Raw genomic sequence first — 57,671 nt, 5'->3', positions numbered from 1 at the left:
AAAGCGGCCCCAACTTCCCCCAAACTCTCCAACACAACACTGTGACAGTGCACGCAATTCCGGCGCATTTCCCCCGCCGCAACTTGCTTTTGCAGAACTAATTGCCAATCGGGCATAAAACTGCTAACCGCATTCCAATAATTAACAGCCTGTTGTATTTGTTGAGCAAGTTCTTCCTCTTTTTTCTGTTTTGTAGTGCCAGAATGAGAGGGTTTTGTTTGTTTGCTGCTGTGAATGTTGGACAGCAAAGCCATGATAGCACGATCGATCGCACTTAGCGCAAACAATTTGGGCGATCGCCCATTCAAACTCCCCTTCTCCATCTCCGTCAAACACCGGAACACCTCAACCTGCTTAAAAACCGATTTTACAACCAAAGCGCGATCGCCTCGGTGGTTGTAAAGTACCCTTAGCGACGACTCCAAAGGAACTTGAAAACCGTTCAAATCAGCAAACTTTTGCTGCGAATTTTCCAACCCAATATCCAGAAACAAAATCAGCGCCACCGTCTCGTATCCCAACTGCGGATTTTCCTGCAAAGCCATCTCAAAAGCCGCCCTGCGATGCTGTCCGTCATTAATAGTAAATTTAGCATCCATCGGCACTCGCAAGCGACCGATTTTGCGTTCCTCCGCCTCATTTCCCACAGCTTCAAAAGTAATATCCGCATCAATCGAAGCGGCGATCGCCCCACAAGTATAATTCCCAGAATTATTGACCAAATAATCAGCAATTTCGGGAATTCTAGCTTTGTTAAGCGCGCGTTTCGCCCGCATAGACGGCGGCAAATCTTCAGATTCAAAGGGGAACAATTTCGGCAAAAAACGCACCGGACACATCGACACGTAATATTCGCGGCCCGCTTGAATTCCTCGGATGACCGGCAAAATGTATTCAAAGGAAGGAGTGGACATATTTTAGAATTGGGAATTGGGAATTGGGAATTGGGCATCGGGCATCGGGCATCGGGAATTGGGCATCGGCCAAACAGGGCATCGGGAATTAATATTTATTGACTTTTGGTCTGATTTGTGGTATTTGTCCGGGTTGTGGCAAGATAAATCAAGTATTTCACAAAACTTTTTAAAAAACAAGAGTTGACATCAATTTTAACCCATGATATTTTTGAAAAAATAGCGTAATTATATAAAAACTGCGAATGAATACCAACCCAGCGGCTGACCTCGCTAACCAATTTTTGGAAAAAGAACATCGCGAAAGGCAGGAAATCGCACTGTTATTAGATAATTATTTAGGAAAAGACGATCGCATTTTTGTACAAAAAACCCACATGGGAAACACCGAAGCCTACATCGGTTCAGTCACCCTAGAATGGTTAGATTCCCGCGTCCGTTTCGCCTCACAAATGCCGCTTTTCCGACAAAAATTTGACCTCAAAACTAACAACATTGTCCGCGACGACGAAACCATTGACGAAATTATCCAGCGCCCCTTGGATTGGTCGCGCCAAGCCCCACTAACTCAATATTTAGCAGCCAGAAAATCCCACAAATTCCCCGCAGTTTTAGTAGTCGTCAGTCCCCCCTGGGTAGACAATCCTCACGCGGAAGAATGGGATGAAAACGGCGTAGCAACTAAATCCGCTGCTGAATTTATATCCTTTGATAAAAACGGGAATTTAGGGCTGTTGGATGTTTCTCAAAAAGTCTCAATTTTTGCCTTAGACGGCCAGCACCGGCTGATGGGAGTTCAAGGTTTAATGAGTTTAATTAAAACCGGAATCCTGCAAAGATACAACAAAAATAAAAAACCTGTGGGCGCTGCAATTACTCTCGAAGATTTAGCCCAAGAGTATCAAATTGACCCCGACGAAGTACACACATTAGCTCACGAAAAAATCGGGATTGAGTTTATCCCGGCCGCTGTGGCTGGGGAAACCCGACAGCAAGCACAACGGCGCGTGCGATCGATCTTTGTACACGTTAACCTGATGGCGGTAACGCTGAGTCAGGGACAGCTAGCATTATTAAACGAAGACAACGGATTTGCGATTTGCGCCCGCAAAATTGCCGTCACCCATCCTTTATTAAAAGAGCAAGATAACAGAAATCCCCGCGTCAATTGGGACAGCGCCACAGTCGCCGCCAAATCCACTGTACTCACAACATTGCAAGCGCTGCAAGATATGTCGGAACGGTATTTAGAATACAAATTCCCCCATTGGAAGCCGGAAAAAAAAGGTTTAATTCCCATGCGTCCCGAAGATGATGAACTAAAAGAGGGAATTGAAGAGTTTAAGAAGTTGTTCGATAATTTAGCAACTTTACCTAGCTATCAAAGAATTGAAAGCAGCGAAGAAACCTTAGAATTGCGCCGATTTAGTTTTGAAAAGCCGGGGGGCGAGGGAAATATTTTGTTCCGTCCAGTCGGTCAAATTGCCTTAGCTAATGCTTTGGGAATTCTAGCATTTAGAAAGAAAATTTCGCTGAAATCTATTTTCGACAAACTCCGCAGATTCGATGTGGATGAAGGATTTAGCCATATGGACAATCCTGAGTCTGCGTGGTACGGGATTTTGTACGATCCGAATAAAAAGCGAGTGTTAGTTTCTGGAAGGGATTTAGCGACGAAGTTAATTGTATATTTGGTGGCGGGAATTGACGACGATATGGATCGGGCTCATTTGCGGCAAGCTGTGGCTCAAGCGAGGACTTTTGAGGATAAAGCTGTTAGTTTTAATGGCAGGTTTGTGAATCCGAAAGAGGTAGGATTGCCGCAGGTGCTGAGTTAAGTTTCTATTGGGCAAAGTCCACAGCGACTAACACTGAGCAGGAAGCAAATTAGTTTTGTATAATTGAATCTGCACCTTACCTATAACCAGATTATGACCATCGCTGAACAGATTTATGCGATCGCCAAAACCCTTCCCAAAGACCAAGCTAGCGAAATTCTCACTTTCGCTGAATTCGTCTGTGCTAAGCATTTGAGCGCGAACCAGCAAACAGACACTGTAGACTCTCCGATTCCTTGGGCTGAACTTGTTTTTTCCCTTGCTGGAACTTGGGTAAAAGATTTTCCATCTCTAGAAGATATTCGTGCTGAATCTGGACAAGATGTTGTGCGGGAGAGTCTATAAATGTACGTTTTGGATACAAACACCTTGATCTACTATTTCAAAGGTCAAGGACAAGTTGCTCAAAACATTGCTAATGTTTTACCCAGGAAATAGTCGTTTCTGCGATCGTTATTTTTGAGTTGCAAGTCGGCATTGCTAAATCCAATTCGCCGGCCAAACGCACTCAACAACTTCAGCAACTTTTGAGCCGAGTTAACGTTATTGCTTTCGATCGCGATGCTGCTGTTGCGGCTGCTACAATTCGCGCACAGTTGGAGCAACAAGGTACTCCCATCGGCCCGATCGATGTTTTGATTGCAGGGACAGCCGTAGCTCTCCAAGCGAATCTCGTTACCCACAATGTCAAGGAATTTTCTAGAGTTTCGGAACTCGCGTTCCCAGACTGGTATTGACTACCTTCCCAACTAAAATGTTGTTAAATTCGTACTTTTAAGAGTATATCGTAATCCCCCAATTCATCCGCAAACAGAACCTGGATGCTTGGTGGTTCAGACATCAATACCATCCCAAAGTTCTGCGATCGGGTGAACTTTGCCGTCTTCTACTTCCATAAGCGCAATCAGGAGACTGTTAAAAATATCTTCTTTAGATGGAGCGTCTTTGTCTTCTTCAAACAGTTGACCTAGGGATTGTAAAATCAGGGTTTCGATCGGCAGGTTGAGTTTACCAGTTGTCTCAAGAAGCTGCTGTTCTAAATATTCAGGAATGGTGAGAGTAATGTGCATGGGGTGTATCTCTTCTTATCACAAACTTTCAAGCGCAGACTGTATTTAACTTGTTAAATGGCTAACTATTACTATTTCTTGCGGCTTGTAACTTTTGCTGAATTGCGGCTTGAACTTTCTGATCGAAATCAGGATCGCCGGGACTTGCAATAATCCTCAGCGGATGCTGATTGATTCTGTCTAAGTACGCCTGAAAAGCGGCTCTATCTCCTCGATGTCTGAGAAAATACTTTTTCAATTCAGCATTCGACATTTCGTTATAGTTAACTTGGCTCATCAGCAAACTCCCCATTGGGTAAAATTTGGAACTCAAGCTCTTCATCATACCCAGCCAATATGTATACGTTACGAGTTCTATCGTCAACACAAACAAGATGTATGGGTTGAAGCATTGTGTAAGTTAGTTGATAAGAAATGCGATATAAACTCTCAAGCTGGGCAGCAGTAGGCATTAGACTTAATCACTCCACCTAAAAGTTATTTTAACAGATAACTCCAGGCAATAATTGACTAATACATTAAGTTTAACTTAAGTATTTTGTGGTTTCAACAAAACCAATTCCGCCCCCACGGGCAAATGATCGGACTCGGTAGCCTCCAAAGACGAACTCGATTTTGCACCCCAATGCTGGGAATACCAAATATAATCAATCCGACAAAGGGGATAGTTTAATTTCCAATTCGAGCGTTTTACCAGCAACTTAAGTTCCCAACCGTGAGGCCAGGTAAAACCAAACCCAAATCCTGATTTTCGGAAAGAATCTTGCAGGACTTTCTGCAGGTTATAGTAGTCTTGAGTTTCGTCTGTCATATTAAAATCGCCTGCGACAATTACGGGCAGAGTTTCTTGCTTGACTCGCTCAACTAAATCTAGAATTTCAGGCGATCGTTTGCCATATTTGTAAACTGGAATTTTGATAAAAGGTAAAATTTTATATTTTTTAAACCAAGGCCCGGTAGTTTGCATATTATAAACGACTATTTCTCGATCTTTAAATTTAATAACGGCCCGCTGCTGCGTTTCTGCATGATCGGCCAAGTGTAGTATTTCGCTGGATACAATGGGATATTTACTGAGAATTCCTACCGGGGGAATGCCAATTTGATAGGGGTAGTCTGCTTTTAGCCAAGTGAATGCTTTTTCGGTATGTTTATGAACGATTTCTTGTAAAAATATAATATCTGGTTTTTCCCGTTCAATTAGTTTAACTAAAGTTGGTGACTGTGTTGTATACCATCCGACGTTATGGGATAAAATCTTGATTCCCGGTTGCGAGTTTGTGCTGTCAATTAATGTGGGAGAAAAGTATTTTATTTGCAGCCAACTTATTAGAAGAATGCAGGCGATCGCCGAAATAATCGAAAACCATCTTTTTTTGATGATTAACAATCCGATGATGGGAAGCAGGAAAGTTGGGAAGAAAATTAACGGGATAAAAGTGCTAACTAAGGCTACAATGGACTGGCTATCCCAAAAAATTAGTTTTAGAATCAAATAGCAAATAATTAATACTGAGTAGCTGTAAGCAAAAAATTTTGCAGATTGCTTGAAGCCTCTGTTGATGAGATTTTCGGGTAGGTGTGGCATGGGGAATTTGTTAGAATAAGAACTTGCTTAAATCGAATTCTTCATTTGACCGATTTTGATTGTCTCTTTGGGAGATTAAGAACAACAAAAGGCGATCGGTATAATCCGCCGCACCCCGAAATTCTTCTCGCAATATTTCCAGTCCGCCATTAGCATATTCTTCAAAAATTTGCAAGCGTTCTGCTTCCAATTGTTCGTCGAGATGGGAGAGAATTTGAGGATTTTTGGTTTCGGCGATCGCAATTAGCTTGATCGCCATATCGTAACCCCTGGATATAAAAATATCAATATCAATGGCACCGGGTTCTCGTTTAGAAATTTCCCCCAAGGGCGATCGCTTTTTCCGCTGATTTCCCAAGGATGCCGCAAAGACAATGACATCGGCGTAAGTCTGAAAAGGGCCGGAGTTGTTATCCAATAAAGTTAAGGATTTCACTAAATCGGCTTTGTCTTTAGCAATTCTAATTCTGTTAGCAGCCATTGGGATTAATATGTAATTTTTAAATTGGTAGAGTAACCGCAGATGTCAAGCAGATCAACAGAGATTAACGCAGATAGTTTTTAGAATGTTCGTAATAACATAATTTTTTTGGCAAAACTTCCTCTGGCTTCCCGGCGCTTGATTTTTTCGGCTAAAAGCCGATCGCCCGAAATGCCAAAATTCAGCATCACCGCATCCATCACCTCAGACAAATCAGCCAATTCCGCCACCAAATCATCCTCATCAGCCACCGCTGCTTCCCCCGCTTCCTCAATCAATTTCTGGCGCAAAGCTTGACGGTATTCGCGATCGGACAAAATGACAAAATCGCATTCACTCCCGCTTTGGCGAATAATTTCAGGAATGCGATCGCGCACCAACTTATGATACTCTTTTTCCATGTCAAACTCCCTTTAACCTTGACTAAAAGTTTGAATCAACCAGCGATTAATTTCCCCATCATCTTGAGTTTGACTGCGATTCAAAGCTTCCTCAACTAACGCGATTTCCAGCCCCGGTAAAACCAGTGAATCTTGAATTGTCCCACTCCCTCCTGCAGTAATAGCAAATGCAAATACAGCATTCGTATTTGCATTTGCTGCCCAATATTCTTGGACTGCAGAATGTTCGTAAATTAAACGCTTTACTCCCAAATCATCTGCACTAGAAGATGCTCCTATTTCCACCACTAAAGCTGGAGGTGCAAACCCATTCAAATTAATTGGCGTATTCGTGCGAGGAGGTAATTCAAAATCTTCACCTATATAATAAGACAAATCAGGTTGAAATTCCCGAATACCTGTTTTGCGAAAACTGGCATTAATTAACTCAACTATTCGGATATTTCTCAAAGCTGTATAAAAATTGACAACTCTCGAAACTACTGAATTATGACGACTGTGCAATGGCCCTACTGGTGACATTTCTACCCTCATGTGTTCTTGATAGTAATAAAACTTGCCTTTTTCCCAAGCTGAATCCTCACCAAAATTTAGAAACTCTTCCCATGTCGCCTTCACCCAAATATCCGTTTCCAAAACCTGTGTAATTGCCGAATTAGAAGCCATAATCCACCTCTACAATTTTCGTATATTCAAATTCCACGTCAAACTCCTTTTAACCTTGACTAAAAGTTTGAATCAACCAGCGATTAATTTCCCCATCATCTTGAGTTTGACTTCGGTTCAAAGCTTCCTCAACTAACGCGATTTCCAGCCCCGGTAAAACCCGCGACTGTTGAATCCTGCCGCTACCTCCGCCATTAATCGCAAAGGCAAAAACCTCCCCAGTGTTTGCACGATCCACCCAATATTCGCTAATTCCTGCATCTTCATAAAGCAACCGCTTGCTACCCAAATCATCGTTAAAAGAAGATGCACCAATTTCTATTACCAAATTCGGCGGATGGTATTGATTCAAATCAATGGGTGAATTGTTGTCAGCCGGAGGAACTCTTAAATCTGAACCAATGTAGTAAGCTAGATCGGGTTGAAACTCGCGAATACCTGCTTTGCGAAAACTAGCATTAGTAAATTGAATTATTCTGATATTTCTCAATGTAGCGTACAAAATAACTACATTGGAAACAATCGAATTTTGACGCGCGTGCAATGGCCCTACTGGTGACATTTCTACCCTCATGTGCTCTTGATAGTAATAAAACTTGCCTTTTTCCCAAGCTGAATCCTCAGCGAAGGCCAGAAATTCTTCCCATGTCGCCTTCACCCAAATATCCGTTTCCAAAACCTGTGTAATTGTCGAATTAGAAGCCATAATCCACCTCTACAATTTTCGTATATTCAAATTCATCTGAACTGCGCTTAACTAAAGCATAGCGCGTTCCGCCCAATTCGATCGCATCTTCTTCGCAATCAGCTTTCGGAGAATTGTACTCCAACACGTATTCCCTACCGATGGAACTTTCCATTTCTCTAGCAACTTCTCCGCGCCACTGAGTTTTTGTTACTAAGACTACCAATTGATTCGCTAATTTAGGCAGTTTATTCGCAATTTGTTTGCGATAAATTTCATCCAAACTGCCAAAGGGAGAATCCATCACAATCGGAAATGTACTGCTATCGGGGCCCATCAAAGTATTTTTTTGACTCCACTCGCGCACGCCCTCAATAATTCCGCCGATAAACGACAAACTGAGGATTTGATTTTCTCCTGTAGAAGCGGGGACTAAAGATTCGTTTCCCGATGTATTTTCTACTAGCGTCAGTTCGTATTTGTCGCTTAATTTGGGGAGGTAAGGAGTAAAAGAAATTTGACTAAAAATATCTTGCACTCGCTTTTCTAGCTGAGAACAAAACTGTTTTTCTAAGCGCGATCGCACTTCAGTTAGGCGATCGATCGCATTCTGAGTCGCAGCAATCCGGCGCTGGGCCAATACTTGCTTTTGCTCGTTCAGTTGCTGCTTGTCGATTTGCTTGTCCAAAGCAGCAACCTGCGCGTTCAAACTCTCAATCTGCTGCTGGTTAGAGCCAGTTTCCCGGTGCAAATCGCCAATGTTTGCCTCAATTTCATCCAAGCGCTTTTGCAAGCGGCTGACATCGCCGTCAGGGAAATTTTTCAGCTTGCTGTGAATATCGTCTAACTGGTTTTCCACCCGCGAAATTTCTGTTCTACCGCGATGAATATTAGCTTGTTGGCTGTCAAGTTCCTCCCAAAAATCAGCCACTTGTCTATCAATTTCATTAACGCGATCGCTAATCCGAATAGTAGTTTCTTCCACATCGCCAACAACCGCTTTATCCATCCAACCGCTCACATTTTCGGAAGCAACAGAATCGGGAGTTAATTCCGTACCGCAGATGCAGCGCTGCTGCACTAATAACTCTTGCAAAAACGGCCGCCCAATCCCCGAAAGCAACTCACCTTTTTCGCGCAAATTTCCAAAAATCGAGTTAAATTCAGCCGCAGCATCCGACAAAAATACCGCGTAACCGCGCCCGGAAATTGCTCGTTGAAGCGCTGATGAAGCCCGATCAATTTCTTCGTGAAATAAACGCCGTTGCTTTTCCAATTCGTCTCGCAACTGTTGCAAATCAGCAGCACCGCTGCGTTCCAGCAAATCACCGTTAACTGCTTTTTTTAATTCGCCTTGATTAGTCAATTCTTTCTCAATTTCTACTTGTCTTTGTGAAAGTTGGTCTACCTCTTTCTGCAAAGTTTGCTTTTGTTTTAAAAGTTTTTTAATTTCGTAACCACCAATCATACTCAAATCTGTTTCTAGAGATTTTTTTGCGTCTCCCAAATGTCGGATAGAGCGATTCAGTACCTCTACTCCCAGCAATTCCTTAGTAGCTTCGGCAATTTCTGCTTTCTTATCGTGGCGAACAATTTGCTCGATTCGTTCCCCATCAAAAAAGAAATATTGATGTAAATTTACTGGCAAAATTCGTCCGATAATATCATCGGGATGCTGGGCTGTTGGCATCCAACGGCCGTCATCTTTTGCTACTTGCAGGAACAATTCGCCTTTGATGTGTTCTACACCATTTTCACTTTTGTAAGCACGGCAAACACGCCTTGCTTGGTAGCGTTTGTTGTCGTGTTCAAACACAACTTCTGCCCAACAACCTACGGCTTTTCCCATTTCGGCTTCAGCAAGAGCGCGCTTGTTTACTAATTGTTCTTCCGCCGCAAAAGCCGTGCTAAATTTTCCGTACAACACCCAGGTAAAAGCATTCATCAGTGCAGTTTTTCCAGCACCGTTATTACCGTGAATTACTGTAATATTTTGCTCGCCCCAAGCCAGCTTAATTTCGGGACTTTTGCCGAAAAACTGCCTAAAATTGCACAGAGTAAGTGAAATTAACTTCATACAATTGCTTCCCTAATAATTGTCAAAATGTCATCGCTAATATAGCGGGGAGATTTCATATATAGTTTATCTTTTTCTAGTTCCAATACCTGCTCGATAATTTGTCGGACTTCCGGCGGCGCGCTAGTAATCGGTTGCTGTACGTCGCTCAAATCTTTGTCTGTGTAATAACCAGAACGTTTTTCTGCTAAAATGCCGATCGGTACGGGTGCGATCGCACTATCTTTATATGTAAAAGCGATTACCAAATTTTCATTCAAATTTTCAGCCATAATTAGAAGGAAGAAGGAAGTTCGGCAACGAGCAATGTACGGGATGTAACGGATGTAACGGATGTAACGGATGTAAGTCCGTCGGAAGAAGGAAGAAGGAAGAATGCTTATATATAGCGGTTCTCAAGCTTGGTGAGGTATGCCCTATGCCCTATCCCCACTCCTAGCACCTCATGTTACGATCGAAAGGCTATAGTTAGCTTTTTTGTCATCTCTATTTGACGCTTAATTAAGTGGATTTACTTATTTTATTGCAAAAATCAAAAACTACAGGGTTACGTATGGGGTGAGAAACCCGGTTTCTACGAGTGTTGTTCTCGCGTCACGAGAAATCTACAAGAAACCAGGTTTCTAGAATTTTTGTGACGAAAAACGAGGAATTTACGAAGAAACCGGGTTTCTGAGTTCGTAAGTGCGATCGCTCACGAAACTAGCAACTCAAACTGCAATAAAATAATTCTATCTTTTTAAGATAAACCGAACCGGAATAAATGTCAAATATCTAACAAGCCATAACGCTTTTGAAGTTGCAGCAATTTTACCCTAGCTTCCCCAGCATTGTCGGCTAAATCAGCAAATTCTAAGAACCGCTTCAACTCTTTTCTGAGCAGATTGCGCTCGACTTCTAAGGTTTCTCTGCCCAAATCGGGAGGCAAAACAATCATGTCAAATAAAGTGGCTCTTTCCTTTCCCGGATGCGGCCGCAAAATGCGTCCCCGGCGCTGAATAAACTGGCGCGGATTGCTGCTGCTTGCTAAAATAACAGCATGGCGAATTGCGGGAATATCAACGCCTTCATCCAAACAGCGAATCGCGACTAAACCTTGCAATTCTCCACTCTCAAATTGCTGGCGCAATCTTTCTCTTTCTGCTAAGGGAGTCGCCGCCGTATAGGTGTTAACTCGATAGCCTAATTCTGAACCTAATAACTTTGCGGTTTCTGTTAGTTGGCGGTTGTTATTGCGGCGCGCACTTCCTTCGATCGCGCCATCGCCGCAGTAAAATAAAGTATGGGCCGTGTCGAGACGGTTACTCATTAATTTTCGCAAAGCTGTTAATTTATTAGCTGCCGCCCCAATTAACCGAGAACGCTGCATTAGTAAAGTTGTTAAAATATCGTTTTCTGCTACTTTTTCATCACCCCAAAGCGCCCAACCAATTTTTTTAGTTAAATAGGAATATTTGCGGGTTTCAGCTTCTGTCAATTCTACTAAAATCGGATAGTATAAATAATGTACTAAGGCTTTTTGTCGGATGGCATCGGCTAAGGTAAGCTCTGGTTGCAAAACCGGGCCGAAATAATCTAAAATAGATTCGGTTCCCTGTTCGTCAAAGTGTCTTTGTGGGGTGGCGGAAAGGGCGAGGCGCAGTCCAATATTGCGTGGCAAACTTTGTCCCAAACGGGGTGCGCCTAAGTTGTGAACTTCGTCTCCAATAATTAGGGTTTTTTCTGGGAAATAGCGGATTTGCGACTGCAAGCTATCGGACATTAAGGTGGCATTTGTGGTGATAATTGTCAGAAATAGTCCCTCGATAGCTCGCACTTCATACAAACTCGCAGCCAGCTTATTTTGCCAACTGCGGGCGTTTTCAAAGGCTAAAATAGGTTTTAAACCAAATTTTTCCGATTCGCGCGCCCACTGATTCACTAAGTGGCAGTAGGGGCAAATTACGAGCAATAGTTTAAGGTTAATTTTATTATATAATTCAGTGGCGATCGCCAGTGCAGTAATCGTCTTACCGCTACCAGTCGCCATCTTCAGCGTACCGCGTCCCCGATTCGCAAACCAATTATCAACCGCCGCCCGTTGATATTGTCGCAATTCCAGCGATGGCGGCATTCTCGGAAACCCAGATTGCAAATGATTTACCGCCATCGCGATTCACCTTTAAATGCCGTTAAGAAGAAGGAAGAAGTCATTAGTCATTAGTCATTAGTCATTAGTCATTAGTCATTAGTCATTAGTCCAACGTCATGTTTTGCTGTCCCCCCGGAGCTTTCCGTCCAACGTCATCAGTCCGATGGAAGTCGGAAGAAGGAAGAAATACACAGGAACGTTTTTTTCGCGAGTCGTATTTTACATTTAACTAGATGGATTTAGTTAGATGCAAAAGTCCCTATACTCCAATGTAGCTTACACGCGATCGAAACTTAACAACCCAAACAAATTATCCGCCGACATTTGTAAATCCGACAGCACATCGAGCACCGGCAAAATATCCCGATTCTCCTTCCCCTCTGGTTGCTGCTGCGGCTTAAAAACCAAAATTAATTTTTCTTCCGGGTCAATCAACCAACCTAATTTAGCACCGTGATTTAAGCAAAACAAGATATTATTGATTACCCGAGTTGGATTTTGAGCCGGCGATAAAATCTCAATTGTCCAATCAGGGACAATTTTAAACTTGTTTTGTATCTCTCCACTAGCATTAAGAGGAATGCGCGACCACTCGAACACTGCTATATCTGGAACAATAGAACGTCCCCCAAAAGTGCAGCGCAATTCAGGAAAAGCATAAGCTAACTTCTGCGGTTTACCAACTTGATTAATAATCGATGGAAACTCGAATTGCAGTGTACTGTGTTTTCCTGGCGGCATAGCTTTTTGATGAATTTTACCGTCAACATACTCGCTAGCCGGCTTAGTTTCTGGCAGTAGCAAAAACTCTTCCAGAGAAATCTTTGACGGAGACTGGATTGACGTTAACATAAGCGATTAAACCCTCAAAAACTCCGATCAATTAACGTCGCTGTCACCTTCCCAATCCTGACAACTCTCCGATTCCACACCAGTAGGGTGCATCGCACAAACCAACAAATTTCCGCCGTAAACTTGGCCGTGATAGTTAGTGCAACCGCGACAAGCCGGCTGCTGAGTCGTCGAAGGGTCTACATAAGTCACCACCGACCAATCTATCTCATCAAACTCCGGGTCGAACTCCCGAACAATTTCAATTATCGGTTCTAGAAATTCATTGAGATAACCGTCGAATTCATTAAAATAACCGTCAAATTCAGCAATCAGGTTATTTTGTACTTGTTCTGTAAACTCTTCCGAAATCTTTGCCAAAACGTCCAGCATTTCGACAAATTCATCGCTAACGTCGCTGAAAAAATGCTCTACGTCAGAAGCAGTATTTTCCATTACTTCAAAAAAACCTTTTGACCAATCTTCCATGAATTTGACAGCTTACTATTGCAAAGTATTTAACATAGTCCGGGACACATCAAGCCCAAAAAACCGGGTTTTTTACTCTCATCAGGTTGCAACGGGCGTATTGTAGTAAAAAAACTCGGTTTCTGACTACTCCCACGTCCGGGACTATCACAGATAAGTGCAGCCAGCCTCATGCGAAGCGATCGCACCTACTCTCAATTCTATTACCTATTGCTCTATATCCGTCCACATCGGATACCATTTTCCTGAAACAATCCAACTGTAGGTCAACTCCAAACCCGCATCCAGTCAATCATCCCCAATCTAAAATCGAAAAATCTAAAATCGTAAAGGGAACTCAAGAGTATTATCTTGAGTTCCCTTTATGCTTTGCTTTGCGAGCTTTTTTTGAGCTTAATCGCGCTTCAGCTTTCGCAATTCATCTTGTAAATTCTGTACTTGTTCGCGGAGTTTATCTACGCCGCCGGTTTCTTTAGCATCTGGTGCCGAAACCTCTTCTTCCTCAGAAACAATTTCAATCCGGCGAGGTTCAGCCGTTTTTTTGTCCCCAGTGACTTCTACTGGCGGTTGCTGCTGCTGAGCTTGTTGCACCATGTCTTCGACAAAGCGGCGTGCTTCTTCCGTTGACATTTCGCCCCGCTTGACTAATTCATCGGCCAGCTTTTGGGATTCAGCGCGCAATTCAGTCAACTTGCTGCCTGCTTTTTCACCAGCATAGGAAGCTAGCCCGACACCAAGATAAACTGCCTTTTGTAAAATATCTCCGAAACCAGGCATAGGAGCTACACCTCATAAAACAAGGTGAACCGGAGACCACGCCTATTACAAGCATCCCGTGTTGCTGCTACCTTCCGGTCCTGACAAGATTTGGGCGTTGGAATCGCGTGGGTCCAGTTCATTTGTGAGTATAACACATTTATTTATTCTTCAACCACACACCAGTGATAAATTTCATAAATAACGCAACCGTTTTTCACCAGGGGGTCTTCAGCAACGATCGCCCTTGCCTCATCCATCGAACCCGCCTCAAACATCAACATACCGCCGCCCCGCCTCGCCCAGTAGCCAGTTTTAGCTCGGTGTCCTTTAGAAATCAACTCTCGGACATAAGCTCTGTGAGCGGGCACATACTGGTCAAATACAGGCTTTTCGACAATTCCTTGCTCAATTTTGACAAACCAAGGCATTTTTTATTTTGGATTTTAGATTTTAGATTGGGGATTGTAGATTGGAAATGAGGTTTTTGGTACGAGCAATTGAGTAAATACTCGATCGCCCGTACTCAGCCACTCCTTCCTTACTGCGATGCTACCCTATGAACCAGTCAAAACAGCGATTTTTTATTGCTCTAGTGCCGCCCCCGGAAATTCAACAGCAGATTACTGAGATTAAACAGTATTTTGCCGAACACTACAACAGCCGCAGTGCCTTGAAGTCACCGCCCCACATCACCCTGCAACCTCCTTTTGAATGGCCAGCGGCGGAAGTTCCGAAATTAGAGGAAAGCTTAAAAAAATTTTCCGCACACCGGCTGTCAATTCCCGTTAGCCTATGCGGTTTTGCCGCTTTCGCGCCCCGCGTCATTTACGTAGATGTTGTCAAATCCCCCGAATTGCTAGAAACTCAAACAGATTTGATCGGTTATATTGAGGCGAATTTGGGAATTGTCCCTCCAGTTAATCAGAATCGCCCATTTGTACCGCACATGACAGTAGGGTTTCGCGATTTAACCAAAGAGAATTTTCAAGCTGCTTGGTTGGAATTCTCAGGGCGCCAACTCCACTTTGAGTTTACCGCAGCGGCATTAACATTGCTGCAGCACGACAGCAGCCGCTGGAACATCAGCAAACAGTTCCCGCTTAATATCGAACCCGCAACAAATTTAAATCAATCGTGAAAACTCTTCCTTCTCTACTCTTCCTTCTCTACTCTTTCTTCGCGCCGCTTCGCGTCTTCGCGGTTAGTTATTCCAAAAAAACGTGATAAACTATCGACATCTGAATGCAATTTAGAGGCAGAAAACCTGTTGAAAATTCAAGGTAAAACAGGTGGCAGACTGCCCTTAGTGGGAGTTGCCAGAGCCACAGTTCCGTAAACCAAAATTCCCGACTCTCGCAATATTTTAATAGCCGATTTAACCGTAGTGCCGCTAGTATAAATATCATCAACTAACAGCACTCGATCGCGCGGGCGGCGGCGGCGAAAATCTTTCCCCAAAATTAAAGCATCTTTCATTTCAGCTTTTCGCTGCTGTGGTGTCAGAGCAAATAAAGGTTGAGTATTTTTCACCCGATCCAAACCGTGGCGCTGCAAAGGTAAACCAGTCAGCTCGCAAAAACTTTCCGCCAAAAGTTCCGCCTGGTTAAAACCCCGCTGCTTGACCTTTTCTTTGTGCATGGGAATTGGTACAACTGTTAGATTGTCAATAGCTAATTCGGGAAAACTCAGCCAAGCTTCGGCCAGCCAGCCGCCGAGAGGTTTCGCTAATTGGGGATTTCCCTCATATTTCAAAGCTGCGATCGCCCGTTTCAGAGTCCCGCCGTACTCGCCCCACACAAAAACCCGCTCCCGATCGTCCCAAAATCGAGCGGGATCTGCTAACTGACATCGCTGAAGTTGTTTGTGACAGTACGGACAAAACTCCTCGGTCGCAGGTCGCTGACAAAGAGGACAGTTAGACTTAAGAAATAGATTAAGTAAAGATTTGACTAATCCCGTCCATTTTCGGTTGTTCATCCTAAAATTGTGGTAATTGATTAATCGGAAAAACTATCAAAATTCAATCTGTTTCTAAGGACAGGCTCGCTCGCGTGACAAACCTCTACCGGCTAGACAAAATTCAACCTTCAGACCGAGATGCAGTGGGAGAAAAAGCATTTTACTTGAGCGGTTTGCTCGCTCAAAATCATCCCGTTGTACCGGGTTTTGTCGTGCCGGCTCAAACATTTTGGCAGTTTGTAGAGTCGATCGACTGGCTAGAACCGCTATTTGCTGACTTGCCCCACTCTTCCCTGCACCTGAATGTTGACGATCCCAGACAACTGCAATCGATCGCCCGCAGCATCCGCCACCAAATCCTCGCCAGCCAACTGCCAGATTCACTGCCCTCCATCCTAGAGTCTGCTGTTTCTCAACTCAACTCAAACTCCAAAACCTTAATTTTTCGCCCTTCCCTGACTTCCTGGCACCCGAAAACAGTCGGAATCTTGGACTCTCACGCAGTACCAGCACAAGCAGAAGCAATTGGCACCGGACTCAAGCGAGCTTGGGCAGAACTGTTTAGAGCCCGAAGTCTATTTTACTGGCAGCGGTGCGGCCTGGGGATACAGCAAATCAATCCCGCAGTTTTGGTGCAGCCCATCGAGGGAGCGATCGCAGCAGGCGAGATCAAAACCGCGGCCGGTGCAGCATGGGAAATCCAAGCCACCTGCGGTTTGGGAATGTCCCTCGCTACAGGAGCAAGCATTCCCGATTACTATCAAGTGCACCCGGCAACAGGCGCGGTTAAATTCCAGCGGCTGGGTTACAAAACATTAGCATACAATCTCAAAGCGGGCGATTCAGAACAGAAAGAACAACTGCAAATCGGCAATTTTGCTGCTTGGGAAATTCCCAATTCTGCATTTCAAGATTTTGATTTTGCTGACAGTTGCCTGGAAGTTTTGGCGCTGGCAGAGGCAGCACAAAGTGAATATGTTTTAGAGGAATCGCAACTGCAAAAACTCATTGAATTGACCCAAAAAATTGTTGCAGAATTTGACTCTGATTTAATCTTGGATTGGACAATGAACCGGGCAGAAAACAGCGGCGAACCGCAGTTTTATTTCAATCGAGTTCGTGTGGTGAAAGGGGAAAAAGCGGCGCAGACATCGGTCAAGACGATCGCCCCGGCGAGAACTCCGGCGATACTCAGAGGTTTGGCCGCCGCCTCGGGAAAAGCCGAAGCAATTGCCCAAGTTATCGCTAATTCCCACCCAGAAAACGCTCAATTCTTGCCTGGAGGCATTTTGGTAGCCCGGACAATCGAGCCGCACTGGCTACCTTGGCTGAAAGTTGCTGCGGGGGTAGTTGCCGAAGAAGGAGGCATGACAGGCCACGGCGCGATTTTAGCGAGAGAGTTGGGGATTCCCGCCGTTGTGGGAGTTGCAGGGGCGACTCGGACGATCGCCTCCGGGGATTCGGTGCTGGTAGATGGCGATAGCGGAGAAGTTTTTGCCACCGCCCCAGATTCGGCGACTGACACAGCAGAAAGCAGCCGACTTGAGGAAACAGCAAACAATCCAGATATATACAGTACGGCAGCAAAAATGTCAATAGCCAACCACCAATTTTCTGCATCGGAGCGATCGTCCAATCCCGGCCTTAAATCTCGACTGGTACAATCTCCCGAATCAGTTTGGGGCGCGCCAACAGCGACTCAACTGCTAGTTAATGTCAGCCAAACAAGTTCGATCGAGCGCCTCAAAAATCTACCAATAGACGGCATCGGATTGCTGCGATCGGAATTGATGGCATTGGAAGCTTTGGACTGTCAAAACCCCAAAGTTTTGCTGCAAAACGGCCGCCAATCGGAATTTGTCGATCGCATGGCCGATTGCCTCAGTTTATTTGCAGCAGCCGTTTCGCCGCGGCCGATATTTTATCGCTCTCTCGATTTACGCGAATCGGGAGCCATCGGCAGTTTTAGTTATACCTTTGAACCCGAGTTATTTGATTGGGAACTGTGCGTACTTCAAAAAGTCTGGGAGTTAGGCCATACAAATATCAATTTAATTTTGCCTTTCGTGCGCTCTGTTGACGAATTTGTTTACTGCCGCGAGCGATTAGAAAAAAAATGGAAAAACCGACCGAACGAATTTGAAATATGGATTATGGCGGAAGTTCCTTCGGTATTATTTTTATTACCAGATTATGTAAAAGCCGGAGTTCAAGGAATTTCCATCGGCACCAACGATTTAACTCAATTTCTATTAGGCATTCACCGCAACTCCGAACAGTTAGCAGGTGGTTTCAGCGGGCGCGATCGAGCAGTAATGAAGGCGATCGAACAATTAATCCAACAGGCCAGGGCTGCGGGCATTCCTTGCTCGATCTGCGGCGACGCGACCGCACTGTATCCTGAGATAGTTGAATCCTTGGTGCGGTGGGGAATTTCGTCTATTTCCGTCAATGTCGATGCTGCAGAACAAACTTGCAGGGCGATCGCCCGGGCCGAACAGCGCTTGCTGCTAGAAGCCGCTCGATCGATCGTTAATAATTGATCTCAATTCCGGTTGCACTCCTGGGGAATTGTTGACTGTTGACTGTTGATTGTTGATTGTTGATTGTTGACTGTTGACTGTTGACTGTTGACTGTTGATTGTTGACTGTTGATTGTTGACTGTTGATTATGAATCGAACAACTGGAAATTGCACCGAGATAGGTGGCGACTTGTAAAAATTATTCATGAATTGCCCTCTAATTTATCATTTCGATGCAGCCGAAAACGATAGGATATAAGCTGTTGCGGTAAATCAACATTGCGTGTCAAAAATGACTGAGATTGCTTGTGAGACTTTGCTCCAGCGCTGTTTAAATTATTTGGGAAATTTCAGCCTAATGTAAGTATTCGGATGTTAGCGTATTGGGTATTAACGATTTTATCAACCAGATTTTTTGACAGACATATTGCCCTCAACCGCAAAAATTGCCCGGGCTGGCGGGTTTGGGAACCTAAGTCCTCAATAAAAAGATCGGATTTTCAAGCTAGGATAGAAATATCATCAACACCTTACCCAGAGCAACAAACAATGAAATCAAAAATCATTGCAACCGCAGCAATGCTTGCCGCCCTCGGCTGTCTGCATCCCCATCCTGCATTATCTCAACCGGCAACTAGCGGCGGCCCGCAACCCGGATTTTGGCAGCCTCAAGCGCAGGTTGACACTACTCGCAACATTACCCTCAGACTCTTAAATGAAACCGGATTAAACCTAGAATACGGTGAATCAGGTGTTGGTTTATCATCCTTACCCGTCGGAGCCAGCAAAAACATCATTGTTCGCGTCAGCAACCGCACGGCCGACATTGCCAATATTCCGATTAATGTCAAAGGAGGAACCACAACTTTGAAATACGACTACAGCGTAGATTCTAAGACAAATATTGTGACGGTTCGGATCGCTATATCGGATGGTCGGACTAGGCAAGATCGGTCAGTTTATATTGATGAAAAAGGCCGAATTTACTCTTTCTAAAACCGACGGCGATCGACCTGGTTTCTCCCGATCGTACCAATTTAATCAATACTTGCTATTAGATGAATTCCTAGCCCCCCCGAAATCGCGGGGGGGTTGGGGGGTTCTATTGGTATAAATCTTGGTTTGAGCAGGAAAGTATCCGGGAAGAAATCGGGTTTCTGGACTCGATCGCGTAAATTGTGTCTCGCAAAGTCTGAATCAAGTACAGCCGGTCGAAAGTCGATTTTTTTTGTGCAGCGGATTTGACATTGCATTCCCAAAATCAACAGCAGCTAGCAATTCGGCACTGGTGGGGCATAGCATCAGGTTAATTCCGAGAAGATGTCAACCGCCGCATCGCGAATTAATATCCGCTGTTCCTGTTAAAACCGCTGCCTCGATTTCCCTCTTCTTTCGGTTTGGCTTTGTTGACTCGCAAGGCGCGTCCCATCCACTCTGCACCGTCTAATTCGCCGATGGCAGCGTCTTCTTGGGCATCTTCCATCATCTCAACAAATGCAAAACCGCGCATCCGACCGGTTTCCCTGTCGGTAGGCAAGACAACTCGCTTGACAGTGCCGTATTCTGCAAATACTGCTTTCAGGTCTTCTTCGGTGGCGCGGTAAGAGAGATTTCCAATATAGATAGTCATGTCGATCGAACTAAACTTGTTGTGCTATATATAATAACCTCTTAATTTTACTGTCGGCGTGCGATCTAGCCGACAACGGGGGCGATCGCATCTGAATCAAAGGGTTTGCCGCGCCGACAAACCCTTTGTAATAGATCGGATAGTTACTGCTGTTTCTTAGTCGATCGAGATCGACTGAGGCCCAGTGCTTTTGTTAGTCGCTTCGGTTGCCGGAGGAGTGTAGGAAGTCGAACCTGCTTGTTCGTCAATCCAGCTTCTGACGGGATCTTCGTGAAGGTTGAGTCGCAGCAGGCCCGAAAAAAATCCGCCCGCAAAGGCGATGGGCTGTTGCATCAATTCTTTGGCCACTGGGATGAGTTCGTCGAGGAACATTCAAGAGTCTCCTTGTGCTGCTGGGGTTCTACCTTTACTGTACCGTTTGTACTGCGATGCTGGCAGCGGGCTACAAAAAACCGGCGCTTTAGGTGCTGGTACAAGACGGGCGATCGGGCAATTTTTGGCCGAATGATTTAGAATGCTAATCAATTTCCTGTAAAAATTATATGTGCCGTTTGCTTGGCTACCTCGGCGGGCCGATTTTACTCGATTCTATTCTGTACAAGCCGGAACATTCCCTAATTGTGCAGAGTTACGAGCCCCGCGAAATGACTTCAGGCGTGGTTAATGCTGACGGTTTTGGCATCGGTTGGTATCACCCGCACCTAGAGACTGACCCGTTTACCTATAAAAACATACAGCCAATTTGGAGCGACCTCAATCTACCGAGTATCAGTCGATACGTTGAATCCGGCTGCGCGATCGCATACGTTCGCAGCGCAACTTCGGGACAATCTGTAGATTTGAGCAACTGTCAGCCGTTTGGGCACGATCGCCTGCTGTTCGTACACAACGGCTTCGTGAAAAATTTTCGCCAAACTCTGTACAGGCCAATTCGCGATCGCCTGTGCGATACCGTTTATCAATCAATTAACGGTACTACCGATTCAGAACACATCTTCGGCTTATTTGTCAATGAATTGACAGACAAAAATCTGACCCTACAAGCAGCTTTGCAAAACTCCTTAAAAATCTTGGCAGACTTAGCAAAAGTTCAGCAAACAGAATTTTCAGCTAACATCATTATCAGCGACGGAAACCAGCTCGTTGCCTCTCGCTTTGCTTCCCAAAAAGCCGCTCCTTCCCTTTATTGGGTGCGGGACGATCTAAACTTTCCAAATTCGGTCATCATTGCTTCAGAGCCTTTATTTACTGGCAATTGGCACGAGTGTCCAGAAGACAGCATTATCAGTACGGGAGTAGACGGTGATATCCAAATCTATCCAATCTTGTAGAGAGGCAATTTATCGCGATTTACAGCAGTGTCGCCGCGGCACTTTTAAATTATTTGCAGACATAGATTGCGATACTTTCTGCCGCCTTGCTCATCCAGATTTCAGTCCGGTTGGCTGGCATTTAGGTCACATTGCTTATACTGAAGATTTGTGGCTGTTGCAGCGATGTGCTGCGTCGAAGCCAGTTTTTCCTGAGTATCACCAACTGTTTGCTGCGGATATTTTGCCGAAAAAACAGCGGGTTTTTCTGCCGCAGTTACCAGAAGTTAAATTGTATCTGGATGCGGTAAGAAAAAAGGTGTTAGATTATTTGGAAGTAGCGCCGATCGAGGAGCAAGAACGTCTCTGGCGGTTTATGATTCAGCACGAAAGCCAGCACTGCGAAACCGTGGCTTTTGTGTTGCAAATGCAGGAGAAGCAAGGAAGGCGCGACAGGGATTTGGACGCGGATACACGGATTAATTATCCGCAAGGGGGAAGAAGGCAGAGGGAAGAAAGAATATTAAGGCCCGATTGCCCTGTTTGGCCGATGCCCGATGCCCCATGCCCAATTCCCAATTCAGAAATTGAAATTCCGGGGGGAGAATTTTATATGGGAAGCGATGCTGCTGAGGCTTTGGATAACGAGCGATCGCGCCACTTGTGTTATTTAGAAGCATACGCGATCGATCGCTATCCCGTCACTTGCGGTCAATACCGAGATTTTATGGCATCCGGCGGCTATCAAAACCCTGATTGGTGGTCAGTAGAGGGGTGGAAATGGCTCAAAGTTCATTTAGTCGATCGCCCGCTTTACTGGTCAGAAAATCCAGCGTTCAACAACCATCCAGTTTGTGGCGTAAGTTGGTACGAAGCCGAAGCCTACTGTAACTTTACCGGCAAGCGTTTACCATCAGAAGCCGAATGGGAGAAAGCAGCGAGTTGGGATGCAGCAAATCAAACAAATCGCACCTATCCTTGGGGAGAAGCACCGCCAAATGCCAGCCTGTGCAATCACGGGAATAATCTGGCAAACACATCGCCAGTTGATGCTTTTCCAAAAGGAGCGAGTGCGACAGGCTGCTGCGATATGTTGGGGAATGTTTGGGAGTGGACTGCTTCCACATTTGACGCTTATCCAGGATTTGAAAGTTATCCTTACAAGGGATATTCTCAAGTTTATTTTGATGGAGAACACCGAGTTTTGAAAGGCGGGAGTTGGGCGACTTTTCCTCAAGCAATGCGATCGAGTTTTCGGAATTGGTACTATCCGGGCGTGCGGCAAATTATCGCTGGTTTTCGCTGCGCCAAGTAGTTAGCCATGCAATTATAGCCTTTTTCAGAAAGATGAGGTACTATGCGGCATAGGGCATTGGGCGGGGAGCATCTCACTTTTGCAGCCAAGCTAGAAATTGGAGGTAGGAGGCAGGAGACAGGAGACAGGAGGAAAGAGGAAGAAAGAAGGAGTCAAAAGAAGTCTTTTTACAAATATGAGATGCTCCCATTGGGCGGAGCGAAGCGGAGGGATTGGGCGGAGCGAAGCGGAGGGATTGGGCGAGCGCGAAGCGGAGGGATTGGGCATAGGGCATAGGGCATCGGGCCCAGCGAAGCGGAGGGATTGGGCGAGCGCGAAGCGGAGGGATTGGCCCGCGCAGGGCATCGGCCCGCGCAGGGCATTGCAACCAACAAATAACAAATAACAAATAACAAATAACAAACAACAACAGTCAACAGTCAACAGTCAACAGTTAACTTACTATTCCGATACTAACGGATTTGAGATGAGGACTTGATTCTCGATGGAAGTCAAAGGAATTTAGTTTTGACTGCGAACTTATCGGGCTTATTTTACAGATATATATAAATTGAGTGAGAGTGAATTCGGAACGAGATTTTTTGGGAAAACTTCCCAATTTTTTTCAAATCTAAAAAGATCGAGTAACAAACTTTTATAAATTATTTTATAATTATAGTAGAAATTTTTTAAGTTTTAATTTGGGGAGCGATCGCCATTTAGTGAGAAAATACAAAAGGGAAATCGGGATAAAAAATCTCCCTTGAGCCTGATATTTGGCAGCGCGACTGCGTGCTATACCCATTAGTGCATCCTAATTTGATTCTATGAAATCCCCAAAACTGTCAGAGACGACAAACCGAGCCTCAACGAAGGAAAATCGCCTGCACTTAGAGCGACTTGTCAGCGTTGCAGCACCCACACCCGCAGAAATCAACGCAGGTAGCGAAGTCGTTAGCGGGTTGACTCAAAACCCCAAAACCCTGCCTCCCAAGTATTTCTACGACGATCGCGGATCGAAGCTGTTCGAGTTGATTTGTCAGTTGCCAGAATACTACGTGACACGCACGGAGACGGCAATTTTGCAAGAATGTGCAGGGGCGATCGCCCGTTTGACGGGCCCGTGCGAAATAGTCGAACTCGGCAGCGGCAGTTCCACCAAAACTCGGATTCTCCTCGATGCTTACAACCAACTGCAATATCCCCTGCACTATTTGCCGATCGACATCAGTCCGACTATCCTAGAAAGCAGCGCTTGTCAACTGCTAACAGATTATCCGTCCCTCCAGATTCACGGAATTGTCAGCACTTACGAACTAGCCCTAGCTAAAATTGCACCGTCACCGTTGCCAACCCGAATGATTTGCTTTCTAGGCAGCACCCTCGGCAATTTAAACCATCAAGAATGCGATATATTTTTCTCGCAAATTGTCGGTGCATTGCAGCCAGGAGAATATTTTTTATTGGGAATTGACCTAGACAAATCTAAAGATATTTTAGAGCCAGCCTACGATGACAATCAAGGAGTGACAGCAGCCTTTAACTTGAATATGCTGCGACATTTAAATCGCAAGTATGAAGGAAATTTTGATTTAGCGCAGTTCGAGCATTGGGCTTTTTACAATCAAGAAGAATGTCAAATTGAAATGCACTTGAGAAGTATGAAAGCGCAAACCGCGAACTTGCGCGCTCTCAATTTAACCGTAGAATTTGCCGCCGGAGAAACTATCCGCAGCGAAATTTCTCGTAAGTTTAATCTGAATACAGTAAAGAAAGAACTTTCTGAGCGCGGTTTAAAGTCGGTGCAAGTTTGGACAGATCCAAAACAGTGGTTTGGCTTGGTGCTTTGTCAAGCTTAGTCATTAGTCATTAGTCATTAGTCATTAGTCATATCATGTCCGGTCGATTACCATAACAAAAACGGTTCGTAGTGCGGACTTGCATTCCGCACTACGAACCAATTTTATCGTTTTTAATTGACAGGATACGATATCGTGAGTTATTAAACTTGTATGGCACTCATTCCCAAACTATCCTGAAATTATCTGCGTTTATCTGTGTTTATCTGCCCAATATCTGCGGTTGCAGGATCGATCGAAGACTTATGCAATGCAAGTCTATGATTAATGAAAATTAAGTTTCGTTCCACTAACCCAACATACAGATTCTTGTCACTTCCTTCCTAATTAACAAATCGGCCGCTGCCCCGGTTTGACTGCGTGAATGTACTCGCTGCCCGAAGTCGGCCATCCCCGTTTATAATAGGCTTCCTCCGGCTTTCCCCAGCCCAACTGCAACAAAATTTCGAGAAAATCCAACTTTTCCCACTTTGAAAGACTGGCCCATTCTGTGCGCTGAGCTAGAGCCTCTACATCCACCGGCTCGATCGCTCGAAAATCCTTCCCGCTGTTAATACTCAAATACAAATCCATCCCCGCAGTTACCTGCTGCCAAAATTCCAACATCGCAATCTTAGCTGCTGTCAGAGTAATCAAATCAACCGGTAGAGCTATCAACTCATCATCCACCGCCGGATAGCGCAGAGTATTGCCTTTAACCGCCATTTCCCGCCAGACAATCCCAGAAACTTGATGTTCCCGCTGGTATTCGTGCACTGCGGCCTTAAAATTTTGATAAGCAGTGAACTTTTGAACGCCCTCAGATTTGAGAAAACGATCGATCACCGGATTCCCTGTAGCAGGAGTTTCAGTCAAGTTGAGACGTCGCCCGTGCAAGCAGGCTTGGCGCTCTTCTTCGAGGATTTTAATGAGTTGGGCCGTGCTGTAGACGTTAGACATCTTTATTCAAGCAAAATCAATACATTTGCTGGTTTGGCTGATTCGATCGGCTAATTTTTACTAAAGATTCTTTTTTTTTGTGAACAATATCACTTTTGCCGCTATTGTAACCCACATTCTGCAGATGTGGCTGAGCTTACTGGTATTTTTAAGCAATCAAAACTATGAAAATTTTCCTAACCTAATTTTTTTAGGTTTGATTTTTGCTGTTCGTGACAATAACTATAATGTAGAAAAACTTAAGTTATTTTGTTTGAATTAGTTTGCTCTCGCGTGCGATCGATTAATATCGTTTCGGAGCGGAATGATTGAACCTGACTAGGGCGCAGAGAACGCAGAGGAAGACAAGAGAGAGATGAATACAGGACGATGAAACACTGATTTGATCTGACTCGATTTTACAATTGGGATGCTACCGGATTTGAATTTATCTCAAATCCGGTAGCATCGGAATGATTCAGATATATATTCTCGGACTCTGTGTACTCTGTGTTCTAATAAGGTTAAATCATTCCGAATCCAACCGGAAACGATATAAATTCAATAAAATTAGATCGCGCGTGCGGGCCGGACTCCAGCCCACAGGATCGAACTATTTTTGTTATGGTAATCGACCGGAGATGATATTATGCAGTAATGCAAGTGTAATTAATTCTGCACGCCTTAATATGCACAGTCAATTTCAAACTTTTAGGGCGAAGTCTAAGGCTCTAAAATTGACTGACTTTTTCCAATCTCTGTGAATGTTTGAAGTATTTTAAATCTTCGACAAAGATACTTTGGCGGTTAAAAATTCCTGAGTTTGTTTTCACAGATAATTGCACGTCTCCCTTGCTTTTTCCTGCTTGTTTCAACATCTCCATTACCATTTTCCTGTGATTGCGTCCTTCAGCCTTAATTCTTCTCGACTGACTAGAGCTTCGTAATAATCGGGTTTGATTTCTAGGGCGACTCCGTAAGAGTTCATGGCGTCTTGAGTCCGCTGCAATTTTTGCAAAACGTCGCCCCGCTGTGCCCAAGCTTCCCAGTTGTCCGGCTTGAGTTGAATCACTTGGTCAAATGCGACGAGCGATTCGGAATAGCGCTGCATTTTTCCTAGCAGCAAACCTCGCTGCACCCAGCCTTGATAGCTGTCGGGCCAGATAGTAATTGCTCGATCGTAGGATGCTAGAGCTGGTTCGTATTGCTGCAAAGTTGATAGAGCGTTGCCGCGTTTCAACCAAGCTTCAAAATTGTCGGGCACGATTTTAATTACGCGGTTGTAAGCTGCGACTGCTTCTTCGTAACGCTGCAATTTTTCCAGGGCCGCGCCTTGCTGCAATCCTACTTTTGATGTGATTTCTGTTTCTGAACTCAGAGAAATTACTTTGTCATAACAGGCGATCGCTTCTTCGTACTGCTGCAATTGTTCTAGAGCTTCGCCTCGCAAATTCCAAGCTTCTAGAAAATTTCCTTCTATTTGTAGGGCATTGCTGTAAGCGATTATCGCATCTTTGTAGCGTTCCAATTCTGCTAGGGCGATGCCTCTACCCAGCCAAGCTTCGGGGAAGTTTGGATTAATTTGAATTGCTCTGTCAAAAGCAGCGATCGCCTCTTCATAATCTCTCGATTCTGACAGGGTTTGACCGCGCCCGATCCATACTTCTGGATAAAAAGAATTAATTTCAATTGCGCGATCGAAACAAGCAATTGCGCCATCGCGCCACTGGTGTTTGAGGGCCATTCCTTTATAAAACCAAGCTTCGCAATCGTTGGGTTGCAGTTGCAGCACGCGATCGTAAGCTGTGACTGCTTCTCCGTATTTGTGCAGTTTTGCTGAAGCAATACCCCGATTGAACCAAGCCAGACTATTTTGTGGTTGTAGTTGAATGGTGCGATCGTAAGAAGTTACAGCTTCGGCGTAGCGCTCGGCCTTCATCAGAGCCAAACCTCGGTTCAGCCAAGCTTCTGCATTAGTCGAGACGAGCTTGAGCGATCGCTCGTAGGCCGCCACAGCTTCAGCGTAGCGCTCTGCTTGCAGCAAGACGTTGCCTTGCCGACACCACATCGCGGGCAAATTTGGGTGAATTTGGGTCGCTTTTTTGTAACAGCTTGCTGCTTTATCCCACTCCTGCAATTCCTCTAAAACTCTGCCTTGCTGATACCAAGCTTCGTGCTTTTCTGGATTGATTTCAATTGCTTTGTCGAAAGCCGCGATCGCTTCTGAGTAATTCTGTAAATTTAACTGTGCGCTCCCGCGCAGCATCCAAGCCCAATATTCTTCTGGATTAATTGCTATAGCTCGATCGCAACAGGCCACTGTTTCTGCGTAGGAGTGCAGTTGCTTGTAAGCTTTGCCCAGATTCAGCCACGCCCGGGCCCAGTCCGGCTTAATTTGCACCGCTTTTCCATAGCAAATGATCGCCGCTTCGTACCTTCCCGATGCGTACAATCTATTGCCCCGATCGTAATCTGGAAATGCTGCCACAATTCTTAAAATCGGTGGCAGTAGAGCTGGTTGGGGGTTTGACGAGTTTTCCGTGGCTGAAGTCGAGAGGTCTGGCATACGCCTTACATATAAAAAATTTAGTGGGTTGACAAGCTTGCGGTCTTATATATTAACTTATGCTGTTCTTAACTCGCTGCGGTTTTGAAACCAATTTAGCATATCAGGTCTTCTGCCACAAATTATATTTACTTGAGAGCAACTTAAATCTATATGTATAAAATTATGCACAGTTCCCGCTTTCAGTATTCGGCTGTAAAATGCAGTCGGGAAACAAACAAATATCTCGTCATCCTGATTTCAAAATAAATTTCATATGATAACTGTACACAGAATTTTAGATTTTGCGGACTGCTTTACCGATCGCAATTCAAGGTCGATCGACCTTTCCGCCAATTATTGGTACGAAGGCTATTGTCCTCAAAGCGGCGAACTGCTGAGACTCCCGCGCACTCGAATGTCAGAGGATCTCGCCAGGGGTTTAATGCAGTACCTTGCTGCGGACGATTCCTTCGATGGCGAGGGCAAGATGTACGGCCTATTGCTGGTAGAGATGGCTTCGGGGGAACAGGGGATACTCAAAGCATTTTCCGGGCTGCTCAAGGGTTGCAGCGTTGTTGAGGGCTGGGTGCCGCCGATTCCGGGACGATCGCGAGTTCAAGGAGAGGAAGCGCGCGCCTTAACTCAATTGGAGGCGATGAAACAGGAACTGATTGCACTGAATCAACTGCCGCAGCGACAAGAGTATGAAGCTTTATTGAGCGAGTTTGAATTGCAATTGCAATTATTGAACGAACAGCACCGAAACTGCAAGCAACAGCGAGAACAAAAACGTCAATTACTGTCTCAAACTCTCGCAGCAGAAGCACTCTCAATTGCGCTCGAACAATTGAATCAAGCCAGTCGTTTGGAGGGAATTGAACGCAGGCAATTGAAACGGCGGCGGGATGAAACATTGCAGCCGCTAAAACTCTTAATTGAAGCTGCCGACGAGCGGATGCGGGCGCTGAAAAAGCAGCGAAAAGAGCTTTCCCGCGAACTTCAGGCGCAGATGCACGCGGCCTATACGCTGGTTAATTTTTTGGGTAAATCGCGATCGCTCTTGCAATTGATGCCTGCGGGTGCTATTCCCACGGGAACGGGCGATTGTTGCGCGCCAAAATTGCTGCACTATGCTGCTGCAAATCATTTAAAACCCCTAGCAATGGCAGAGTTTTGGTGGGGGCCGAGTTCTGGAGATAAGATTCAAGGGGAATTTTACGGTGCTTGTGGCGATCGGTGTCAGCCGCTGATGGGTTTTTTGCTTTCTGGATTGGGTGAAAATAAATCAAAATTACCGATTATTTATCAAGATGAGTGGTTAATTGCTGTCAACAAGCCCGCCGGATTGCTATCAGTTCCCGGTCGCTATTTCGATACTCAAGATAGCGTTCAAAGCCGCTTGCAAAACTATTTTTCCGATGGCTTGAATTTGAAGAATGTTCACCGATTGGATTTAGAAACATCGGGTATTTTGCTGCTGGCGCGCGACAAAGAAACCCACAGCCAATTGAGCGGTCAATTTGCTAACAAACAAGTTCGCAAAGTTTACGAAGCGGTGCTTTCTGGGACTGTAAAAATTGATGCTGGGACGATCGAACTTCCACTTTGGGGCGATCCCGAAAATCGCCCTTACCAACAAGTTAATTGGGAGTGCGGAAAGCCCAGCGTTACTGGCTTTCAGGTAATGGCGAGGGAGGGAAATCATACTCGCGTCGAGTTTTGGCCGCTGACGGGGCGCACGCATCAGTTGCGGGTTCATGCAGCGGATGTCGGAGGGTTGGGAATACCGATTTTGGGCGATCGACTTTACGGATGTCGGGCTGCTGCGAGTCGATTGCACTTACACGCGCGGGAACTTTGCTTTGAGCACCCGCAGTCGGGAGAATGGCTGCACTTACAGGCGGCGACTCCATTTTGAGCACGCGGGCGATCGATATTTGTAGAATTACCAGCAATGGTTCCTAGGGCGGACACGATATAGAGATATGCTGACAAAGATTTGTTGGCAAGTCCTGTTTGAGTTATATTGAGAAGCGATCGAACTCAAATTTTTCAGATTCTTCAGTTGAGTAAATATCAAAATTATGACTACTCAAACAACCTCTCCACTCCTACTCAGTTCCTTCAAAATCGGAGATTTAACCTTAAAAAATCGGGTAGTCATGGCACCCCTGACGCGGAGCAGAGCCGGTGAATCGCGGATGCCCAACGCCTTGATGACAGAATATTACACTCAGCGAGCCGGAGCTGGTTTAATCATTACAGAAGCTACGGTGGTTTCTACTCAAGCTATTGGTTGGCTGAATACGCCCGGTATTTATTCAGACGAGCAAGGCGAAGCTTGGAAACAAGTTGTAACTGCGGTTCATGCCCGCGAAACGCCGATTTTCATGCAGCTTTGGCACTGCGGACGATCTTCCCACAGCAGTTTTCATGAAAACAATCAATTGCCAGTTGCAGCATCTGCCATCAAAATAAACGGAGAAGGCATTCATACTCCTGCGGGAAAACAACCCTACGAAACCCCCCGCGCTCTAGAAACCGATGAAATCTCGCTGGTTGTAGAAGATTATCGCAAGGCGGCGGAACGGGCAAAAATAGCAGGTTTTGACGGTGTAGAAATTCACGCGGCAAACGGCTATCTCATTGACACATTTCTGCAAACCAGAACCAATCACCGCAGTGATTCCTATGGTGGGGCAGTCGAAAATCGCTACCGTTTTCTTAAGGAAATTGTAGAGGCGATTATCACAGTATTTCCGGCAAACAGAGTGGGAGTTAGACTTTCTCCCAATGGTGTTTACAATGATATGGGTTCTCCAGAATATCGGGAAGATTTTCTGTATTTCGCAGGGCAGTTAAATGCCTATGATTTAGCTTACCTTCACTTGGTGGACGGTCTGGCATTTGGCTTTCACGAATTGGGAACGCCGATGATGATAGCAGAGTTTCGCGATGTGTTTGCCGGGCCGCTGATTGGCAACTGCGGATACACTCAAGAACAGGCTGAAACGGCTTTGAGCAGCAAAGTGGCGGATTTAATTGCTTTTGGTCGCGATTTTATCAGCAATCCAGATTTGGTAGAGCGTTTTACTAATGGTTGGCCGCTCAATCCGCCTGCAGAAGTTGGCGTCTGGTATTCTTTTGGGCCTGAAGGTTATATCGATTTCCCTAGGTATCAGGAATCTCAAGCTATTTCCTGAGCCTCAGATTACATGGATGACACCTGCTGTTAGATCCCAGATTTCTTTAAGAAGTCTGGAATCTGGCTAATCTAAAATTGATTGACTGCTTCGTAATCTTCCCAAGCTGCTTTGGCACCAAATTCGACGATCGCACTCCAATCACAAGCATATTCTCCAGCACAACTAAAAGAACCAAGTTCCAAGACATAAAGCTCTCCCTCTGACTCGCAGATATCGATCGTGTAAACAGATTCTGGATACCAACTCACTTGTTTTAAAACTTCCCTAGGATAGTTTTCTAAATATCCTCCCCTGATTGTTTCATCAACTCTTTCTTCTCCAAATAAATACAAAAAACCAGTAATAATTTGATTTTTATAAACAAAAAATCTCCATTCTTTCGTGATTTCTCGCTTACCACTGACTAAAACCAAAGTTGTTTCGTCCCTTTTTAATTCACTTCCCAGAGATTGCATAGTATTTAAAATATTCAGGTTAAAAACCCCGGCTCGAAATGACTTCATATTGCTGTCAGGTCGAATAAATAAATCTCCCTCGGATTTGAAGTATTCCAGAATTTCGGTTTTTCTTCTGATTAATTCGCCCAAAGAAAGAATAAAATACTTTTCATTTAACAAGTATTGACCGAAATAAGTGTAGTAACTGGAACAGCGGAGATTTTTTTCATCCATATAAGCTCCGGGAATCCACGAAGTTCTTAAGATATCCCGACCCAAATTCAGAGTTCCCATGAATAAAACACAATCATCAGGGGGAAAATATTGATGAGCTGCTTCAGGGCGAAAATTGAGATATTTAGTTTCTTGGTAAATGTATCCTTGTTTCTGTAGTTCTGCCAAAAATTCTGATTCGCGATCGTAAATATCTTTTTCAATCAACCAATTTACTTTTTTCATGACTCTTTGAAGTTCTGGTGTTTGAGAAGCAACTCCCGCAAAGAGAGCAAAAATGACTTAATCTAAACCCAATAGCAAAAAGACAGTTGAGATCGAGAACGTTTCCTTCTATCCTAATAAGCGTAGGATATTTTCAAACATCCGAGCTACGAGCTCAGCTTTTGAGATCCTGAAAATAATCAATAGCGGAAGCGCTTTTAACAAGATGGCAGAAAATCACAAATCAACGGTTATCATCACCGGCGCTTCCTCCGGCGTCGGTTTGTACGGCGCGAAAGCCCTTGCAGACAAAGGATGGCACGTAGTCATGGCCTGTCGCGACGTGCGGAAAGCCGGAGACGCAGCCCAGGAGTTGGGCATACCTCAAGGCAGTTTCTCCATCATGCAAATTGACTTGGGAGATTTGGAGAGCGTGCGCCGATTTGCTAGGGAATTCAAGGCCAGCGGCAGGCCTCTCGATGCTTTGGTGTGCAACGCGGCAATTTATATGCCTTTGATTAAGGAACCGCTGCGGAGCCCGGAGGGTTACGAGTTGACGATGACTACAAATCACCTCGGTCATTTCCTGCTGTGCAACTTGATGATGGAAAATATGAAGCCTTCCTACTATAACGATGCGAGAATCGTGATTTTGGGAACCGTGACTCACAATCCAGACGAGTTGGGCGGCAAGATTCCGCCGCGCCCGGATTTGGGAAATTTTGAGGGCTTTGAAGCGGGTTTTAAAGACCCAATTTCGATGGCTGACGGCAAGCAGTTTGAACCGGTCAAGGCTTACAAAGATAGCAAAGTTTGCAACGTGCTGACGATGCGGGAATTGCACCGCCGCTTTCACGAATCTACGGGGATTAATTTCACTTCGCTTTATCCCGGATGCGTCGCGGATACGCCGCTGTTCCGCAATCACTATCCTTTATTTCAGAAGCTTTTCCCGCTGTTTCAAAAGAATATTACCGGGGGTTACGTGTCGCAGGAGTTGGCCGGGGAAAGGCTGGCGATGGTGGTTGCAGATCCCGAATACAAGCAATCTGGCGCTTATTGGAGTTGGGGAAACCGCCAGAAAAAAGATGGCAAATCTTTTGTGCAGAAGGTTTCTCCGCAGGCGCGGGATGATGAGAAAGGCGAGCGGATGTGGGAGTTGAGCGCTCGGTTGGTGGGTTTGACTGACGGGGCTCCAATGGGTGCTGCTAGTGCGGGTCGATCGGCATAATATCGTGTCTGCACTGCTAACCGGGAGAACGGACGGTCGTTTGCACTACAAACTGTTTGTGTCAGCGACTTGACATGATGTAGTTGATAGTTTGTGCACCACAATCTCAGAAACCGGGTTTTTTACTTTGTCTGCGGGCTGTGACGAAGTGAACGTAGGAAAAACCCGGTTTTTTGCTATTGGTACGATCGCCCCATGAACCTCAAAGCGCAGGTTGGGCGATGGAATAAATCGATTTTTTATACCGTTGGCGATCGAATGTCGAGATCTTGTTGCGGATCGGCATCCCGTTGATGCGTAAGTTTTGGGGGACGAACACCGGAGCGATTTTTGGGTTTTTGGCCGTTGCGAAACTTTTGGTGGCGAAGGTTGTTGGCTTTTTTGCGGTTAAGATTAATTTTAAGTTTAGGGTGCACGGGTTCCTGAAAAGATTTTCACCCAATTATTCGAGATAATTAGATCCTATGGCTTGTCGATCGCAAAAACTTTTTTTAATCGCTGGAATTTTTGGCTTAGTTTGGTTGGGAAAACCAGCGAAAACATCCGCTAGCAATGTTGCAATTTTTACTTCCAATGTTGAGGATTTGACCGCAGTCAGTAGCGATCGCGATCGACACGAGGGAAGCACTGATAATCTTGACACTCGCGAAGACTTGGTCGCCCCAGCATCAGATCGATCGGCTTTGCCACCAATTATACCTGCAGGAACTCCCGATTTACAGTCAGAAGTTGCCCATTGGGCCGATCGCACCTCGATCGCCACAACTCAAGAAATGGCGCTTTCTAACTCAGGTAAACCGCTAGAAGAAAGTATTAGCGCCCAAAAAATTGGTTTGGAGGGCGATCGAGATTCGCAACTAATCTCAAATCCGGTGACATCGGAATTAGAACCGAGTTTTGTCGCGATCGCGGGTACAGACAATTCTGATAACAATATCAGCCAACTGCCCAACCCAATTCAACCGAGAGAGCCGGAATTTCCCGCACCAATCGCCCCCGAACCGCCTCCGCCCTCTCCCCTCCAGCCAACCCCAGCAACACCTGTTCCCGGCGACACCAGACCGGGGATTCCGGGTACAATTCGGGTGGAGCGCTTTGAATTTGAAGGCAACACGGCTTTTAGCGATCGCGAACTGGCAGAAGTTACGCAGCAATTTGCGGGGCGCGAAATCACCTTTGCCGAACTGATCGCAGCGGAAGCAGCCGTCACTCAAAAATACGTAGCAGCCGGATACATCAATTCCGGGGCTGTAATTCCCGCCAACCAAAGCTTTCCCAGGGAAGGAGGCGCGGTAAAAATTCGGATTGTCGAAGGCGGGTTAGATGAAATTAAGATTGCGGGAAACAGGCGCTTAAATTCAAGTTACGTGCGATCGCGCCTCGAACGCGCCACCAGAAGGCCGCTCAATCGCGATCGGCTGCTGGAAGCCTTGCAAATGCTGCAACTCGACCCCTTAATTGCCAATATTTCCGCCGAACTGCAAGCCGGAAGCCGCCCGGAAAACAGCAGGTTGGAAGTGCGGATTAAAGAAGCAGACAGCCTCAGCGGCGAAGTGTTCGCAGACAACAACCGATCGCCCAGCGTGGGTAGTTTTCGGCGCGGCGTGCGCGTCAATCAAGCAAATTTGCTCGGTTTGGGCGACGGATTGGAGGTATCCTACGCTAACACCGACGGTAGCAACGAATTTAACGGTAGCTACACAGTTCCCGTCAACGCGCGCAACGGCACAATTCGGTTTGCTGCGGGTGCTGCGAGTACCAACGTGATCGAGGAACCCTTTGCTGCGGCAGAAATTGAGGGTAAATCGCGCACTTACGAGTTAACTTACCGCCAGCCGATTGTCGAAAAGCCCGATCGCACTTTAGCTTTGGGAGTAAGTTTATCGCGCCAAGAAAGCGATACATTCCTTTTGGGTGAAAGATTTGCGCTGTCGGCGGGAGCAAACGATCGCGGGGAAACGCGGGTTTCGGCGGTGCGGTTTTTTCAAGAATACGTGCAGCGAAATACTCGACAAGTGATCGCGGCGCGATCGCAGTTTTCCGTCGGTAGCAATTTGTTCGGCGCTACTGAGAACAATAGCGGCCCTGACAGCCACTTTCTGGCGTGGCGCGGACAAGCGCAGTACGTGCGGCTCTTAGCGCCGGAAACCTTACTGATAGTGCGTTCCGACATTCAATTAGCCGATCGCCCGCTGCTTTCTCTGGAACAAATCGGGATCGGCGGTGTTCAAAGCGTGCGCGGGTACCGCCAAGATTTGCTGTTAACTGATAGCGGTGCGATCGCTAGCGCAGAAGTGCGAATCCCGGTTTGGCGCGCGCCGAAAGTTAAAGGATTGTTGCAGGTGGCTCCGTTTATCGATTTTGGGGTGGGCTGGAACCATTCGGGGGAAAAAGCGAATCCTGAGTCTGACACGCTGTTGGGTGCGGGTTTGGGGCTGGTTTGGCAGATGGGCGATCGGCTGAACGTGCGTCTAGACTACGGTATTCCTTTGATTAATGCTCGATCTGGCGATTCCCTACGGGATAGCTCCGCTTCACGAACTTTGCAGGAAAAAGGCCTCTACTTTCGGATTAATTACTTTGCTTTCTAAATTGTCGGTTGGGTTGAGTGCGATCGAACCCTTCGCCCAACACTTTCCTCTTTAGCGCTGACGGTCAAATTTTATTAAGTGGCGGTATCGATCTTACTCTTAAATTGTGGGATTTCGCCACCGGATGTTGTATGAGGATGTTGATGGGCGATCGGCTGTATGAAGGCATGAATATTCAAGGTGCAACGGGATTGACGAATGCTCAAAAAACGACACTGAAAGCGTTAGGATCGTTGGTGTAGCTGGCGTGTGGTGTGGGGAAAATTATAATGGTCTTGAAAATTTCGATCGACACCTATGGGGTCACTTTATGGAGCCAAATGATACATCTGCCCGATACGACCGAATAGCCCAATGGTGGCAAGCTAAACATCAAGATTCAACCTACGGGATTGCCCAATTAGAACGGGCGATCCAATTTAGTTCCAAGCAGCACGCAGCACTTGATGTCGGGTGTGGAAGTAGCGGGCGTTTTATTAACAGCTTATTCAACCATGGATTTCAGCCTGAAGGACTTGATATTTCTAGCGCAATGATCGATTTAGCCCAGCGCCTACATCCAGAAATCACCTTTTACCGGGAAGACATTTGTGATTGGCAGCCGCCGAAACTTTACAGCCTGATTGCAGCGTGGGACAGCACTTTTCATCTACCACTTAACAAGCAAGCGCCTATGATGAAAAAGCTATGCGATGCGCTTGAACCCGATGGAATCCTCCTTTTCACCTGTGGCGGCGGACATACAAGCAGCGAGATTTCGGGGGCATTTCAGGGTCAAGACTTTGAGTACAGCACTTTGGGAGTAGATACTTTCCTGCGAATTCTGGCGGAGCATCATTGCACCTGCCGTCATCTAGAATATGACCAGTATCCTGAAAATCATGTTTATATCATTGCCCAAAAGACCTAATCTATCATTCGCACAATAAAACTGTGGGAGAGCGCGACAGGACACTGTATCAAAACATTGATGGGCGATCGATGTTCTGCGGGGCAAGCAGGCGATCGCGCAAGCCTTGTGGGTCGAATTTTGCTTGATTCATAGCGCGAATCTCTTGCGATTGCTGCCGTCGCTGTTGCAAGTACGCTTCTACTTCCGATTCGTGGTTGAGATAGAAGGCGATGGTGGCATAAACGTCAGCTAGATTCAGAGATGGATAACGATAAACAGTTTCCTCTGCGGTCGCGCCCTGCTGAAAGACAGCGATTACAGTATCTAATGTAACGCAAGTTTTTCCAATGAGAATCACACCATCTTCATTTGCATTTAAAGGAGCCGGTTCAGCTACGATTGTCAGTGTCATAAGCATATTCAAATTCAATATCCCAATAGTAGCAAATCCACTCGTCGCGCTTCCAACATTGCAGCCACCTCCTCATCTGTCGGTGCGGGTTGGTCTGTCTTTAGCAAGCCTCGCATCCGCTGAATCGCACCAGAACGATCGACCCCGGTAACTCGCCGATCTTGTAAGGACTCAATGATGGCGCCCACTAACGCAAGGCGATCGCTCGGTGGCAGTTTGAAGACGTGTTCCTTGACTTCTTGTAGTAACATAGACGGCTCCTAAGATTGAAGGTGTCTACCGTCTAGTATGAACGATTGCGTTTTCCATGACCAGCTTGATTCCCTCCATGACAGCTTCGTAAGAGCCATCACACCACTAAGCACCCTACAAGTTGGCATATTTCCTGTGGCTTCGGTAACTTGGGTGACAAGTTTTCATTGTGTTCTCGACCTTTGCCAAATATTAGCCTGTGGCTGCGGAGCTGGCAAATTTGTCAGTTATCTTTAGCGCTGACTGTCAATTTTTATTAAGTGGCGGTCTCGCTACTTGGGTCGCCAACATTGGGGCGATCGCACTGATATAATCCAAATATATAATTATGATGGAACCGGAAACCATATTATTTATATAACAGGATTTAAGCTATGTCTCGCCTGTCTTCCTTCCTACTGTTTGCCTTGGTGTTGCTATTTCCCTCGAAAACCTTCGCCCAAATCGTCCCCGATAATACTTTGGGCCCGGAAAGTTCGCGCATTGTTCCCGATACTATCAACAACTTACCCTCAGATAGAATTACCGGCGGCGCAACTCGCGGGGTTAACCTATTTCACAGTTTCGGCGAATTCAACATCAATCAAGGGCGGGGAGCTTATTTTGCCAATCCCAGCGGAATTGCTAACATTTTTACCCGCGTTACGGGCGGTAAATCCTCAAATATTTTAGGAAATTTGGGAGTTTTAGGCAATGCTAATTTATTTTTAATTAACCCCAAAGGCATTGTATTCGGTCCCAATGCGCGGTTAGATTTGCGCGGTTCGTTTTTGGCTTCTTCTGCGACAGGCGCGGTGTTTAATAACGGTTTTGAATTTAGCGCTGCTAATCCCAACGCAGTACCTTTGTTAGCGATTAATATTCCTGTGGGTTTAAGCTTTCGAGACAATCCCGGTGCAATTGTCAATACTTCGAGAGTTACTCAAAAAATTGAAGGTACAGAAATACCTGTCGGTTTAGCAGTTGCTCCCGGTCAAACCTTAGCAATGGTAGGAGGAAATTTAATTTTTAATAATGGTTTTGCCAGCGCTTTTAGCGGTAATATTCAATTAGGGAGCGTCGCCAGTCCGGGTTTAGTAAGCTTTAACATCGCGCCTACTGGCTTAGGTTTAGATTATACAAATATTGCCAAATTTGGCAACATTGAATTATCAGGTTTATCGGCGGTGACGGCGAGCGGGCCTGCTGGTGGCTCGATCGCGCTCCGGGGTTCAAATGTGATTTTGCGCGATCGGGCTTCCCTAGTTTCCGATACATTGGGAAGTCTCAACGGCCGCGATATTACAGTTGATACAGCACAGTTAAGAATATTAGACCAAGCCTTTATTTCAACTGGTACTACCGGGACGGGAGCCGGAGGAAATGTCAGCATCCGCGCGACAGATGCTGTAGAAATTACAGGAATAGGATTTGATAACTTTCGGCGCAATGTTCTCGATGCCGGCACAACAGGAACTGCTAGCTTTTCAACCAGGCAAAGCGGCATAGCTGTCGGGACGGTGGGCGCGGGTGCGGCGGGGAATATTACAGTTGATACTAAGCAACTAATGCTCCGAGAAGGCGCGTTAATCATCAACCCGAGTTACGGTGCAGGAGCAGGGGGGAATGTGGCAATTAAAGCTTCTGAATCAGTCGAAGTCAGCGAATCTGGGCTGTTCACCACCGCGATCGATCGAGGTAGGGGAGGCAATTTAATAGTTGATACCGCAAAGCTAACTGTGCGTAATGGGTCAGTTTTATCAAGTGCAACTGTGGGTGCAGGTAATGGTGGAAACTTAATCGTGAAAGCTTCTGACTCGGTACTACTCACAGAATACCGATTAGATAGTACCTTCGGTACTGGTATTATCACTAACAGTATTGGCGGTACGGGAAACGCGGGAAATATAGAAATTAATACACCCTCTTTACTGATCGAAGGGGGAACTTCGATCAGTTCTACCAGCGGAGTTACATCTAGAAATGGTGTGATTCCTGCTGTCGGTAGGGGTGGAAACATTACCATAAATGCTGCAGACTCTGTGACACTAACCGGTAGCCGCCAAAGTGACAGCTTATCAGCGGCTCGTATTGCTCGCAGTCAATTAATTACCGGAACTGTTGCGGGTGGTAGTTCTGGAGATTTGAGGATTAATACTAGGCGATTGACTGTTGAAGGTGCAGCGGCCATAGGAGCATCTACTCTAGGTGCGGGTAATGGCGGAAATATCATTGTCAATGCTTCGGAATCGGTAAAACTGATTGGAACCACAGATAATTTGTCTGCTTCCGGTATAGCAACCGCTTCGGGAGAGACTGTGTATCAGACTTTATTTCGGCTTGCTCCCCCCACGGGCGCGGCGGGAAACATCAGCATTACTACACCAAGCTTGACTGTAGGGGATGGGGCGACGATCGCTGTCGGGAGTTTGGGTTCGGGACGCAGTGGTAATATTAATGTTGTCGCAAATTCGATCGCCCTCGACAACAAAGCCAGTATTGACGGCACGACTGTATCCGGTGTCGGGGCAAATATTAACCTGCAAGCGCGAAATATCCAGTTGCGACGCGGGAGCAGAATTACAACAGATGCAGGTACTTCTGAGGGTGGAAACATCAACATTAACAGCGATACTTTGGCTGCTTTACCCAAGGAAAATAGCGATATTACTGCTAATGCGCGATCGGCCGGGGGAGGTCGGGTTAAGATTAATGTCCCCAATGTTTTCGGCTTTAGCGCCGTTAGCCGCGAACAAGTGCGAGGAAATTTGGAATTAACAGATGCTCAATTTGCAGATTTGCAAGTAACTCCTACTTCTCTGCTTCAAAGCAGCGACATCGCCGCGATTTCCCAAAGCGGGGGCCCGGCTTTGCAAGGTACTGTTACTTTTAGTTCTTCTGGGGTGAATCCGGCTCAAGGTTTAGTGGAACTGCCGCAAAATTTGGTCGATCGGGCGGCGTTAATTGCTGCAAATCCCTGCATAAAAAGGGGCGAGAACGAGTTTACCGTCACTGGCAAAGGGGGAGTGCCGGCGAGTCCTAACGATGTTCTCAGCAGCGAATCTGCACCGTTTCCGTGGGTGGAAGGTTCGGCAGCGGATTCTGTAACGGATGTCACGGATGTCACGGATGTCACGGATAGAGGTTCGAGGGAAGAAAGGGAAAAAAAAGCTCAGGAAGTTGTTCCGGCGCGCGGTTGGGTGGTGAATGAGAAAGGGGAGGTGACGCTGGTGGGTGCGGAAGTTGCGGGTGATTTTCCCCAGCGCACTCCTCATCCCCTGTCGGTTTGTCAGCCGCGATGAGTCCAAAATAGTTAAAGTTTTAAAATTGGTCTAGTTGTCAGCTAAGGCTCGAAAACTTAATAAGTTAAACACCTCCTACATTCTTCTCTCCTGTAAGTTGCAAGAAAGAAGGAGGCAGAGCCTCCGCACCTGCATTACCAGGCTCTTCCTGGTAACGAGCAACGAGCAATTTTCATTCCTAACAAAAGGTTAATTATGGTTTTCCAAAATCTCGAATTCAGGAAATTATCTAAAATTAACGAACTAAAAGACCGAGAAAAATACTATATAGCAGGAGCGAGTTACCTGTTACTTTTGAGTTTTTACTTGTGCCTTTTTCCCGATCGCGCGATCGGCCAAATCGTCCCCGATAATACTTTGGGCCCGGAAAGTTCGCGCCTTGTCCCCGATACTGTCAACAACTTACCCTCAGATAGAATTACCGGCGGCGCAACTCGCGGGGTTAACCTATTTCACAGTTTCGGCGAATTCAACATCAATCAAGGGCGGGGAGCTTATTTTGCCAATCCCAGCGGAATTGCTAACATTTTTACCCGCGTTACGGGCGGTAAATCCTCAAATATCTTAGGAACTCTGGGAGTTTTAGGCAATGCTAATTTGTTTTTAATTAACCCCAAAGGCATTGTATTCGGCCCAAATGCCCGGTTAGATTTGCGCGGTTCGTTTGTAGGTTCAACGGCTGACAGTGTTGTGTTTAATAACGGCTTAGAATTCAGCAGCACCAACCCGCAAACATCACCGCTATTAACAGTTAATATTCCCGTTGGTTTAAGATTTAGAGACAATCCCGGTACAATTGTCAATCAATCGACGGCGACGGGAAAGAGCAACCTGCCAGCATCTCCCGTGCCAATTCCGATTACTAATCGAGTTGGTTTAGCCGTAGACCCAGGTCAAACTTTAGCACTGATTGGCGGCGACATCCAAATCCCAGGCGGCAATTTAACCGCCAATGGCGGACAAATTTTGCTCGGTAGTGCAGCCAGTCCCGGTTTAGTTAATTTGGCACTGACATCGGGCCTGCAGCAGGGAAGTTTAAGTTTAAATTATGACAAAATTCAGAACTTCGGCAATATTCAAATATCCGATGGAACGCTCATAAATACCAGCGGCACCGGTGGCGGCCGAGTAGAGTTAAAAGGTGGAAATATCACCCTCGACGCTGCGCGATTTTATGCGATTACACTGGGCAATATTGATGGTAGAGGTATCGATATCGATGCCCAAAAGTTGCGATCGCAAAACGGTACACAATTTTCTACTTTGACTCTAGGAGACGGTGCCGGAGGTAATATCAATTTCCGTGCTGCTGATTCAATAGAAATGAGCGGGCTGGGAGTTGATGCCTTTCAACAGGTGGCAATTACATACCTGGTATCGGGAACCACAGACCCGTTTGGCCCGCTATTTACGCTGTTTAATGCTAGTGCTGGTGCTGGTGCTGGGGGGAGTATTACCTTCGAGACCGGACGCTTGCTATTCAACAATGGGGTACTCGGTAGCGGGATAACTTTTGGTAGTGGAAGGGGCGGCAATTTGATTGTTCGCGCCAATACTTTTGAGATGGTGGGTTCTGGAGTCAATAACGGGACGGCGAAAGAAAGTACCGGCGCGGGAGGAGGTATTAGTATTGATGTCAGTCGATTAATTATGCGCGACGGTTCTCTTCTGGGTACTACGAGTTACAGCAGCGGCCCGTCTGGGAGTATTAATGTTAAAGCTGCTGAATCAGTCGAATTGTCTAACAGCGGCCCGAGAACAGTTGTGTCAACCGGAATTAGCACGCTAACTATCGGTTCTACCGGCCCTGCAGGGAATATTAATGTTGATACGAAGCGGTTGAGTCTCTCTGGCGGTTCTGCGTTTACATTAGGAACTGGTGTTTTAGTTGGCAGGTTTTTGTTTTCTCAGGATGGCGGGCCTGCTGGAAATTTAACAGTTAGGGCGACTGAATCAGTAGAAATTTCAGGTATTTCTCAAGTTTTGACTAGCGGAATTCAGAATGCTAGCGCCCTGACTTCTGGAACTTTGAGTTCTAGTCGGGGCGGGGATATTCGTGTTGATACGCCCAGCCTGATTGTGCGGGATGGGGGGATAGTTTCTACGAGTTCTTTGGGTAGGGGAGATGTGGGGAATATTACTGTGAATGCCGATCGCATTCAAGTCAGCGGCAGCGGCAATAACGGTTTGTTTGTCAGTACAATAGATGCTTCGGTTGGCAAGACATTCGGTACTAATCCCGATGCTACAGCAAATGCTGGCTCGTTGAATCTGACGGCGCGCGATCGACTAACTGTCGCAAATGGAGCTACAATCACGGTGCAGGCTACGGGAACCGGACGCGCTGGTAATATTAATGTTGTCGCAAAGTCGATCGCCCTTGACAACAAAGCAAGAATTGACGGCACAACCGTATCGGGTACCGGAGCAAATATTAACCTGCAAGCACAAGACATCGAATTGCGCCGCGGGAGTCGAATTACCACCGATGCGGGCAATTCTGACGGCGGCAACATCAACATCAACAGCGGCATTCTTGTCGCCCTCCCCCAAGACAACAGCGACATCACCGCTAACGCCCGCACAGCAGCCGGCGGGCGCGTCAGCGTCAATGTCCCCAGTGTTTTTGGCTTTAGTGCAGTTACTCGCGAACAAGTCAGAAGCAGGTTGAATCTGGATGACGCGCAATTTGCAGATTTGCAAGTAAGTCCTACTTCCCTACTTGGGAGTAGCGACATCGCCGCGATTTCCCAAAACGCCGGCCCGGCTTTGCAAGGGGCGGTAACATTCGGCGCCTCTGGGGTGAATCCCGCTCAAGGTTTAGTGGAACTGCCGCAAAATTTAGTCGATCGGGCGGCATTAATTGCTGCAAATCCCTGTCTCGAAGGGGGCGAGAACGAATTTACAGTCACCGGCAAAGGGGGAGTGCCACCGAGTCCTAACGATGTTCTCAACAGCGAATCTGCACCGTTTCCGTGGGTGGAAGGTTCGGCAGCGGATTCTGTAACGGATGTCACGGATGTCACGGATGTCACGGATAGAGGTTCGAGGGAAGAAAGGGAAAAAAAAGCTCAGGAAGTTGTTCCGGCGCGCGGTTGGGTGATGAATGCAAAAGGGGAAGTTACGCTGGTGGCTGCGGAAGTTGCGGGTCAATTTCCACAGCGCACGAGGCATCCTATTTCGGTTTGTCAGGCCCGATGACCTGAAAATAGCTGATGTTGGAAAAATTATTTCCGAATGTCAGCTAACAAAAGGTTATATCAAATCCTCTCTTCATCGGAATAGTAAATTCACTGTTGACTGTTAACATCATGTATGAGTGCAACCGGAATTGATATTAATTATGCTTTTTCAAAATCTATAATTGTGGGAATTAAGCAACATGAATCAGCTAAAAGACCGAGACAAATACTATATTTCAGTTTTCAAGTGGATGAAATACAGTAGGAAGGCAGCAGTGCCTTGTCCCTACCCGATATCGGTACTTAAGTCCACAGAAAACCGCTATCTTTCAGGAGCTATTTACCTGTTACTTTTGAGTGGTTATTGGTGCTTTTTTCCCGTCAGCGCGATCGGCCAAATCATCCCCGACAGCAGCTTGGGTGCAGAAAGTTCCCGAACTGTTTCTGATACTATCAACAACTTACCCTCAGATAGAATCACTGGCGGCGCAACTCGCGGAGTAAATTTATTTCACAGTTTCCGAGAATTTAACGTCGGTGAAGGCAGAGGAGCATATTTTGCCAATCCTCATGGGATTGCTAATATTTTTACCCGCGTTACTGGTGGCAATCCTTCCAATATTTTAGGTGTTTTGGGAGTGCAAGGCAATGCCAATTTATTTTTACTTAATCCCAAAGGAATTCTCTTCGGCCCTAATGCGAGGTTAGATTTACGCGGTTCATTTATTGGTTCAACTGGTAGCGGGGTTCTCTTCGATAACGGCTTTGAATTTAGTGCAGCTAATTCTAATGCAGTGCCATTATTAGCGATTAATATTCCTGTGGGTTTGAGATTTCGAGAAAATCCTGGCCCAATTGTCAATCAGTCAATTGCTCCTAACCCATCACCGCCTGACATTCCCTTACCAGTCCCAATTTTTGATAATATTGGTTTAGCAGTAGACCCCGGTCAAACCTTAGCCCTAGTAGGGGGAAATATCCAATTCAACGGGGGAATTGCTACCGCCAGTACCGGACAAATTCTTCTGGGAAGCGTCAAAAGTCCAGGTTTAGTGCAATTTGAAACTACCGCTTTAGGTCTGAATTTAAACTATACCAATATTCAGAACTTCGGCAATATTGACATGAACAGTGCATTGATCAATACCAGCGGATCAGGAGGTGGAAGAATTGACATCAGGGGTGGAAATGTCACTCTCAGTAATTCAGGAATTTATGGCTTGACACTAGGAAATATAGACGGCAGAGGCATTAACATCAATGCCCAAAACTTACGATTAGATCGGGGATCGCAAATTTTCACCACGACACTGGGAGAGGGGAAAGGGAGCAATATTAATATTCGCGCTACTGACTTGGTAGAAATGATCGGCCTAGGAATTGAGGGCTATCAGCAGCTTACAGAAAATTTTCAGACATCTGGAACAGGGAACCCTTTTATTTCGCAAATTGTTTTGTTTACTAGCACTATTGGCAGTGGAGCCGCCGGGGACATTAACATTGAAGCCGGACGACTGTTGATGAGCAATGGGGTAGTGGCCGGTGCTCCCACCTTTGGTGCTGGGAATGGCGGAAATCTGACTATCCGCGCCAATACCGTCGAACTCGTCAGTTCAGCGCTCTATAACGGAACAACGAACGAAAGCACCGGTCAAGGCGGAAACATTACTGTTGAAGCCCAACGGTTAATGCTGCGCGATGGCGGTGCTTTTGCCAGCTTCAGCCTTAGTGATGGAGCATCGGGGAATATTGCGATTAAAGCCAGTGAATCTGTGGAATTGTCGGGTAGTCTCCCTGTAGGTTTAGGGCAAACTCGGCTCGGTACAAATACTTTTGAGGGGAATGGAAAAGGTGGGGATATTACGATCGACACTAAGCGGCTGAGTGTTTCTAATGGAGCCACAATTAGTTTAACGACGGGTGCGATTTTTGGCGAAGTTGTGTTTTCTACAAGTGGGGGGACTGGAGGAAATTTAACAGTGAGAGCCTCCGAGTCTATAGAAGTGAGCGGCGAGTCAAGATTTTTGGGGAATGCGGGCTATGTAGCAAGTTCTTTTGTTACTCAAACTGCAAGTTCTGGTAGGGGTGGAGATATCCGCCTCTCAACACCTAAACTAACTGTGCAGAATGGTGGCGTTATTTCTGCGGCTTCTTTGGGTATAGCAAATGCAGGAGATATTACAATTAATGCCGATCGCTTAAAAGTGCAAGGTATTGGGAGTAACAGTCGGTTGAGGAGTGGAATTGAAGCCTCGGCTGGTAGGGCGTTTAATGCTATTAATTCCAATGCTACCGGAAATGCAGGCTCGTTGAATTTGAATGCTAATCAATTGATTATTCGGGATAGTGCAGTGGTTAATGTTCAATCTTCAGGAACAGGTAGGGCTGGCAATATTAACGTTGTCGCCGACTCAATTGCTCTGGATAATAAAAGCATAATTGATGGCACGACTGTATCGGGTAGAGGAGCAAATATTAACCTGCGATCGCAAGACATCCTATTGCGCCGCGGAAGCAGAATTACAACGGATGCAGGTAGTTCTGACGGTGGAAACATCAATATTAACAGCAGTCTTCTCGCTGCTCTCCCCAAGGAAAATAGCGATATTACTGCGAATGCGCGATCGGCCCAAGGTGGCCGCGTAAATGTCAATGTCCCCAATGTCTTGGGCTTTGCAGGAGTGGGGCGCGAACAAATCAGAAGCAGGTTGAATCTCAGTGACGCGCAATTTGCAGATTTGCAAGTAAGTCCTACTTCTCTGCTTCCCACCAGCGATATTGCGGCTATTTCCCAAAGTGGCGGCCCGGCTTTGCAAGGGACAGTAACGTTTAGCCCTGCTGGGGTGAATCCCGCTCAAGGTTTAGTGGAACTGCCACAAAATTTAGTCGATCGGGCGGCGTTAATTGCTGCAAATCCCTGTCTCGAAGGGGGCGAGAACGAGTTTACAGTCACTGGAAAAGGGGGAGTGCCACCGAGTCCTAACGATGTTCTCAACAGCGAATCTGCACCGTTTCCGTGGGTGGAAGGTTCGGCAGCGGATTCTGTAACGGATGTCACGGATGTCACGGATGTCACGGATAGAGGTTCGAGGGAAGAAAGGGAAAAAAAAGATCGGGAAGTTGTTCCGGCGCGGGGTTGGGTGGTGAATGCAAAAGGGGAAGTTACGCTGGTGGCTGCGGAAGTTGCGGGTCAATTTCCAGGGCGCACGAAGCACCAAGTGTCGGGTTGTCCGCCCCGATGAGCTCAAAATAGCTTATGCTTGAAAATTTTTCGCCGAATGTCAGCTAACAATAGGTTAATTATGGTTTTCCAATATCTCTTTTTCTGGCAACTATCCAAAATTAACGAACTCAAAGACCTAGATAAATACTATGTTTCAGGAGTGATTCAGCTTTTATTTGTGAGTTGTTACTTGTGCCTGTTTCCCACTTCGGGCCTCGCCCAAATCATCCCCGACAGCAGCTTGGGTGCAGAAAGTTCGCGAACTGTTTCTGATACTATCAACAACTTACCCTCAGATAGAATCACTGGCGGCGCAACTCGCGGAGTAAATTTATTTCACAGTTTCCGAGAATTTAACGTCGGTGAAGGCAGAGGAGCATATTTGGCCAATCCTCATGGGATTGCTAATATTTTCACTCGCGTTACTGGTGGCAATCCTTCCAATATTTTAGGTTTTTTGGGAGTCCAAGGAAATGCCAACTTATTTTTACTTAATCCCAAAGGAATTGTCTTCGGCCCCAATGCGCGGTTAGATTTACGTGGTTCATTTATTGGTTCAACTGGTAGCGGAATTCTTTTTGATAATGGCTTTGAATTTAGCGCCGCTAATTCTAATGCAGTCCCATTATTAGCAATTAATATTCCTGTGGGTTTTAACTTTAGAGAAAATCCCGGCACAATTGTCAACTCTTCCCAAGCAATCGGCCCCACACCAATCTTACCACCATTACCCGTAGAAATTCCAGTTTCTAACAAACTTGGTTTAGCAGTAGATCCCGGTCAAACCTTAGCCTTAATTGGTGGTGACATTCAACTGCAAGGTGGAAATTTAACTGCTTATACCGGACAAATATTATTGGGAAGTATGAAAAGTCCAGGTTTAGTACAATTTGAACCAACCGCTTTAGGTTTGAATTTAAACTATCGCAATATTCAGAACTTCGGCAATATTGAAATGAACGGTGCTTTTATAAATACCAGCGGATTAGGAGGTGGAAAAATTGACATCCAAGGTGGAAATGTCACCGTCAGCGGTTCAGGAATTTATAGCTTGACACTAGGGGATATTGATGGGAGAGGAATTGATATTAATTCTCACAATTTACGAGTAGATAAAGGAGCGCAAATTCTTACTTCAACTCTGGGGGATGGAAAGGGGAGTAATATTAATATCCGCGCTACTGACTCAGTAGAAATGATTGGGTTGGGAATAGGAGGCTATCAGCGATTTTATACCCAATATATATTATCTGGAACTCTTAACCCATTTGATCCCCAAATTGTAATTAATAGTGGTACTGTCGGTAGTGGAGCCGCTGGAGAGGTTAATATCCATACCGGACGGTTGCTGCTGCGGGATGGGGTGGTGGGCGGTAGCGCTACCTTGGGTGGTGGAAATGGGGGAAATCTGACTGTCCGCGCTAACACCTTCGAGATCGTCAGTTCAGCAATCAATAATGGAACAACTAAAGAAAGTACCGGCTCTGGCGGCAGCATTAATATTGAGGCCGAACGGTTAATTATACGGGATGCTGGTGGTTTGGTTAGCATCAGCCGTAGTGATGGAGCATCGGGGAATATCGCGATTAAAACAACTGAATCTGTAGAATTGTCGGGTGGCATTTCTGGAAGTGCGGCGCAAACTCGTATAGGTACGAACTCTTTTGATGGCAATGGCAAATCCGGGGATATTACCATCGATACTAAGCGGCTAACTGTTACTGATGGAGCCTCAATTAGTTTATCTACTGGTGCAGTTATTGGGCAAGTCGTATTTTCTAGGAATGGGGGGTTAGGAGGAAATTTAAGTGTGAGAGCTTCCGAGTCAATTGAAGTTAGCGGCGTGTCTGGAGTTTTGGGAAATGTAGGATTCGGAGCGAGTGCTTTGGCTACTCAAACTTCAAGTTCTGGTCGGGGTGGAGATATCTACCTCTCTACGCCCATACTCAATCTGCGGAATGGGGGGATTATTTCTGCGGCTTCGTTGGGTGCAGTAGATGCCGGAAATATTACAATTGATGCCGATCGCATAGAAGTCCAAGGTATGGGGAGTAACGGTCGTTTTGCAAGTAGAATTGAGGCTTCGGCTGGCAGTTTTTCTATTATTGTCAACCCCAACGCTACGGGGAATGCTGGCTCATTGAATCTAAATGTAAATCGATTGAGTATCCGGGATGGAGCAACGGTTAGCGTTCAGTCTTTAGGAAGGGGAAGCGCGGGAAATATTAATGTTGTAGCTGACTCAATTGCCTTGGATAACAAAGCGAGTATTGACGGTACAACTGACTCTGGCGGTGGGGGAAATATTAATATCAAGGCGCAAGATATCCAGTTGCGACGCGGGAGCAGAATTACAACGGATGCTGGTATTTCTGATGGTGGCAATATCAATATTAACAGTAATATTCTGGCTGCTTTACCCAAGGAAAATAGCGATATTACTGCGAATGCGCGATCGGCCCAAGGTGGCCGCGTGAATGTCAATGTCCCCAATGTTTTTGGGTTTACAGCAGCCACTCGCGAACAGGTTCGAGGTACTTTGGGATTAACAGATGCTCAATTTGCAGATTTGCAAGTAAGTCCTACTTCTCTAGTTCCTACTAGCGATATTGCGGCTATTTCCCAAAGTGGCGGCCCGGCTTTGCAAGGGACAGTAACGTTTAGCCCTGCTGGGGTGAATCCCGCTCAAGGTTTAGTGGAACTGCCACAAAATTTAGTCGATCGGGCGGCGTTAATTGCTGCAAATCCCTGTCTCGAAGGGAGCAAGAACGAGTTTACAGTCACCGGCAAAGGGGGAGTGCCACCGAGTCCTAACGATGTTCTCAACAGCGAATCTGCACCGTTTCCGTGGGTGGAAGGTTCGGCAGCGGATTCTGTAACGGATGTCACGGATGTCACGGATTTCACGGATAGAGGTTCGAGGGAAGAAAGGGAAAAAAAAGATCGGGAAGTTGTTCCGGCGCGGGGTTGGGTGATGAATGCAAAAGGGGAAGTTACGCTGGTTGGATACAATCCGGGTAATGCTGCTGACTCTCGCAATCCTCGATCGAACTCTCGTTGTGTGCCGCGCTAAAAAGCTGAAAAAGGGGAAGCTTTCTGATAGCCCAATACGATTTACTTAAGTTATAAGTTCTAGGGTGCGTCGCTACGTTGACTTAAGTAAACCGTATTGAAATATATTAAGCTGTTGTGCATTTAAATTGTATAGAGCTCATTTGATATCTATTCTGCGTAAATCTCAGAAACCGGGCTTCTCTCTATATTTCTCGTCACCCAACCAAAAACTCTAAGAATACCCGGTTTTTCGCCCCTTGTGTAAATCTCAGAAACCAGTTTCTCTCTATATTTATCGTCACCCAACCCAAAAACTCAAAGATATCAAATGGGTTCTATATTTTGGCGATCAAAAATCTTCTCTCCCAATCTCCCAATCTCCCAATCTCCCAATCTCCCAATCTCCCAATCTCCCAATCTCCCCCTCTATCACCATACACAATCTAGATACAACAACTTATGTATCCTCATCAAGGACTTCCAGCACTGATTTGGGCAACAATTTATCTTTAAACCAAACTACTTTTGCTGGCACATCTTTTACATTCACCCCAGCTTTTTCCAAATTTAGACGTTCGGAAATCGCTAAAATCAAATTATCGCATTCAGACTTTTGTACTTGAGCAAATTTCTTTTGTAAATACTCCGGCCGCCAATAGCCAACTATTTCTAATATAAACACTCGCCCGTCGGGATGCACTAAGCGAAAGTCGGGAATCATCACGCTTCCGGGAATCGGAATTAAGTCAACTTCTCGTTCGAGTTTCCACTCGGTTTTTAAGCTGTCCCACCTGTCGGCAAATGCTGCTTCTAACATACTATCATAGGGTTTGCCTGGGGGATAGTGGCTGACTAAACCGCAGTCGGAATTTAGGGTGAATTTACCTGTTTTCACAACACCGCTAAAAGCATCTTTGGTTTGCAGGGTTGAGTGCATACTCCACTTGGTGACGTGTAGGAGTGCGGGCAGCATTTTGGCGAGGGCTAAGCCGTAGCGGGTGCTGGGTTTAAACAAGCTTGTGGGCCCGTCGATTGTGAGGGTAAAACCGTGGTCTGCATCGCCTTCAATGTAGGTCATTAACTGAAATAGTTTCAGATAGCGAAATAGGAGTTTGTATTCTCCTGGATCGTTGCGGTGGGCGGTTAATTTGACTTGACTGGCGCGGTAAAATATGCCTTGAACTTGAGAAAGGTTGTATCTGTGAAGCAAGTTTTCGGGTGTTGGTGCGTCAAATTGGGTGAGGATTTTGTTTTCGTTTAAATCGGCGTATAAACCTGTTTTGATTTCCTCGGTAACGACTTCTCTGTTTAAGTCTTGGCTGAGCTCTGTGGCTACTGTTTCGAGGGTTAATTGGGTGGATTGCGGGCTGGGAGTCGATCGCGCTGACAACGCAAATACTCGCTGTCTCAAGTCTGATGGTTCTAGGGGGCTGACGACTTCCAAGGTGGAGAAACCGCCCTTCAGCAGATGCGCTAATCCCCGTTTGAGGCGATAGTCGGGGCTGTCGCCTTCTAATTCTAGTAATCGTCCGTCGAGTTCGCCTTGGGTTTTGCCGATCGACTCTTGGAAACAGTTGATCATTTCTGTCGCTGCTTCTAAGTTTTTCGCATCTATCTTGAGACGTAGGGGAATGATTGATTCTCCGTTTTGGCGGTGGCTTAGTAAGTCGGTTGGTAGCATTTGTGAATAGTTTTATTTTTAACGAACCGCGAAGGCGCAAAGGACGCGAAGGGAAGAAGGAAGGAAGAAGTATTTAGGCTGACTACCAGGGAATTTCATCATCTTCTCCCCATTTTGCGGGTGATTCTGCGGCTTTTTTTGTGGTTTCTCGGTTGATTCCGTAAATTGGTGTTGGTTTGACAGTTTCTAATTTGGGATATGCTGTGGGCGGCGGTTCTATTTGTGTTTTTGGTTGGGGTTTGTGAGGCTGCATTCCTCCTCGGCGACGCTGGGATGTTCTTTCTTCGCTGGTGTCTTCGGTGACTACTTCGTAGAGAATTGCTAATTTGTTTGCATCGCTGCTTTTGCGGAGAACTCGACCCAATCTCTGGATGTATTCGCGTTCGCTTCCTGTACCTGACAATATAATAGCAATTCTGGCATCGGGTACGTCTACTCCTTCGTTGAGGACGTGGGAAGCGACGAGGGTTTTGTATTCGCCGCTGCGAAAGCGATCGAGGATTTCGTGACGTTCTTTGACTGGGGTTTGGTGGGTGATTGTGGGGATGAGAAATTCTTGGGAAATTCGGTAAACTGTGGCGTTGTCTCCGGTGAAAATTAGGGTGCGCTGGGGAGAGTGTTCTGCTAATATTTGAGCTAAAATTCGCAGTTTTCCTTCGGTACAAAGGGCGATTTCTTTGGCTTGGCGGTGGGCTAGCATGGCGCGTCTTCCCAAGGGCGATCGCGCGCTGGCCATGATAAACTGTTTCCATCCTTCGAGGCTGGATATTTTGATGTTAGACTGTTTTAAGAAGTCGTTGCGAAGGTTGATTAATTCGGCGTAGCGAGATCCTTCTTCTTTTGACAGTTTTACCATGATTTGAACTATTTTATGGTCGGCTAAGGCATCGCCTGCCAAATCTTCTGGTCTTTTGCTATATACTGTCGGGCCGACGAGGAAATGTAAATCGCTGTGGCGGCCGTCGGTGCGATCTGGTGTTGCTGTCAGTCCGAGTCGAAAAGGGGCGATCGCATATTCGGATATTACTCGATAAAAGTCCGTTGGTAAATGGTGGCATTCGTCAAAAACCAACAACCCGTATTTATTACCCAAGGTTTCTGCATGAATGCTGGCGCTGTCGTAAGTTGCCACTAAAATTGGTGTTTTGTCCCGCGAACCTCCGCCCAACAATCCAATTTCGATGTCGGGAAAAGCAGCTTTCAAATTAGCGTACCACTGGTGCATTAAATCGAGAGTTGGTACTACAATTAATGTACTGCGACCCGTGACCTGCATGGCTAATTGTGCCAAATAAGTTTTGCCGGAAGCGGTGGGGAGGACTACTACTCCTTGGCTTCCTGCTTGCTGCCAAGCTGCTAAGGCTTCTTTTTGATGCGGGTAAGGCTGCATTGCGACGCTGGGTACGAGTTCGAGTGGTTCGTATCCCTTGGCTTCGTCGGTGAAATTAGTACACTCAGCTTGGAGAGATTCTACCAGCGGGCGGTAGTGAATTGCCCGAATTCGGAATTTTTCCACGCGATCGTCCCACGTAGCAAAGTCCACCCAGTCTCTGCCCTTGGGCGGCGGGTGCAACAATAGCGTTCCGCGATCGAATGTTAATGTAGGTATGCGTGGCATTTGTTTTTGAGAAGCGCTGAGTGCAAGCCTGTTAAATTATAGGCGATCGATCGAATATATTGACTATTCTTGAAATTATCTGCGTTAATCCGTGTTAATCTACCCTAAATCTGCGATCGATCTAAAATTTAAGCAATTCAAATCCCACGGGATGAAAATCAAAAATTTGTTCGCCTAGCCCCAGCCGGATTGCCAAATCTAAAATTTCCAATGGTATTGTTCCGGTAGGAATTATTTTTAAGTTAGATTCGATCGATATAAGCCTGAGATTCAGAGGTTGTAGATGGAAATAGGCGTTCCCAAAGAAATCAAAGATTTAGAGTTTCGAGTAGGGCTCAGTCCCACAAGTGTCCGGGCTTGTTCCGACAAAGGTCACGCAGTTTTCGTCGAAACGAATGCTGGTGTTGGGGCCGGTTTTACCGACGAGGACTACCTTCAAGCAGGGGCTAAGATTGTATCAAAGGCTTCAGATGTCTGGAACCGGCAACTAATTGTTAAAGTTAAGGAACCGCTTCCGGTTGAGTATCCGCTGCTTCAAAAAGAGCAGTTGCTATTTACATATTTGCACTTAGCAGCCGATCGCGCATTAACCCAGCAATTAATCAACAGCGGAGTCCAAGCCATCGCCTACGAAACCGTCGAACTCCCCGACCGGAAATTGCCACTGCTAACACCGATGAGCATTATTGCAGGGCGTTTGGCCGTGCAGTTCGGAGCTCGGTATCTGGAACGGCAGCAAGGTGGCAGAGGCGTACTTTTGGGCGGCGTACCGGGGGTACAACCGGGCAAAGTTGTGATTTTGGGCGGCGGAATCGTCGGCACGGAAGCAGCCCGTATTGCTCTAGGAATGGGCGCTAGAGTGCAGATTTTGGATGTAAATGTCGATCGCCTAGCCTACTTAGAAACTCTGTTCGGTTCCAGAGTAGAATACCTCTACAGCAGTCCTTTACAAATAGAAGCAGTTATCTCCGATGCAGATTTGTTAATCGGCGCAGTTTTAGTGTTAGGCAAAAAAGCCCCCGTGCTCGTTTCTCGCGCATTTGTTGCCAAAATGCACCCCGGTTCTGTAATTGTTGACGTAGCCGTTGACCAAGGTGGCTGCGTGGAAACTTTGCGAGTAACTTCTCACACAAATCCTACTTATATCGAAGAAGAAGTTGTGCATTACGGCGTACCAAATATGCCCGGTGCAGTGCCTTGGACAGCGACCATAGCTTTGAATAACAGCACTTTGCCCTATGTTTTGCAGTTAGCAAATAACGGGATTAAAGCATTGGAAATGAATCCGAGTTTGGCGAAGGGATTGAACGTACAGAATCACAGATTGGTGCATCCGGCGGTGCGCGAAGTTTTCCCAGATTTAGCCGATTAATATCGTGTTCGGTCGATTTACAACGATAAAATTGGTTCGTAGTGCGGACTAAAGTCCGCACTACGAACCAAGCGTTAAATTGCTCGTTATATCAAATCCTGTAGCATCCGAATGATTCAGATATATATTCTCGGACTCTGTGTACTCTGTGTTCTAATAAGGTTAAATCATTCCAATGCAAGCGGAAACAATATTACCAGGCTCTACCTCTCTTTACCTCACCGCTTCTGAAGAGAGAAAAGTGTGGCAGATGTTTAAATTATTAAATTTTCATTTCTCAATTAGTGCGTCGAAACCCGGTTTCTCCGATAAATTTGAGTTGAACAGGAAAAACATAGGAAGAAACCGGGTTTCTGAGATTAGCGCGCGCTCTAATTTATGTCGCTTGGCGCGGGCGGGTTTTTGGAGATTGTCTGTGGGAATTAAAAATTGTTGGTGAACCCGCCCCTAGCAAAAATTATTATGATATAATTGCCAATTAGACAAACATGATATTACTAACTTTGTAAAATTATGATTGATAAATTTGGTGAATTTCATCGAGGTTGTTGGCTGCTGCTATGCCAGATGCGATCGCCTGCAAAACAGCAACATCAGAAATTGCCGAAATTTTATCAAGCAGCAGCAATCCTTCCTCTCCAAATTTCAGTCTCAAACCGAGTTCGATCATCTGAATAAATGCTCGTTTAGTCCGCGCTTGTTCCTCCAATAACTGAGCATCTTTTTGAGATAACTGAGCATCTTTTTGTGCCGCCAGTTCGTCGCCTGTAGGAATGGGATCGCCACTAGGATAGCACCAGCGCAACCAAGTACCACCGACTTTTTCAAATTCACCTTCCCACAGAGTTAGTCCCAAACCGACTTCGGGAAACCAAGCATCAGTTTTGGGCGCGTAGGATTGATTCTGCAACTCAAAAACTCGCAGCGTGCTACCTCTCAACTCCCGTAGCGGATCGTACACAACATAATAGGGGATTCGCATTCGAGCGTAGTCTATTAACTTGCTGCTTAATTCATTTCCCGGAGTTGGGGAAACAATTTCGATCGCAATTTCGGGAGGTTTGCCAAATTCCCAAAATAAATACGATCGCACTTTTCTTTCCCACCAATCCTCAGCACCAGTAATATTGATACTGAGAAAAACATCCGGGGCGACTCCCGGTTGACGTATGCTGCTGAACAAACCAACATTTGCCGCCGCAATAAACGGAACAGTAATCCCTGTATCGCCACCGCTATACAAAACCGTTGTCAGCAGTCGCTGCTGTTTTTCGTTAATGAAGCTATCCAAAGGAGTATCGTCTTCTAGAACTAAGTTGCTAATATCTGGCAACTGACTCGGATCGAGGATTAATGGCTCAGACATAGGTAGCCGAGATGAGAACTATCTGCCTATACAATTTTAACATCATCAGCCAAGGGACTCAGGCAATATTAAGTTTTTCCACCAATGTCAGCATTCAACTTGAATTCGCTTCATTCGATCGCTAAAAAATCGAAATTATCTCCGTCAATCTGCGTCAATCTGCCTTAAATTTGCGGTTGACAGGGCGATCGAACATTTATGCCATGTATTGAAGTTTAGTTAACACTCGCATTCCCAATAAAAATTTAATTGCCAAAAACACTTGACAAATTTGGGAACATAGTGCATAGTATTAATTCGTGACCGATGCGGAACTGGCGGAATTGGTAGACGCGCATGATTCAGGTTCATGTGGTGCAAGCCTTCCGGGTTCAAGTCCCGGGTTCCGCATTCTCAAGGCAGAAAAAAGTTTGGGGTTAACCCGATACAGGAAATAACCCCATTCGCTCTGCTGAATTAACACAATGCTGACAAGTATTCAAAACCCCCTAGTCAAAGAAATCCGCAAGCTGCACAGCTCGAAGGGACGCAGGGAACAACAATTATTTTTACTAGAAGGGACGCATTTGCTCGAAGAAGCTTGCGCCGCTAAACACCCGCTAGAAACAGTTTGCTGCACTCCCGAATGGTTGGATCGCCACGGGAAATTGTGGGAGCAAATTGGTAGTTTGGCCGATCGCACAGAATTAGTCAGTGAAAAAGTATTAGAGTCGATCGCCACCACAGTTAAACCAGACGGCATTATCGCCACCGCACCCCGCACCGCCACAGCGCCGGCAGAAATATCAACTTTAGGAATAGCCCTCGAAACTATCCAAGATCCAGGCAACTTGGGGGCGATCGTCCGCACGGCCGCGGCTGCTAATGCCGACGGTTTGCTGCTGAGCGCAGACAGCGCCGATTTTGACCATCCCAAAGTGCTGCGCGCCTCAGCAGGAGCTTGGTTTAAGCTACCCGTAGCAGTCACTCCAGATTTAACCGCCGAAGTCTCCGGGTACAAAAATCGGGGAATGCAAATATTAGCAACCGTTGCCGGTGCGAGTTTAACTTATTGGGAAGTAGATTTGCGAGTGCCGACTCTGATCGTTTTGGGTAACGAAGGTGCTGGATTGTCAGCCGAATTGAGAAGTTTGGCCGATCGACAAATCCAAATCCCCCTCAGCCGCAGCGTAGAATCATTAAATGTGTCCATCGCCTCTGCCCTCATCCTGTACGAAGCTCAACGACAAAGAAGTCATTAGTCATTAGTCAGTTGACTGTTGACTGTTGACTGTTGACTGTTGGTAGGGGCGGTGGATGGTGCGTGCGTGCCCTCTCTCTCAGTAGTCAGTGGTAGGGGCGGTGCCCCGGTGCCCGCCCTCTATCTCAGTAGTCAGTAGTCAGTAGTCAGTAGTCAGTTGACTATTTTTGGGAGCATCAAGGAAGATTTTCCTAATTCTCCCCCTCTCCCCATCTCCCCTCTCC

General features: G+C 46.0%; 52 protein-coding genes, 1 tRNA gene and 1 other RNA gene (1 of these 54 running past the window's edge). 24 read left to right on the top strand and 30 right to left on the bottom strand.

Annotation, left to right across the window (positions count from 1 at the left end; translation table 11 throughout):
- On the bottom strand, positions 1-914 hold the 5' portion of the coding sequence (gene dndB, locus IQ263_RS09300; protein WP_194067182.1) for a DNA sulfur modification protein DndB. Its footprint begins 199 nt before the window's first position; 914 of the gene's 1,113 nt are visible here — the first part of the coding sequence; it begins with the start codon at positions 912-914; its stop codon lies beyond the left edge, outside the window.
- A gap of 245 nt (positions 915-1,159) precedes the next feature.
- On the opposite strand from dndB, the gene IQ263_RS09295 reads away from it, so the two are divergent.
- The 3 genes from IQ263_RS09295 (at position 1,160) to IQ263_RS09285 (ending at position 3,489) form a co-directional block, all read left to right on the top strand.
- Positions 1,160-2,752, top strand: a complete 1,593-nt coding sequence (locus IQ263_RS09295) for a DGQHR domain-containing protein (protein ID WP_194067181.1) — start codon at positions 1,160-1,162, stop codon at positions 2,750-2,752.
- Positions 2,753-2,845: 93 nt separating this feature from the next.
- Positions 2,846-3,097, top strand: a complete 252-nt coding sequence (locus IQ263_RS09290) for a DUF2281 domain-containing protein (protein ID WP_194067180.1) — start codon at positions 2,846-2,848, stop codon at positions 3,095-3,097.
- 119 nt (positions 3,098-3,216) lie between these two features.
- A complete protein-coding gene (locus IQ263_RS09285; RefSeq protein WP_228049916.1) occupies positions 3,217-3,489 on the top strand; it encodes a PIN domain-containing protein in 273 nt (90 codons plus the stop codon).
- Positions 3,490-3,585: 96 nt separating this feature from the next.
- Here IQ263_RS09285 and IQ263_RS09280 read toward each other — a convergent pair whose 3' ends face one another.
- From IQ263_RS09280 to IQ263_RS09210, 16 genes are all read right to left on the bottom strand, one after another.
- Entirely contained in the window at positions 3,586-3,822 is a 237-nt protein-coding gene (locus IQ263_RS09280; protein WP_194067179.1) for a hypothetical protein, read from the bottom strand.
- Between the two features lie 61 nt (positions 3,823-3,883).
- Entirely contained in the window at positions 3,884-4,147 is a 264-nt protein-coding gene (locus tag IQ263_RS09275; RefSeq protein WP_228049915.1) for a DUF6887 family protein, read from the bottom strand.
- On the bottom strand, positions 4,086-4,214 hold the full coding sequence (locus tag IQ263_RS30095; protein ID WP_486579296.1) for a DUF6888 family protein: 129 nt from the start codon (positions 4,212-4,214) through the stop codon (positions 4,086-4,088). Before IQ263_RS30095 ends, IQ263_RS09275 begins: the two co-directional genes overlap by 62 nt.
- A gap of 137 nt (positions 4,215-4,351) precedes the next feature.
- On the bottom strand, positions 4,352-5,410 hold the full coding sequence (locus tag IQ263_RS09270) for an endonuclease/exonuclease/phosphatase family protein (protein WP_194067177.1): 1,059 nt from the start codon (positions 5,408-5,410) through the stop codon (positions 4,352-4,354).
- 10 nt (positions 5,411-5,420) lie between these two features.
- The gene (locus IQ263_RS09265; RefSeq protein WP_194067176.1) at positions 5,421-5,891 is read right to left on the bottom strand and encodes a DNA phosphorothioation-associated protein 4; all 471 of its coding nucleotides are present in this window, start codon (positions 5,889-5,891) and stop codon (positions 5,421-5,423) included.
- An 80-nt stretch (positions 5,892-5,971) separates the two neighbouring features.
- On the bottom strand, positions 5,972-6,292 hold the full coding sequence (locus IQ263_RS09260; protein ID WP_194067175.1) for a nucleoside triphosphate pyrophosphohydrolase: 321 nt from the start codon (positions 6,290-6,292) through the stop codon (positions 5,972-5,974).
- Positions 6,293-6,304: 12 nt separating this feature from the next.
- Entirely contained in the window at positions 6,305-6,958 is a 654-nt protein-coding gene (locus tag IQ263_RS09255; RefSeq protein WP_194067174.1) for a Uma2 family endonuclease, read from the bottom strand.
- Between the two features lie 49 nt (positions 6,959-7,007).
- On the bottom strand, positions 7,008-7,664 hold the full coding sequence (locus tag IQ263_RS09250) for a Uma2 family endonuclease (RefSeq protein ID WP_194067173.1): 657 nt from the start codon (positions 7,662-7,664) through the stop codon (positions 7,008-7,010).
- Positions 7,654-9,720 (bottom strand): AAA family ATPase, encoded by a 2,067-nt coding sequence (locus IQ263_RS09245; protein WP_194067172.1) that lies wholly within the window; start codon positions 9,718-9,720, stop codon positions 7,654-7,656. The genes IQ263_RS09250 and IQ263_RS09245 overlap by 11 nt, the downstream gene beginning before the upstream one ends.
- On the bottom strand, positions 9,717-9,992 hold the full coding sequence (locus IQ263_RS09240; RefSeq protein ID WP_194067171.1) for a hypothetical protein: 276 nt from the start codon (positions 9,990-9,992) through the stop codon (positions 9,717-9,719). Before IQ263_RS09240 ends, IQ263_RS09245 begins: the two co-directional genes overlap by 4 nt.
- Positions 9,993-10,486: 494 nt before the next feature.
- Entirely contained in the window at positions 10,487-11,869 is a 1,383-nt protein-coding gene (locus tag IQ263_RS09235) for a DNA phosphorothioation system restriction enzyme (RefSeq protein WP_194067170.1), read from the bottom strand.
- Between the two features lie 258 nt (positions 11,870-12,127).
- On the bottom strand, positions 12,128-12,703 hold the full coding sequence (locus tag IQ263_RS09230; RefSeq protein WP_194067169.1) for a Uma2 family endonuclease: 576 nt from the start codon (positions 12,701-12,703) through the stop codon (positions 12,128-12,130).
- 27 nt (positions 12,704-12,730) lie between these two features.
- Entirely contained in the window at positions 12,731-13,171 is a 441-nt protein-coding gene (locus IQ263_RS09225) for a hypothetical protein (protein WP_194067168.1), read from the bottom strand.
- Positions 13,172-13,564: 393 nt separating this feature from the next.
- Entirely contained in the window at positions 13,565-13,948 is a 384-nt protein-coding gene (locus IQ263_RS09220) for a phasin family protein (protein WP_194067167.1), read from the bottom strand.
- 23 nt (positions 13,949-13,971) lie between these two features.
- Positions 13,972-14,068, bottom strand: an RNA gene (ffs, locus tag IQ263_RS09215) — signal recognition particle sRNA small type.
- Positions 14,069-14,091: 23 nt separating this feature from the next.
- The gene (locus IQ263_RS09210; protein WP_194008815.1) at positions 14,092-14,358 is read right to left on the bottom strand and encodes a YciI family protein; all 267 of its coding nucleotides are present in this window, start codon (positions 14,356-14,358) and stop codon (positions 14,092-14,094) included.
- Positions 14,359-14,486: 128 nt separating this feature from the next.
- Between IQ263_RS09210 and IQ263_RS09205 the strand changes: the two genes are divergently transcribed.
- The gene (locus IQ263_RS09205; protein ID WP_194067166.1) at positions 14,487-15,068 is read left to right on the top strand and encodes a 2'-5' RNA ligase family protein; all 582 of its coding nucleotides are present in this window, start codon (positions 14,487-14,489) and stop codon (positions 15,066-15,068) included.
- Between the two features lie 137 nt (positions 15,069-15,205).
- On the opposite strand, the gene IQ263_RS09200 is transcribed toward IQ263_RS09205, so the two are convergent.
- Positions 15,206-15,907, bottom strand: coding sequence for a ComF family protein (locus IQ263_RS09200; protein WP_194067165.1), 702 nt, complete (start codon positions 15,905-15,907; stop codon positions 15,206-15,208).
- A 74-nt stretch (positions 15,908-15,981) separates the two neighbouring features.
- Here IQ263_RS09200 and IQ263_RS29780 point away from each other — a divergent pair, with 74 nt between their 5' ends.
- Entirely contained in the window at positions 15,982-18,432 is a 2,451-nt protein-coding gene (locus tag IQ263_RS29780; protein ID WP_194067164.1) for a putative PEP-binding protein, read from the top strand.
- 529 nt (positions 18,433-18,961) lie between these two features.
- Positions 18,962-19,408, top strand: a complete 447-nt coding sequence (locus IQ263_RS09190) for a hypothetical protein (protein WP_194067163.1) — start codon at positions 18,962-18,964, stop codon at positions 19,406-19,408.
- A gap of 346 nt (positions 19,409-19,754) precedes the next feature.
- Here IQ263_RS09190 and IQ263_RS09185 read toward each other — a convergent pair whose 3' ends face one another.
- A complete protein-coding gene (locus IQ263_RS09185) occupies positions 19,755-20,042 on the bottom strand; it encodes an RNA-binding regulator (protein WP_194067162.1) in 288 nt (95 codons plus the stop codon).
- Between the two features lie 156 nt (positions 20,043-20,198).
- Entirely contained in the window at positions 20,199-20,414 is a 216-nt protein-coding gene (locus tag IQ263_RS09180; RefSeq protein ID WP_194067161.1) for a ssl0294 family protein, read from the bottom strand.
- Here IQ263_RS09180 and IQ263_RS09175 point away from each other — a divergent pair.
- From IQ263_RS09175 to egtD, 5 genes are all read left to right on the top strand, one after another.
- Complete coding sequence (locus IQ263_RS09175; protein ID WP_194067160.1) at positions 20,395-20,550, top strand: hypothetical protein; 156 nt, start codon at positions 20,395-20,397, stop codon at positions 20,548-20,550. The genes IQ263_RS09180 and IQ263_RS09175 overlap by 20 nt on opposite strands.
- A gap of 34 nt (positions 20,551-20,584) precedes the next feature.
- Positions 20,585-21,373, top strand: coding sequence for an ergothioneine biosynthesis protein EgtC (gene egtC / locus IQ263_RS09170; protein ID WP_194067159.1), 789 nt, complete (start codon positions 20,585-20,587; stop codon positions 21,371-21,373).
- The gene (locus IQ263_RS09165; RefSeq protein WP_194067158.1) at positions 21,345-22,667 is read left to right on the top strand and encodes an SUMF1/EgtB/PvdO family nonheme iron enzyme; all 1,323 of its coding nucleotides are present in this window, start codon (positions 21,345-21,347) and stop codon (positions 22,665-22,667) included. The genes egtC and IQ263_RS09165 overlap by 29 nt, the downstream gene beginning before the upstream one ends.
- 175 nt (positions 22,668-22,842) lie before the next feature.
- Entirely contained in the window at positions 22,843-23,052 is a 210-nt protein-coding gene (locus IQ263_RS09160; protein WP_194067157.1) for a hypothetical protein, read from the top strand.
- A gap of 421 nt (positions 23,053-23,473) precedes the next feature.
- Positions 23,474-24,505: an L-histidine N(alpha)-methyltransferase gene (gene egtD, locus IQ263_RS09155; RefSeq protein WP_194067156.1), complete on the top strand. Its 1,032-nt coding sequence runs from the start codon at positions 23,474-23,476 to the stop codon at positions 24,503-24,505.
- Positions 24,506-24,832: 327 nt separating this feature from the next.
- On the opposite strand, the gene IQ263_RS09150 is transcribed toward egtD, so the two are convergent.
- The 3 genes from IQ263_RS09150 to IQ263_RS09140 form a co-directional block, all read right to left on the bottom strand.
- Positions 24,833-25,444 carry a hypothetical protein gene (locus tag IQ263_RS09150; RefSeq protein WP_194067155.1) on the bottom strand — a complete coding sequence of 204 codons (612 nt, stop codon included), beginning with the start codon at positions 25,442-25,444 and terminating at the stop codon, positions 24,833-24,835.
- Between the two features lie 710 nt (positions 25,445-26,154).
- Complete coding sequence (locus IQ263_RS09145; RefSeq protein WP_194067154.1) at positions 26,155-26,307, bottom strand: hypothetical protein; 153 nt, start codon at positions 26,305-26,307, stop codon at positions 26,155-26,157.
- On the bottom strand, positions 26,307-27,989 hold the full coding sequence (locus IQ263_RS09140; protein ID WP_194067153.1) for a tetratricopeptide repeat protein: 1,683 nt from the start codon (positions 27,987-27,989) through the stop codon (positions 26,307-26,309). Before IQ263_RS09140 ends, IQ263_RS09145 begins: the two co-directional genes overlap by 1 nt.
- Before the next feature lie 256 nt (positions 27,990-28,245).
- On the opposite strand from IQ263_RS09140, the gene IQ263_RS09135 reads away from it, so the two are divergent.
- Both IQ263_RS09135 and IQ263_RS09130 read left to right on the top strand, forming a co-directional pair.
- Positions 28,246-29,889 carry an RluA family pseudouridine synthase gene (locus IQ263_RS09135; protein WP_194067152.1) on the top strand — a complete coding sequence of 548 codons (1,644 nt, stop codon included), beginning with the start codon at positions 28,246-28,248 and terminating at the stop codon, positions 29,887-29,889.
- 166 nt (positions 29,890-30,055) lie between these two features.
- Complete coding sequence (locus IQ263_RS09130; RefSeq protein WP_194067151.1) at positions 30,056-31,174, top strand: alkene reductase; 1,119 nt, start codon at positions 30,056-30,058, stop codon at positions 31,172-31,174.
- A 71-nt stretch (positions 31,175-31,245) separates the two neighbouring features.
- On the opposite strand, the gene IQ263_RS09125 is transcribed toward IQ263_RS09130, so the two are convergent.
- Positions 31,246-32,073 carry an ATP-grasp domain-containing protein gene (locus IQ263_RS09125; protein ID WP_194067150.1) on the bottom strand — a complete coding sequence of 276 codons (828 nt, stop codon included), beginning with the start codon at positions 32,071-32,073 and terminating at the stop codon, positions 31,246-31,248.
- Positions 32,074-32,278: 205 nt separating this feature from the next.
- Here IQ263_RS09125 and IQ263_RS09120 point away from each other — a divergent pair, with 205 nt between their 5' ends.
- Positions 32,279-33,283, top strand: a complete 1,005-nt coding sequence (locus IQ263_RS09120) for a protochlorophyllide reductase (protein WP_194067149.1) — start codon at positions 32,279-32,281, stop codon at positions 33,281-33,283.
- Between the two features lie 239 nt (positions 33,284-33,522).
- Here IQ263_RS09120 and IQ263_RS09115 read toward each other — a convergent pair whose 3' ends face one another.
- Positions 33,523-33,699 carry a hypothetical protein gene (locus tag IQ263_RS09115; RefSeq protein WP_194067148.1) on the bottom strand — a complete coding sequence of 59 codons (177 nt, stop codon included), beginning with the start codon at positions 33,697-33,699 and terminating at the stop codon, positions 33,523-33,525.
- Between the two features lie 48 nt (positions 33,700-33,747).
- On the opposite strand from IQ263_RS09115, the gene IQ263_RS09110 reads away from it, so the two are divergent.
- From IQ263_RS09110 to IQ263_RS09100, 3 genes are all read left to right on the top strand, one after another.
- Positions 33,748-35,874 carry a ShlB/FhaC/HecB family hemolysin secretion/activation protein gene (locus IQ263_RS09110; protein WP_194067147.1) on the top strand — a complete coding sequence of 709 codons (2,127 nt, stop codon included), beginning with the start codon at positions 33,748-33,750 and terminating at the stop codon, positions 35,872-35,874.
- 17 nt (positions 35,875-35,891) lie between these two features.
- Entirely contained in the window at positions 35,892-36,116 is a 225-nt protein-coding gene (locus IQ263_RS09105) for a hypothetical protein (protein WP_194067146.1), read from the top strand.
- A gap of 68 nt (positions 36,117-36,184) precedes the next feature.
- Positions 36,185-36,784, top strand: a complete 600-nt coding sequence (locus IQ263_RS09100; protein ID WP_194067145.1) for a class I SAM-dependent methyltransferase — start codon at positions 36,185-36,187, stop codon at positions 36,782-36,784.
- Positions 36,785-36,833: 49 nt separating this feature from the next.
- Here the strand turns inward: IQ263_RS09100 and IQ263_RS09095 are convergent, their stop codons facing one another.
- Positions 36,834-37,178, bottom strand: a complete 345-nt coding sequence (locus tag IQ263_RS09095) for a DUF433 domain-containing protein (protein ID WP_194067144.1) — start codon at positions 37,176-37,178, stop codon at positions 36,834-36,836.
- 14 nt (positions 37,179-37,192) lie between these two features.
- Positions 37,193-37,429 (bottom strand): hypothetical protein, encoded by a 237-nt coding sequence (locus IQ263_RS09090; RefSeq protein WP_194067143.1) that lies wholly within the window; start codon positions 37,427-37,429, stop codon positions 37,193-37,195.
- A gap of 375 nt (positions 37,430-37,804) precedes the next feature.
- On the opposite strand from IQ263_RS09090, the gene IQ263_RS09085 reads away from it, so the two are divergent.
- The 4 genes from IQ263_RS09085 to IQ263_RS09070 all read left to right on the top strand — a co-directional run bounded on the left by IQ263_RS09085 (position 37,805) and on the right by IQ263_RS09070 (position 50,189).
- Entirely contained in the window at positions 37,805-40,711 is a 2,907-nt protein-coding gene (locus IQ263_RS09085; protein ID WP_194067142.1) for a two-partner secretion domain-containing protein, read from the top strand.
- 195 nt (positions 40,712-40,906) lie between these two features.
- Positions 40,907-43,912 carry a two-partner secretion domain-containing protein gene (locus tag IQ263_RS09080; RefSeq protein ID WP_194067141.1) on the top strand — a complete coding sequence of 1,002 codons (3,006 nt, stop codon included), beginning with the start codon at positions 40,907-40,909 and terminating at the stop codon, positions 43,910-43,912.
- Between the two features lie 319 nt (positions 43,913-44,231).
- Positions 44,232-47,135, top strand: a complete 2,904-nt coding sequence (locus IQ263_RS09075) for a two-partner secretion domain-containing protein (protein WP_370589084.1) — start codon at positions 44,232-44,234, stop codon at positions 47,133-47,135.
- Positions 47,136-47,195: 60 nt separating this feature from the next.
- A complete protein-coding gene (locus IQ263_RS09070; RefSeq protein WP_194067140.1) occupies positions 47,196-50,189 on the top strand; it encodes a two-partner secretion domain-containing protein in 2,994 nt (997 codons plus the stop codon).
- Positions 50,190-50,627: 438 nt separating this feature from the next.
- Here IQ263_RS09070 and IQ263_RS09065 read toward each other — a convergent pair whose 3' ends face one another.
- A complete protein-coding gene (locus IQ263_RS09065) occupies positions 50,628-51,851 on the bottom strand; it encodes a DUF790 family protein (protein ID WP_194067139.1) in 1,224 nt (407 codons plus the stop codon).
- Between the two features lie 82 nt (positions 51,852-51,933).
- Complete coding sequence (locus tag IQ263_RS09060) at positions 51,934-53,469, bottom strand: DEAD/DEAH box helicase (protein WP_194067138.1); 1,536 nt, start codon at positions 53,467-53,469, stop codon at positions 51,934-51,936.
- A 283-nt stretch (positions 53,470-53,752) separates the two neighbouring features.
- Between IQ263_RS09060 and ald the strand changes: the two genes are divergently transcribed.
- A complete protein-coding gene (gene ald / locus IQ263_RS09055) occupies positions 53,753-54,841 on the top strand; it encodes an alanine dehydrogenase (protein WP_194067137.1) in 1,089 nt (362 codons plus the stop codon).
- Between the two features lie 511 nt (positions 54,842-55,352).
- Here ald and IQ263_RS09050 read toward each other — a convergent pair.
- The gene (locus IQ263_RS09050) at positions 55,353-56,207 is read right to left on the bottom strand and encodes a Uma2 family endonuclease (RefSeq protein WP_194067136.1); all 855 of its coding nucleotides are present in this window, start codon (positions 56,205-56,207) and stop codon (positions 55,353-55,355) included.
- A 308-nt stretch (positions 56,208-56,515) separates the two neighbouring features.
- On the opposite strand from IQ263_RS09050, the gene IQ263_RS09045 reads away from it, so the two are divergent.
- Positions 56,516-56,597: transfer RNA gene (locus tag IQ263_RS09045), tRNA-Leu, on the top strand.
- 74 nt (positions 56,598-56,671) lie between these two features.
- Positions 56,672-57,448: a TrmH family RNA methyltransferase gene (locus tag IQ263_RS09040; protein WP_194067135.1), complete on the top strand. Its 777-nt coding sequence runs from the start codon at positions 56,672-56,674 to the stop codon at positions 57,446-57,448.
- Positions 57,449-57,671: the final 223 nt, after the last annotated feature.

This window comes from Tychonema sp. LEGE 06208 (genome assembly GCF_015207505.1).
GTDB lineage: Bacteria > Cyanobacteriota > Cyanobacteriia > Cyanobacteriales > Microcoleaceae > Microcoleus.
The sequence above is the reverse complement of the archived record's forward strand: the minus strand, read 5'-3'. Positions and strand labels throughout refer to the sequence as shown.

What these genes read in the sequence shown, in the direction of transcription:
- IQ263_RS09295 (WP_194067181.1), top strand. Translation starts at nt 1,160, where the DNA reads ATGAATACCAACCCAGCGGCTGACCTCGCTAACCAATTTTTGGAAAAA.
- IQ263_RS09290 (WP_194067180.1), top strand. Translation starts at nt 2,846, where the DNA reads ATGACCATCGCTGAACAGATTTATGCGATCGCCAAAACCCTTCCCAAA.
- IQ263_RS09280 (WP_194067179.1), bottom strand. Translation starts at nt 3,822, where the DNA reads ATGCACATTACTCTCACCATTCCTGAATATTTAGAACAGCAGCTTCTT.
- IQ263_RS09275 (WP_228049915.1), bottom strand. Translation starts at nt 4,147, where the DNA reads ATGATGAAGAGCTTGAGTTCCAAATTTTACCCAATGGGGAGTTTGCTG.
- IQ263_RS30095 (WP_486579296.1), bottom strand. Translation starts at nt 4,214, where the DNA reads ATGCTTCAACCCATACATCTTGTTTGTGTTGACGATAGAACTCGTAAC.
- IQ263_RS09270 (WP_194067177.1), bottom strand. Translation starts at nt 5,410, where the DNA reads ATGCCACACCTACCCGAAAATCTCATCAACAGAGGCTTCAAGCAATCT.
- IQ263_RS09265 (WP_194067176.1), bottom strand. Translation starts at nt 5,891, where the DNA reads ATGGCTGCTAACAGAATTAGAATTGCTAAAGACAAAGCCGATTTAGTG.
- IQ263_RS09260 (WP_194067175.1), bottom strand. Translation starts at nt 6,292, where the DNA reads ATGGAAAAAGAGTATCATAAGTTGGTGCGCGATCGCATTCCTGAAATT.
- IQ263_RS09255 (WP_194067174.1), bottom strand. Translation starts at nt 6,958, where the DNA reads ATGGCTTCTAATTCGGCAATTACACAGGTTTTGGAAACGGATATTTGG.
- IQ263_RS09250 (WP_194067173.1), bottom strand. Translation starts at nt 7,664, where the DNA reads ATGGCTTCTAATTCGACAATTACACAGGTTTTGGAAACGGATATTTGG.
- IQ263_RS09245 (WP_194067172.1), bottom strand. Translation starts at nt 9,720, where the DNA reads ATGAAGTTAATTTCACTTACTCTGTGCAATTTTAGGCAGTTTTTCGGC.
- IQ263_RS09240 (WP_194067171.1), bottom strand. Translation starts at nt 9,992, where the DNA reads ATGGCTGAAAATTTGAATGAAAATTTGGTAATCGCTTTTACATATAAA.
- IQ263_RS09235 (WP_194067170.1), bottom strand. Translation starts at nt 11,869, where the DNA reads ATGGCGGTAAATCATTTGCAATCTGGGTTTCCGAGAATGCCGCCATCG.
- IQ263_RS09230 (WP_194067169.1), bottom strand. Translation starts at nt 12,703, where the DNA reads ATGTTAACGTCAATCCAGTCTCCGTCAAAGATTTCTCTGGAAGAGTTT.
- IQ263_RS09225 (WP_194067168.1), bottom strand. Translation starts at nt 13,171, where the DNA reads ATGGAAGATTGGTCAAAAGGTTTTTTTGAAGTAATGGAAAATACTGCT.
- IQ263_RS09220 (WP_194067167.1), bottom strand. Translation starts at nt 13,948, where the DNA reads ATGCCTGGTTTCGGAGATATTTTACAAAAGGCAGTTTATCTTGGTGTC.
- IQ263_RS09210 (WP_194008815.1), bottom strand. Translation starts at nt 14,358, where the DNA reads ATGCCTTGGTTTGTCAAAATTGAGCAAGGAATTGTCGAAAAGCCTGTA.
- IQ263_RS09205 (WP_194067166.1), top strand. Translation starts at nt 14,487, where the DNA reads ATGAACCAGTCAAAACAGCGATTTTTTATTGCTCTAGTGCCGCCCCCG.
- IQ263_RS09200 (WP_194067165.1), bottom strand. Translation starts at nt 15,907, where the DNA reads ATGAACAACCGAAAATGGACGGGATTAGTCAAATCTTTACTTAATCTA.
- IQ263_RS09190 (WP_194067163.1), top strand. Translation starts at nt 18,962, where the DNA reads ATGAAATCAAAAATCATTGCAACCGCAGCAATGCTTGCCGCCCTCGGC.
- IQ263_RS09185 (WP_194067162.1), bottom strand. Translation starts at nt 20,042, where the DNA reads ATGACTATCTATATTGGAAATCTCTCTTACCGCGCCACCGAAGAAGAC.
- IQ263_RS09175 (WP_194067160.1), top strand. Translation starts at nt 20,395, where the DNA reads ATGAGTTCGTCGAGGAACATTCAAGAGTCTCCTTGTGCTGCTGGGGTT.
- IQ263_RS09180 (WP_194067161.1), bottom strand. Translation starts at nt 20,414, where the DNA reads ATGTTCCTCGACGAACTCATCCCAGTGGCCAAAGAATTGATGCAACAG.
- egtC (WP_194067159.1), top strand. Translation starts at nt 20,585, where the DNA reads ATGTGCCGTTTGCTTGGCTACCTCGGCGGGCCGATTTTACTCGATTCT.
- IQ263_RS09160 (WP_194067157.1), top strand. Translation starts at nt 22,843, where the DNA reads ATGAGATGCTCCCATTGGGCGGAGCGAAGCGGAGGGATTGGGCGGAGC.
- egtD (WP_194067156.1), top strand. Translation starts at nt 23,474, where the DNA reads ATGAAATCCCCAAAACTGTCAGAGACGACAAACCGAGCCTCAACGAAG.
- IQ263_RS09150 (WP_194067155.1), bottom strand. Translation starts at nt 25,444, where the DNA reads ATGTCTAACGTCTACAGCACGGCCCAACTCATTAAAATCCTCGAAGAA.
- IQ263_RS09145 (WP_194067154.1), bottom strand. Translation starts at nt 26,307, where the DNA reads ATGGAGATGTTGAAACAAGCAGGAAAAAGCAAGGGAGACGTGCAATTA.
- IQ263_RS09140 (WP_194067153.1), bottom strand. Translation starts at nt 27,989, where the DNA reads ATGCCAGACCTCTCGACTTCAGCCACGGAAAACTCGTCAAACCCCCAA.
- IQ263_RS09135 (WP_194067152.1), top strand. Translation starts at nt 28,246, where the DNA reads ATGATAACTGTACACAGAATTTTAGATTTTGCGGACTGCTTTACCGAT.
- IQ263_RS09130 (WP_194067151.1), top strand. Translation starts at nt 30,056, where the DNA reads ATGACTACTCAAACAACCTCTCCACTCCTACTCAGTTCCTTCAAAATC.
- IQ263_RS09125 (WP_194067150.1), bottom strand. Translation starts at nt 32,073, where the DNA reads ATGAAAAAAGTAAATTGGTTGATTGAAAAAGATATTTACGATCGCGAA.
- IQ263_RS09120 (WP_194067149.1), top strand. Translation starts at nt 32,279, where the DNA reads ATGGCAGAAAATCACAAATCAACGGTTATCATCACCGGCGCTTCCTCC.
- IQ263_RS09110 (WP_194067147.1), top strand. Translation starts at nt 33,748, where the DNA reads ATGGCTTGTCGATCGCAAAAACTTTTTTTAATCGCTGGAATTTTTGGC.
- IQ263_RS09100 (WP_194067145.1), top strand. Translation starts at nt 36,185, where the DNA reads ATGGAGCCAAATGATACATCTGCCCGATACGACCGAATAGCCCAATGG.
- IQ263_RS09095 (WP_194067144.1), bottom strand. Translation starts at nt 37,178, where the DNA reads ATGACACTGACAATCGTAGCTGAACCGGCTCCTTTAAATGCAAATGAA.
- IQ263_RS09090 (WP_194067143.1), bottom strand. Translation starts at nt 37,429, where the DNA reads ATGTTACTACAAGAAGTCAAGGAACACGTCTTCAAACTGCCACCGAGC.
- IQ263_RS09085 (WP_194067142.1), top strand. Translation starts at nt 37,805, where the DNA reads ATGTCTCGCCTGTCTTCCTTCCTACTGTTTGCCTTGGTGTTGCTATTT.
- IQ263_RS09080 (WP_194067141.1), top strand. Translation starts at nt 40,907, where the DNA reads ATGGTTTTCCAAAATCTCGAATTCAGGAAATTATCTAAAATTAACGAA.
- IQ263_RS09070 (WP_194067140.1), top strand. Translation starts at nt 47,196, where the DNA reads ATGGTTTTCCAATATCTCTTTTTCTGGCAACTATCCAAAATTAACGAA.
- IQ263_RS09065 (WP_194067139.1), bottom strand. Translation starts at nt 51,851, where the DNA reads ATGCTACCAACCGACTTACTAAGCCACCGCCAAAACGGAGAATCAATC.
- IQ263_RS09060 (WP_194067138.1), bottom strand. Translation starts at nt 53,469, where the DNA reads ATGCCACGCATACCTACATTAACATTCGATCGCGGAACGCTATTGTTG.
- ald (WP_194067137.1), top strand. Translation starts at nt 53,753, where the DNA reads ATGGAAATAGGCGTTCCCAAAGAAATCAAAGATTTAGAGTTTCGAGTA.
- IQ263_RS09050 (WP_194067136.1), bottom strand. Translation starts at nt 56,207, where the DNA reads ATGTCTGAGCCATTAATCCTCGATCCGAGTCAGTTGCCAGATATTAGC.
- IQ263_RS09040 (WP_194067135.1), top strand. Translation starts at nt 56,672, where the DNA reads ATGCTGACAAGTATTCAAAACCCCCTAGTCAAAGAAATCCGCAAGCTG.